This is a genomic window from Streptomyces sp. NBC_00019 (assembly GCF_045041015.1).
In the GTDB taxonomy this organism is placed as follows: domain Bacteria; phylum Actinomycetota; class Actinomycetes; order Streptomycetales; family Streptomycetaceae; genus Streptomyces.
Genome location: NZ_CP108302.1, coordinates 792,251 through 848,288, shown reverse-complemented (window position 1 = coordinate 848,288; position 56,038 = coordinate 792,251). Strand labels below are relative to the sequence as shown.

The following is a 56,038-nucleotide window of genomic DNA, read 5'->3' as shown; positions in this document are numbered from 1 at the left end:
ACGAACTTCGTGGTAGTCGGCATGCTCATCGAGAAGATCACCGGGAAGCCGGTCGCCAAGGAGTACCAACGCCGCATCATCGGGCCGCTCGGGCTGCGCAACACCTCGTACGTGCACCCCGACGTCCGCATCGCCGGGCTCCACGTACACGGCTATCTGCACCCCGACGAGGCCGGCGCGCCGCTGGTGGACTCCACCGAGCAGACCGTCTCCTGGGCGCAGTCGGCCGGGGCGATCATCTCCAGCCCGGCGGACCTCAACACCTTCGTGACCGCGCTGATGAAGGGCAGGCTGCTGTCGCCGCGGATGCTGGAGGCGATGACCACCGTCACGCCGACCGACACCACCAACACCCGCTTCTACGGCCTCGGTCTGCGCCGCTACGACCTGTCCTGCGGTACGCAGATCTACGGCCACACCGGCACCGTGCAGGGGTTCTACACCTACGCCTTCGCGACCGCCGACGGCCGGCGCAGCCTCTCCGCGATGGCCAACACCTCCAACAAGGGATCCGCCAACACCGCGCTCGGCGGCACGCTCGAGGCCGCGTTCTGCGGCAAGAAGCCGGCCGCGAAGTTCGGGTCGTCCCTGTTGCCGGCCGAGTCGGACCTGCCCGAACGCCGCTGAAAGTCGGGGTCCGGGTTCTCGATGACGACCGCGGCGCAGGGTGGTCGGATCGGCGCGGCCGGACAACCGTACGGTTGTCCGGCCGCGCCGCGCGGTCCGCGTGCCGTCAGCCCGTCGCGCGGACCGCCTCACGGATCAGGTCGGCGACCTCCTTGGGCCGCGAGACCGCCACGGCGTGCGAAGCGCCCTCCGACTCGACGATCGTGGCCCCCGCCCGCTTGGCGCCGAAGCGCTCGACCTCGGGATTGATCGCCTCGTCCGCGCCGGCGACCAGCGCCCAGGACGGCTTGGTCTGCCACGCGGCCACGGGCGCGGTCTCCTCGAACGCCGCTGCGGCCAGAGGGCGTTGGGCCGCCGCGAGCACCTTGGTGACCTCCGCGGGCACGTCGGCGGCGAACACCGCCGGGAAGGCGTCCTCGGAGATGGTGACCTCGACAGCCGGGTCGCCGCCCGGGACCGGGTACGTCCACTGCTTGAGGTTGCTCACGAGCGGGGAGAGCGGGAAGCGCCCCTGCAACTCGCCGAGGCTCTCGCCCTCTTGGAGGACGTAGGCCGCCACGTAGACCAGGCCGACCACGTTCTCCGTGTCACCGGCCACGGTGATGACCGCGCCGCCGTAGGAGTGGCCGACGAGGACGACCGGGCCGTCGATCTGGGAGGCCAGGGAGGCGACGTAGGCGGAGTCCGACGCGAGGCCGCGCAGCGGGTTGGGGGGCGCGATCACGGGGATGCCGTGGCTCTGGAGCTCTTCGATGACCCCGGCCCAGCTGCCGGCGTCCGCGAAGGCGCCGTGCACGAGCAGAACGGTGGGAGTGGTGGACATGTGGGGATCTCCTTGTCGGATCAGCCGTGCAGCGTGGTGCGCAGGGTGTCGATGGCCTGGTTGATCGCGGCGTGGGCGGCGTGGGTTTCGCGCAGGGCGTTGAGCATGACGAAGTCGTGGATGATGCCCTGGTAGCGGACGGCGGTGACGGGGACGCCGGCCTCGCGGAGCTTGCTGGCGTAGGCCTCGCCCTCGTCGCGCAGGACGTCGGCCTCGCCGGTGATGACCAGGGCCGGGGGCAGGCCGGTGAGCTGCTCGGTGGTGGCCCGCAGCGGGGACGCGGTGATCTGGGCGCGTTCGGCGTCGTCGGTCGTGTACTGGTTCCAGAACCACTGCATGGCGTCGCGGCGCAGGAAGTAGCCGGTGGCGAACTGGTGGTAGGAGGCGGTGTCGAAGGCGGCGTCGGTGACCGGGTAGAAGAGCACCTGCTGGACCAGGGGGACATCCCCGCGCTGCTTGGCCATCAGGGTGAGTGCGGCGGCCATGTTGCCGCCGACGGAGTCCCCGGCGACGGCGATCCGGGAGGCGTCCAGGTCCTTGGACGCGCCTTCCTGCACGATCCACTGGGCGACGGTGTAGTTCTGTTCGATGGCGACCGGGTAGCGGGCCTCGGGCGAGAGGTCGTACTCGGGGAAGACGACCGCGGCGTTGGCGCCGACGGCGAGTTCGCGTACCAGGCGGTCGTGGGTGTGGGCGTTGCCGAAGACCCAGCCGGCGCCGTGGATGTAGAGGATCACGGGGAGGGTGCCCTGGGCGCCGGCCGGGCGGACGATCCGGGCGCGGACGCTGCCGGTGGGTCCGCCGGACACGGTGATCCACTCCTCGTCGACGGCGGGCTTGGCGATGTCCCCGGACTGCACCTCGTCGACCGTCTTACGGCCCTCGACCGGGCCGAGATCGAAGAGGTACGGCGGGTTCGCGGTCGCCTCCGCGAAGGCGGCTGCCGCCGGCTCCAGCACCGGCTGGACCGGTTCCACGGCGTCAGACATGTCGTTCTCCTCAGGTTCTTGATGAGTGCTGCGGGCGCCTCGAACAGGACGCCGGAATCAGTTCACCGGTACCGGTCCAGCAGCGCACACCGGGAGAGGCCGGGCGGCCGATCCGTGTCGCCGTCCCCGCGATGCGGCCCTCCAGTGGACCGGCTGCCGGACGTCCGACTACCGGACCGGCACCCTCGGCGATCCGGGCAGTCTTCTGCGATGCGCCCGATGGTCGGATCCTGTCAGCGAGGAGACGGCCGGTGCTTCTGTCATGTGACCGGTCGTGCGACGCCGAGCTGGCAAAATGAGACGCGAACGGCGGCGGGTGGGAGCGGTACTTCATGGAATTCGGTGGCTCGGGCGGCCTCGGTGACGTCGAGGTCGGGCAGGAGCGCACCCCCTTGCCCCTGGGTCGGGACCGTGAACTGTCGCGGATCACGCGCCTGATCGACGCGCTCGACGGCGACGGACCTCGCGTGCTCGTGCTCACCGGAGAGCCCGGAGCGGGCAAGAGCACCCTGGTGGACCGGGCCGCCGCGCAGGCCATGGAGCGCGGCCTGCGTGTGCTGCGGGTACGGGGCTGCGAGGGCGAGCGGGATCTCGGCTTCGCCGGGATGCATCAGCTGCTGTACCCCGTGCTGAGTGGAATCGAGCGGCTTCCCGCCCGTCAGCGCGATGCCCTGCGCCACGCGCTGGGCATGGAGACGGCCGACGCGACGACCGCGTCCGACCCGCTGTCGATCAGGACGGCGGTGCTGACGCTGCTCCTGGAGACCGCGCGACAGCGCCCGCTCCTGATCGCCGTCGACGACGCCCAGTGGCTGGACATGGGCTCGCTGGACGTGCTGGCCTTCGTCGCCCGGCGACTCGACGGGGAGCGCGCCGCCCTGCTGCTGGCGGCACGCGACGAAGCCGTGCCGGCGCGCTTCGACCGCGACTTCCCGCATCTGACGGCCGGTCCGCTGGACCGGGCCGCCGCCGGGCTGTTGCTGGACGCGCAGCCGACGCCGCCGCTCGGCCGGATACGCGCGCAGATCCTCGAGCAGGCGGCGGGAAATCCCCTCGCCCTGATCGAGCTCACCCGAGCCTTCGCCCGGGATCCAGGTGGCCGCGACCTCGCCGCCGTCGATTCGCTGCCTCTGACCGCCCGTCTCGAGCGACTGTTCGCCGCCGACCTGCCCGCACTGCCACCAGCGACCCGACGAGCCCTGCTGCTGGCGGCGGCCGCGGGCACCTCACGACTGTCGGACCTCCCGGACGTGGGGGGACCGGAAGTGTGGGAACCCGCCGAGCAGGCGGGGCTGGTGCGTGTCGAGGGCGGCCAGGTACGGCTGCGCCACCCCCTGGTGCGCTCCGCCGTCCACCAGGCCGCCTCCTTCGCCGAACGCCGCGAAGCCCACCTCACCCTCGCCGCCGCCCTCGCCCGAGAACCCGACCGCCGCGCCTGGCACCTCGCCGCGGCCGCTCTCGGCCCGGACGAGGACATCGCCCGCGTGCTGGCCGAGAGCGCGCGACGCTTCCAGCACCGCGGCGGACACGCGGCCGCGGCGACCGCCCTGGAACGCGCCGCGGAACTCACCCCCGACCCGCCGGAACGCGCCCGCCGCCTGCTCGCCGCGGCCGAGTCGGCCATGTACGCGGGGCATCCGCAGTGGGTGGGGGAGATCGCGGGCCGCGTCACCACGCTGACCGACGACCCCCAACTCCTCGCCGAGGCCTCCTTGCGCGCCGGCTGGTCCCTCGCGGTGACGCTGCGGCACGACGATGCCGTGGCCCATCTGCTTCCGGTCGCGGAATCGATGGCCACCCCGGCTCCGGCCCTCGCCCTGAGCGCCCTGGGCACGGCCGCAACCCCGGCGTACAACTCGGGTGATCCCCGCTACCGGCACGAGATCCAGCGGATCGACGGCCTGATCGCATCGCAGCCGAACGAGAGCGACCGCGTCTGGCCACGGGCGGCGGCCCATCCGTTCACGGACCGGCCCCAGGCGCTGAAGAACCTGACCCATGCGGTCGACTTCCTGCCGGACGACTCGGACCGCACGCTGTCCGGACTCGTCACGCTCGGCGGCGCGGCCTGGATCCTGGACGAGACCGACGAGGCCGTCCGTCTCCTCGGTCAGGCCATGGACCACCTGCGACAGGCCGCAACCGCCGGCGTCAACTGCACCGTCGCACAGGCTCTGGCGCTCGCGTACTTCGAGAGCGGAGCATGGGACGCGGCCCTGGGAGCCGCCGAGAACGCCTTCTGGACGGCGACGGAGGCCGGCGCCGACAACGTCAGCGTCGGATCACCACTGCTGCAGGCCACCGTACGAGCCGCCCGCGGCGATCACGCCGGTGCGCGCGCCCAGGTGCGGGACGCCGTCCGCGGCAGGGACCTGCGCAAGGCCCGCAGCCTGTACGTACGTCACCGCCACGCGCTGGCGCTGGCAGCCCAGGCGGAGGGCGACCACGAGTCGGCGTACGGCCACCTGCGCCGTACCTTCACCGACGACGCCCGCCCGGCCCCCGTCCACTACCACGCCTCCCTCTACCACCTCGCCGATCTCGCCGCCGCAGCCGTCCGCGCCGGCCGGACGGACGACGCCCGCACCGTGCTCGACGCCGCGGACCGCGCCCTTGAACGGCCGCGCTCCGCCCGGCTGGCCGCGATCGTGCACCGCGCCTGTGCCCTGCTGAGCGAACCCGAGGCCGCCGAGCCGCACTTCCGCGCGGCGACCGGCGACCCGGCGGCCGCGAGCTGGCCCTTCGAACACGCCCTGGCCCACCTCGACTTCGCCGAGTGGCTGCGCCGCCGCCGGCGCTCCGCCGAGGCACGCCCCCTGCTGGTCACCGCCCTCGAGACCTTCGAACGACTGGGCGCACGCCCCTGGACCGAGCGGGCCACCGCGGAACTCCGCGCCGCGGGCGTGACCGTGACGCCACCCGCCGCACCCGACGTCGCCGGCGACCTGACACCCCAAGAGCTGCAGATCGCCCGCCTGGCGGCCGAGGGTCTGACCAACCGCGAGATCGGTGCCCGGCTCTACCTCTCACCGCGCACCATCGGCTTCCACCTGCACAAGATCTTCCCCAAGCTCGGCATCACCGCTCGCGCCCAACTGCGCGATGTCGACGGGGTGTGAGGCCGAGGGCGATGCCCCGCCTTCCGCGCTCTCCTGAGCGCGGCGGCGTGCCGGAATCAGGGCAGGCGGAGCCGGCGAGGGCCGTCCCAGCCGGACGCGGCGAGGATGACGGCCGCCGCGCCGGTGCCGAGCACGGCGCCGGCGATCACGTCGCCGGGGTAGTGCACGCCGGTGTGGACCCGGGAGTAGCCGACGGCACAGGCGAGCAGGCCCAGCGGAAGAGTGGCGGCGGGGAGAGCAGGGCCCACGGCGGCCGCGAAGGCGACCGCCGAGGCGGTGTGGCCGGAGGGGAAGGAAGCCGACGCGGGCATGGGCACGTGCCGTCCGGGAAAGGGCGAGTCCTCGGCCCGGTGCGGCCGGGGCCGGCGTACCAGCTGTTTGCCGAGCAGGTTCGCCCCGGCCGAGGCGACGCCGATGGCCGCGACGCCCAGGGCCGCGGCACGGCGGGGCCGACCGGGCCACAGCGCCAGAAGCCCGGCGACCGCGAAGGAGATCTTGGAGTGGTTTGCCGCCGCGGACAGCCGCCGCAGGGCGTGGTCCAGGGTCGGAGTGTCGGTGACCTTCACGGCCTCGTACAACGCCTGGTCGAGGGCGGCGAGATCACGCAACAGTGCTCGGGGGGCGCCGTCGTGGCGCTGCGGGCGGTCAGACATCACTCTGCTCCTGCGTCGTGCGGGTGGTTGGGGGAGTTCGGTCGAGGGCGAGGTGGAGGATGTGCCGCCAGTCCACGGACGGAGCCGTGTAGGACGCGCCGGGCCGGTGACGGGGCACCCGGACCCGCAGGACACCGGGACGGACCGTGCACACGACCGGCGGGGGCAGGGTGAGCGCCTCACCGTCGACGGCCACGGCGACGAGGTCGGTGTCGGCCGTGACGGTCACCTGACGTGCGGTCAGCGAGGTGATGCCGCTGGCCCGTTCGCCCCGCAACGCCAGTTCGGCGGCCTGGGCGGCGCCCTCGATCCGGACGGCGAGCACACCGAGTCGGCCGGCGTCGAGACGTTCTCTGCGCCCGGCGCCGAGCGGGTCGGCCCGCGCGTAGGGGTTGTTGCTCACCAACAGGGCCTGCGGTACCGGTAGTCGGTCGCCGTCGGCCTGGGCCTCCAGCTTCGCCGCGGCCTCGCCGAGCAGCAGGTCCGGCAGCTGGTCGAGGGCGGTGATCGTCTTGGCGTCGCGGTATTCGGGGCTCTGCACGATCTCGGCGTACGCCCCGAAGGAGACCGTGTTGACGAACGGCAGCCCGGCCACGTCGCCCAGATCGATGCGGAGTTCCACACCGTCGGACAGTGCGTCCAGGCCAGCGGCGGGGTCGGCGCGGTCCAGGCCCAGGTCCATCGCGAAGTGGTTGCGGGTGCCGGCGGCCAGGACCATGAACGGTACGTCGTGTGCGGCGGCCACTTCCGCCACCAGGGCCTGTGTGCCGTCGCCACCGGCCACACCGAGCAGATCCGCGCCGTCCTCGACGGCCTGGCGGGCGAGCGCCGCCGGATCGGGGCGGGTGTCGAGGTCGAGCAGAATGACGCGGGCGCCGAGCGCCTCCGCCCGCTCCACCAGTCCGTGCTGGCCTACCTTCCCGCCTCCGGAACGCGGATTCATGATCAGCACCGGTCGGCTGGGCGGCCGGACGGAACGCGAGCGCATGCCGTGCGGTCTGCGCCGACGGCGCAACGCGCTCCTGGCGCAGGCCAGCGCCGCCACCCACGCCCCCAGTGCCGCCACCGCGACGAGCCACAGACCTGAGACGGCGTACAGGACGAGCACGCCCACCGGAGCACCCACGGCCAGGAGAGCGCCGCACACACGCGCCAGACCCCGGTGCGCAAGCGCCCACCACAGACCCGCGCCGGCCACTCCCAGCCCGCCAAGGCCCAGCAGCAGTATCGGCAGTTGGCCCGCGCCCGCCACCACGGACGCTACGGCACCCGCCACACACAGCAGGGCGAGTCTGGCCAGAGTGCGCGCCCGTTTGTCGGAGCCGCCAGGCTCCGTGACGTGCGTCGATCGGACCGTGTTCATGGCGCTCCAGCGAGTCGGGTGGTCGGAGCCATTCTCTCCTCGCACGGTCCGGATACTGCGTCGTGTCCGCCATGGGCCCACCGGCCAGGGTCTCCGGCCTTTCCCGCTGGGCCTCGCCAAGATCGACGGCCCCACGATCTTAGGGGGCATGCCCCCTGTTCCGAGCTGATGCTGTCCCCACCGCGAATCGGCCGCCAGCCCGAGTGACCCCGCTGAGGCGCGTGCATAGCTTCTGACACGACAGAACCGACAGCACTGACAGAGGGGAACCAGCAGTGATCCGGACAGCCCGCGCACCGCGGCCACCGCAAGTGCCTCAAGTACCGCAGGGCGCTTCGGGAATGGGGAGAAGGGCCGTCCTGGTCCTGGCCGTCACCACGCTCGCCGTGGCCGCGTTACCCGTGACGGCCCTCCCGGCCCAGGCGGCCTCCGACCCCCTCGCCCGCTACCACCACCAGCGCCTCGACTGGAAGAGCTGTGTGCTCGGCCCGGACGACGCGACCGGCAAGGAACTGGAGCAGGCGGGCGCCCGGTGCGCCGACGTGACGGTGCCGTTGGACTACGGTGCCCCGGACGGCCGTACGATCACCGTCGCGATCTCCCGGATCCGCGCCACCGACACCGCCCGCCGCGTCGGCCCGCTGCTGCTCAACGGCGGCGGCCCCGGCGGGCAGACGCTCGGCGACCCGCCGTGGGTGAGCAAGGCGATGCAGGGCGTCGCGGCGCGGTACGACGTGGTGGGGGTGGACCCCCGTTTCGTGGGCCGGAGCACCCCGCTGGACTGCAAGTGGCCGACCGGCTCCGCGTTCCGCAGCGCGGGCGTCGACCGCGCCGGGTTCGACCGCGTGGCGGCCTTCTCCAAGGATCTCGCCCAGCTCTGCCGGCGGCACGAGGGCGATGTGCTGCCGTTCGTCACCACCCGTAACACCGTGCGCGACATGGACGTCATCCGCGCCGCGCTCGGCGAGCGGCGGATCTCCTATCTCGGGTATTCGTACGGCAGTTACCTCGGCGAGGTGTACGCCACGATGTTCCCTCGCCGCACCGACCGGGTCGTCCTGGACGGTGTCCTGGACCCGGCCCGCTACGGTCCCCGGCTGTTGCGGGGCACCGAGAAGGCCAACCGCCACGCGCTGGAGGGCTGGGCCTCGTGGGCCGCCGCCCGGGACACGACGTACGGTCTGGGCCGTACCCGTGGCGCGGTGCTGGCGGCCGTGGACCGTGTCCAGGCAGCCGCGGCCCGTACCCCGCTGCGGCTCGGTGACTACGCGGTGGACGAGCACGTGATGCCCCTCGTCGTCTTCAACGGCCTCTCGCAGGACAACGACGCTGCCTACGGGGACTTCGCACAGGGGATGCGGGACCTGCTGCGCGCGGCGGACCGGCACCCGGTCACCCCTTCTCCATGGCTCGCCGAGGTCCTCGAGTTCGAGCTGACCGGCACCGACTCCCACTACGGCAGCGTCCAGTCCGCGATCCTGTGCGGGGACGCCGCCGCCCCTGGGGACCCGGAGGTCTACTGGCGTGACGTCCAGCGGGCCCGCGCGAAGGACCCGCTGCTCGGGCCCGTCACGCACAACCTCAGCCCCTGCACCTTCTGGGACCCGCCCCGCGAGCGCCCGACGACCATCCGGGACGACCTCCCGGCCCTGCTCGTCAACGCCACCGGGGACCCGCGCACCACCTACGAGGGCGCCACAACGGTGCGTCGGACGTGGCCCTCCTCGCGTCTGGTCACCCTGCGCGGAGCCGACCAGCACGCGGTGTTCGGCGTCTACGGCACCCCGTGCGTCGACGCCACGGTCAACGCCTATCTCGCCACCGGCCGCCTCCCGGCCACGGACGTCACCTGCGACGCACCCGTCCGGTGAGTGCCGGCCTGCGCACGCGATGACCGGGGTACGGCCGAAGGCCTCGTTCGTCTGCAGGTGGCCGGGCTCATGCGGAGCCCGGCCACCGGTGAGGTGTGCGGCGCGGCTACGGGGCCATCTCGTACGCGCCGGACAGCGCCTCGACCCGCTGCCAGACTCGCTCCGTGCGTGCCGGGTCGACGACCGGACGGCGGACCGAGCTCAGGGCCCACTCCTGCTGCTCTTCGGTCGCGGAGTCCTTGCCGTGCAGTTCGACGGCGTGCCCGGAGAAGTCCCGTACGAGGACGGCGAAGAGTTCGTCGAGCACGTCCTCGTCGAGTCCGGTCAGGGCGGCCTGCTCCAGGACGAGCTCGCCGTGCACGACGAGCGCGAAGAGCTGGCCGATGGAGAGGACGAGGTCGAGGTCGCGGCTCTGCTCCGCGTCGGGGCCGGCCGTGGCGACGAACTCGCAGAGCGCGTCGGCCTGTTCGCGCAGGCGGGCGACGTTGGGCAGATGCGCGTACGCGTCGAAGGCCGGGCGCCAGTCGTGGAAGCGCACCGAGCCCAGGCCGCGGGCCGGACCCTGCCGGAACAGGAAGTCGTCGTCGGCCGCGTCGAGGCGGGTCGGCACGCTCGGGTAGTCGGCCGGGTCGAGGAGGTGGCTGCGCATGAACTTCAGGATCAGCGCCAGGTTGACGTGGACCGTGCCCTCCAGCTTCGGCAGGCCGCGGATCTCCACGGCCGCCTGGCCGAAGTAGTTGTCCTTCTCGAAGCCCTTGGCGGCGATCACGTCCCACATCAGGTCGATGACCTTCTCGCCCTCCGTGGTCACCTTCATCTTCGTCATCGGGTTGAAGAGCAGGTAGCGGCGGTCGTCGGGGCCGGCGGAGCGGAAGTAGTCGACGGCGCGGTCGCTGAACAGCTTCATGCCGACGAGCCGGACGTACGCGTCGGTCAGCTCGCGGCGCACGTGCGGGAAGGCGGTGACGGGGCGGCCGTAGAGGACACGGTTGTGGGCGTGGGTGACGGCCTCGTACATCGCGTGTTCGCAGATGCCGATGGAGGCCGTGCACAGGTTGAACTTGCCGACGTTGACGGTGTTGAGGGCGGCGTCGAAGGCGGCGCGGCCGGTGTGCAGGACGTCCTCAGCCGTGACGGGGTAGCCCTCCAGGCGGAACTCGCTGACGAACTTGGACGAGTCGACGACGTTCTTGACCAGGTGGTAGTTCGGGTGACGGCTGTCGGCTGCGAAGAACACGTAGCCGTCGGGGCCCTCGACGTCGGTACGGCGCCCGAAGACGGAGACGAGTCCGGCGGCGTTGCCGTTGCCGATGTAGTACTTGGAGCCGGTGGCGCGGAAGCCGCCGCCGTCGCCGTCGGGCGTGAGGAGCATGTCGGTGGAGTAGATGTCGGCGCCGTGGGTCTTCTCGGACAGGCCGAACGCGAAGACCTCTCCCTGGGCGAGAAGTTCCGCGGCGCGGTCGCGGGCCGCGGTGTTCTCGCTCTGCCAGACCGGGCCGAGGCCGAGGATGGTGACCTGCCAGGCGTACCAGTAGTCCAGGCCGTAGAAGCCGAGGATCTCGTTGAGCGCGGCGATACGGGCGGTGTCCCACCGCTTGTCCGGGGCTCCTTCCGGTGCGGCGGACGACGGCGTCAGGAACGTGGCGAACAGGTTCTCCTTCGCGGCGAAGGCGAGGAAGTCTCCGAGCCAGGCCCGGGTCCGGTAGTCCTCGATCAGCTGCCGCTTCCCGCGCTCCTCGAACCAGTCGACGGTGGCACGCAGCAGGCGGCGTGTCTCGGGGTCGAAGTGCGCGGGGTCGTAAGTGCGCGGGTTGAAGAGCAGTTGGTCAGCCATGATGAGGGCCTCTTTCGGCGGGCGGACGGATGGGAATCATGAGGTGGGGCGGCCGGAGGGGAGCGGAGGTGCGGTCGGCGGGCGCGGCGACGTCAGCGGCCCGGAGTGAACCGGGCCAGCGTGGTCAGCACGTCCTCCAGCCAGTCGATCATCATGCGCTCGTACGCGATGCCGCCGCGCAGGACGACGTGCTGGAGCTCTCGCTCCGCGTCGAGCGGTGCCTGCGGCGCGGCGGCGTTCGCCTCGGGCCCTGTGAAGTCCCGCTCCTCGCCCGCGAGATAGTGCTCCAGCCGGGCTTGGTGCGCCTGCCGGTGTCGCTCCACCTCGCGGATCAGGGCGGTGGGGTCGTCGAAGGCGGCGCCCCGGATCTTCACTGCCATGTCGTGGCGGACGCTGTCCGGCTCGATCGGATCGTGCAGCCACGAGGACAGCGCGGCCCGGCCGAGGTCGGCGACGGAGTACTCCTTCTTGTCCGGCCGGCCTTGCTGCGGGACGTCCCGGACGTCCACCCAGCCGTCGTTCTCCATGCGCTTGAGGACGCGGTAGATCTGCTGGTGGGTCGCCGTCCAGAAATATCCGATGGACCGCTCGAAACGCCGGGCCAGCTCATAGCCGGATCCCGGTTTCTCCAGGAGCGACACCAAGATCGCGTGTTCGAGCGCCATGACGCCGATCGTTCTATGCAACTCGTTGCATAGCAAGTCTCACCCATGCCGATGCGACGCGGCTCACTCTGTGCGGGGGCCACGGAATGTCGCGCCGACGGTCGACGGGTGAGCCGTTGTTGGCCATTCTTTGGGCTCCGGCCGACGCCCTGGAAGCGGTGATGCGTGTGAACGACGAGACTCGCGGCATCTCTTCGGCCCGCACCGACACGGCGTCCCACCGTGCCCTCGCGCACGGTCGTGAACTGTTGCGCGACGGCCCGGTGGCGGATGCCTGCTCGGCGCTGCTCCGTGCCGCCGCGGAGCTGCGTGAGACGGACCCGCCGCTGGCTCGCCGCGCCCTGCTGGCAGCGGCATCGGCGGCCTGGGCGGCCGGTGACCGCGACAGCTACCGACGTGTCTTCACGGTGGGCCCCTGCCGCGTCTGCGGTGCCGGCAGCGAGTCCACGCTCTGTGCCGAGGGATGCCCCGAGGCCGCTTGGAGGTCCCACCGCATCGGCATGAGCGCGATGGTGGAAGGGGACTTCCGACGTGCCGTCGCGGTCCTGGAGCCCCGGTTGTACCAGGTCACGACCCGGGCGGAGACGAGCGAGCTCCGTGAGGCCGGCGAGGTGGCCCTCCTTCTGGGGCGGCTCCCCACCGCGCGCCGGCTCCTGAGCCTCGCCCTGGCGTCCGCGCGCTCCGCCGGAGCGGAGGTCACGGTTCCGGGCATCATGGCGCACCTCGCCTACGCGGAGCTGCGGGAGGGCCGCCACCCCCAGGCCCGTGCCCACGCGGAGGAAGGGCTGGCACTCGCGCAGAGACTCGGTCAGCGCAATGTCGCCGCCGACCTGTCGGCCGTGCGCGCACTCGTGATGTCGATCGCGGGTGACCTGCCCACCGTCCGTGCACGGATCGCGGACGTCCTGGCCGTCGCGCAACCGCATGGGCTGGCCCAGGCCGCGTTTCTCGCCGAATGGGCTCAGGCGCGGGCGGAACTGGGGGCGGGCAAGGTCGAGCGGGCGGCCGCCCGGCTGGCTCCCCTGGTCCAACCCGGCGCCCGGCAGGGCCACTTCGGGCTGTGGTTCCTTGCCGTGCCGTGCTTCGTCGAAGCCTGTGTCCTGTCCGACCGGGTCCTCGACGCGGCGGAGATGGTCGACCTGTTCGCCGTCTGGGCGGATCTCGGCGCCGACCCGCAGGCTCCGGCGCAGTTGGCGCGCTGCCGCGCTCTCGTCGCGCCCGCGGACCGGAGCGAGGAGCTGTACCGCAGCGCGCTCGCTCACCATGAGCAGGCACCGGGTCCGTATGAACACGCGCGCACCCATCTGGCCTTCGGCATGTGGCTGCGTCGTCGGCGCCGGCCCACCGAGGCACGCACGCAGTTGCGTGATGCGCTGATGGGTTTCGAACGCTGCGGTGCGGTGTTGTGGGCCGGGCGGGCCGGCGCGGAGCTGCGGGCGGCCGGCGAGGTGACCGGGACCGGCGAGGCGGGGGTGCTGTCCTCGCTCACCCCGCAGCAGGTGCGCATCGCACGGGATGTGGCGCGCGGGGCGACGAACAAGGAGATCGCCGCGGAGCTGTCCATCAGCATCCGGACCGTCGAGTACCACCTGCGCAACGTGTTCGCGCAGGTGGGTGTCCGGTCGCGCACCGGCCTCGCCCATCTGCTGGCGAACGTCGGCGAGGACCAGGACCGGACGGGGCCGGAACCGACCTGATGTCCGTACACCGCTGTGACCGGCGATCTCCACGGTGCGACGCGGTGCGGGTGAGTGGCCTGTGGCATGACTGGTGATTCCACTGATGACTGACTTTTAGTCAGCCCCTACGTTGTTCCCCGCCGGATGACTCGTGTCACGTCCTCGGGTACGACGCCCTTCGCGCGGCGGACGATGCCTGGCCCGAGGGCGCCGGAACCCTCACCCTCGAAGGAGCCGCCATGAGTGACGACCCAGAGACCTCCCGTCCCGCGCACACCCCGCACCGCCACCACCGACGCCGCCGTTTCGGGCGCCTCTCCTCCGGCGTCGCCACGGCCGCCGCGCTCATCGGCCTGCTGACCTCGCTGACCGGTGGAGCCCAGGCGGCCGAGAACCCGTACGAGCGGGGCCCCGCTCCCACCACGGCGAGCATCGAGGCCAGTCGGGGTCCCTACGCCGTCTCGGAGACCAGCGTGTCGCGACTCGCCGTGAGCGGCTTCGGCGGAGGCACCATCTACTACCCGACGAGCACCGCCGACGGCACGTTCGGCGCGGTCGCGGTGTCACCGGGGTTCACCGCCTATCAGTCCTCGATCGCCTGGCTCGGCCCGCGCCTCGCCTCCCAGGGCTTCGTCGTCTTCACGATCGACACCCTGACCACCTCCGACCAACCGGGCAGCCGCGGCACGCAGTTGCTGGCCGCACTGGACTACCTGGTGGACCGCAGCACGGTCCGCGGCCGCGTCGACGCCGGGCGCCTGGGAGTGATGGGCCACTCCATGGGCGGCGGCGGCACCCTCGAAGCGGCCAAGTCCCGCCCCTCGCTGCAGGCCGCCATCCCGTTGACCGGTTGGAACCTGGACAAGACCTGGCCGGAGATCACGACTCCCACCCTTGTCGTCGGCGCCGACGGGGACACCATCGCGCCCGTGGCGACGCACTCCGAGCCGTTCTACGCGAGCCTGCCCTCCGCCACCGACCGCGCCTACCTCGAACTGCGGGGTGCGACCCACTTCACGCCGAACACGTCCAACACGACGATCGCGAAGTACAGCATCGCCTGGCTGAAGCGGTTCATCGACAACGACACCCGCTACGAGCAGTTCCTGTGCCCGCTGCCGGCCGTCAGTCTCACGATCACCGAGTCCCGCGGCAACTGCCCGCACACCTCCTGACACCTGGAACGCCGGGTTCACCCGCCTGGCCATGAAATCGCCGCCGCACGGCCCTTCCCGGCCGCGCGGCGGCGACAGCGCGGTCAGGCTCCGGACGCACACCGCTCAGAGGGACAGCACCGCGCGCACCCTGTTCCCACCCCCGCCGACCGGATCCACATCGAGACGCTCCGCCAGACACCGCACCATGGCGAGACCTCGTCCGCTCTCGCCCCAGGCCGTCAGCGGTCGCACGCGTGGCCGGCCGGTGCTGCCGTCGTAGACCTCGACGGTCACCCCGGTGTCGGAGATCTGCAGACACAGGCGGCAGGCGCCACCGTGCCGGGTGGCATTGGTGACCAGCTCGGAGACGACGAGCGTCGCGTCGTCGATGTGTGAGGCGTCGAGCCCCGTCACCCCGAGGCCGGGCCGGGCCAGGAAGCGCGCGGTCAACCTCCGCGCCCGGCCCGCCGATTCGGCCTGGTCGGGCAGTAGGAACTCGACTCGTACGGAACGCCGATGGGTACGCCGACGCGTACGCATGGCGGATCACTTCCCCTCCGTGGACGACCGGTCCCCGTGGCCGCATGCCGGGCCGCGCATGTCCGGCCCGGCCGGGCCTGTCCTTGCGTGATGCCCTGTGCGGGTGATCGCCAACCGGGAACCGGCGCGTCGGGCTCCTCGGCCCGGGGATGAGGCGCCTGGTGCCGAGGGGCTGCCGTCCTCGTCCGCCAGGAGCGCGGTCGCGGTACGGCGGAGCGCGGGATCGGCCGCGGCAGCCATCAGCCGTGCGGCCGCGGACGCCTCGGTCCCGGGCGGGACGACCAGCAGGTCCCAGTGACCGACGCCGTAGGCGAAGAGCCGGATGGTGTGCGGGTCGAACCCGGACGTGAGCCAGGCGGCCTTCACCGTGCGTCCGACGACGGGCAGGTCGCACGGCGCCTGAGTCCACGTGTCACGGTGTGCGGTCAGCCGCGTGACACGTCCCCGCGAGGTGTCGAACGCCTGGATGAGAGCGGGGAGTTCGGCCGGCAGATCGTCGGAACGGGGCCACCAGGCGCCGCTCACCGGGCCGTGCGGAAAGGTCGGTGGGCGCAGGGTGAGCCGAAGGGGGGCGGGGAAGGCCCGGTCGGGCGCGGCGCGTTGACCGGTGGGCGCGTCCATGTCGCGGTCCCTGTCCCCGGGCAGCGATGCGACGGCCCGGTGTCGTGGTGCGCCGAGAACGACGCCGACGGAGAGCCGACGTACGAAGAACTCCCGGTTCCGCTCACGCTACTCCGCCCCGACGGGACGGCGGGGCGGGCCGTCCAGACGCCCTCATCCGGGGGGCGTGGACGACCCGGTGGACGCCTACGCGCGCAGCAACCGCTGGGTGATCTCCCGGTACTGCCTCAGTGCGAGCCGGAGTTCGGTGGAGTCCGTCTCGGGGTCCCGGTTCTGCCAGTCGGCACGGAGGGCCTCTCGTTGCTCCGCAAGGGCCTGGACGAGCTGGGCGGTGGCCTCGTCGAAGGCGGCCTCGGCCTCGTCGAGCGCCTCGCGCGGGGTGTCCGCGAAGGTGTTGACGGCGTGTCCGAGACGCCGGACGATCTCTTCCCGCCTGTCCGCCGGGAGCAGGGGCTCCGGGCCCGGGGTGCGGCGTCCGGCGCGGCCCGGGGTTTGGTCCGCGGGCTGTTGGGCGCGTGTCTGGTCGTACATCGTCGTGTGTACCGCTTCCGTCGTGTCGGGGCACCGCCTGCGCCGTACTGCCAGTCAACGTCCGGCGAGGGTCCGTGTCAACGCGGTGAGGGTGCGGGCGCGCCCTGGCGGAGGTCTCCGGCATGCGCAGGCCAGGACCCTTCCGTCCAGGAGGGGAGTACCTTGGGGGGAACGAGGGTGTTTCGTGCCTACCCGACAGGTCGTCCTGAGCACGTCACCCACCCATCAGGGGCAGCCCGTGACCCCGGCCGCACCTCCGTCCCAGCGGCCTTCGTAGAGGTCAAGGAGCCCCTTCCATGTCACCCAGCCCCACCACGCCTGTTCCGACGGCCCCGCCGGACACCGCCCCGCCGCCCCAGGGCTACGACGGGGCGTCCCCCTTTCCACTGGACGGTCCGGCGCCCGCGCGCGACGGCGGGGAGCGGCTGTACGTCTCGGTGACGGCGTTGATCGTCGTGCTGCCGTTCGTGGCGCTCGGCCTGGCCGGCTGGCTGCTGTGGGGGAGCCTCATCCATCCCGCGGACATCGTCCTCGCGCTGGTCCTCTACATGATCACGGGCCTCGGAGTCACGGTCGGCTTCCACCGTGGCCTCACCCACGGCGGCTACCGGGCGAACCGTCCCGTGCGGATCGCACTCGCGGTGGCCGGTTCGATGAGTTTCCAGGGCGACGTCATCGGCTGGGTCGCCACTCACCGCCGCCACCACGCCTTCACCGACCGGCCCGGTGACCCGCACTCCCCGTACCGCTACGGCACGCATCTGCGCGGACAGTTGCGAGGGCTGCTGCACGCGCACGTCGGCTGGCTGTTCCGCAACGACCGTACGCCGCCGGAGCGTTACGCCCCCGACCTCCTGGCCGACCGCGACATCCGCGCCGTCGACCGCGCCTTCCCGGTGCTGTGCGCGCTCACCCTCGCCCTGCCGTTCGGTGCCGGCTGGCTCATCGGCGGGACCTGGGTGCACGCGCTGACGGCCCTGCTGTGGGCGGGATTCATCCGCATAGCGCTCCTCCACCACGTCACCTGGAGCGTCAACTCCCTCTGCCACATGATCGGTGAGCGCCCGTTCCGCACCCGGCGCCACGACCGGGCCACCAACCTGTGGCCGCTCGCCCTGCTTTCCTTCGGCGAGAGCTGGCACAACCTCCATCACGCCGACCCCACCAGCGCCCGGCACGGCGTCGACCGCGGTCAGATCGACCCGTCGGCCGCCGTCATCCGCCTCTTCGAACGGCTCGGATGGGTGCACGACGTGCGCTGGCCGAGTCCGGATCGAGTGGCCGCCCGCCGTGCCTGACATCGACCACTCGCCCGCGCAAGGCAGTTGGCAGGAGATCTCATGACCACCGCACTGCAGTCCCCGCTACCCTCCCTTCCCGTCCTGCGCCTGCGCCTGGCACCTCGCGGAGGTATGCCCCGGCCCATCGACGGAGCGTGGTGGCCCCGTTCGTACGACCTGCTCGCCGAACTTCCCCAGCTGCTCGCAGGGCTGCCCCGCGCGTGGGGTCACATCACCAGCGCCACGGTCAACGGAGCGGCATGGTCCGCTGTGCCCGGCCGGATGCTGGTCTTCAACCAGGTCGTACGGCTGCGCAGGTCTCTCACGGTGTCCGCCCCGCACACCATCGTCCTGCTCGCCCCAGGCCGGGGGCGCTGGGACCTGCTCGTCGTGCCTCCGGACACGACCGAGGCGGCCGCGGAACCGCTCATGGCGGCCGCGGTCGCCGGTCAGCCGTGACTGTTCGGCATCGGAGACGCAGGGCGGTCAGCTGTTCCGGTCCCCGGGCCGGTCCGTTCGGCCCGTCCGGGGAGTAGGCTGAAGGTACCGAGGATATTTCGCGCACCGGCTTCCACGCCGTGTCGTTTTCGGCGATCGAATACGCCGGGCCGGTCGTAGCCGGCCCGGGGCAGGGTCCGCGTCATGATTGCGACCGTCTCCTCCTCGCCGACACTCGAAGCCGATGACCTGTCCTCCGTTTCCTCCTCGCTCCCTCTGCGTCTGTCGCTGGCTCCCGCCGGTTCCGCACCGGCTCTGCTGGACGGCGCCTGGTGGCCCCGCTGCCGCGATCTCGGGGCGGAACTCCCCTCTCTGACCGCGGTACTGGACCCGTTGTGGGGGCGGATCACCCGGGTCACGGTGAACCCCACCCACTGGCCGGTCATCCCGCGCAAGGTGCCCGTCGCCGGGCATGTGGTGAAGGTGGGCTGGTTCGTGAACGAGCAGGACCCGAACGAACTGCTGCTGCTCTCGTACCGCATGGGCCGCTGGAACCTCCTGGTGATCCCGCCGCAGACATCCGCCGTCTCGGCCGCCTGGCTGATGGCCGCCGCGAGCGACCCGCTGCGCACATCGACCGCCAGCCGGTTGATGGAGGAGGCCGCGAGCCTGCGGACGGTGTACGAGGACGACCGGACCGTGCAAGCGGTCTGGGACTCCGAAGGCGGACACGAGGCCCGCGACCCGGCCGTACGTCCACGGATCCCGGCCGTAGCCGCCGGGCTGCCGCATCAGTCGACGGGGTGGTGAGGGCGATGGAGATGTTCGTGACCGTGGCCGTGATCGTGGCGATGATCGTCCTCGGGGTGCTCCTCATCCACCTGCTCAACTCGCAGCACAGCGACGGCGTTTCCGCCTTCCACTACGGCCGCTCCGGGATGCCCGTCCAGGGACCGGCCTCGCCGGTGCCGCGGAAGGCCCACGCGAGGCTCCGCGCCAGGCGCCGTAACCGCAAGGCAAAGGAGTGATCCCGGCCGCGTGACGCTGCCCGAACAGGGACTCCCGACGGAGGGGCCGTGCGCTCTGCCCAGCTGAACGTCTACCGCCATGACCGCGACACCCGCGCCCTGATCACCCTCGCCGGGGAGATCGACTTGGCCACCGCCCCGCTCTTGCGCTCCGCACTGACCGCATGCGTACACGACGGCATCCGCACCGTCGACGTCGATCTCACCGCGGTCACCTTCTGCGACGTCAGCCACGCCCGCCACGGGGTGAGACAGGAGTGCGAAGTCGCCGGCCTCTGCGGCCGACCACGCAAGACGCTCGGCCGGGAGACCCCGGCCGAGCGTCTGTGCGAACTGTTCGCGGTCTGAAGGTGTTGGTCAGCCGGCCTCGGTGATCCGCCACCGCTGGTTGGAACCGGAGTTGGCCTGCCACGTCGTGACGGCCGCGCCCTCGTTCGTCGCCTGGCCGCCGACCTCCAGCAGCCGCCCGGTCGCCTGGTTCACCAGCGTCCATGTGCCGTCGCCCGTGGTCGACAGGATCCACTCGGTCGCCGGGTCCCGCTCACCCGTGTCGGCCTCGATCACCGGCACGTTGTTCCGCACGGCGAGCCGCTTGTCCTCGGCCGGGTTGGCGAAGACGTAGCGCGCACGGTTGCTGCCCTTCTTGCCGTACTTCGCCTCCAGCCGCCACTCCTGCGCGACCGTGCCGTTGGCCGAGTTGATGGCCAGGCTCGTGCCGTTCGCGCCGACGGTCACCGCCTTGCCGCTCTGCACACCGGTCAGGGTGTAGGACTTGCCCTTGCTGAACAGGCTCGCGTCCTTCGCGACACCGGAGACGCCCTTGACGGCGAACGAGGTCACGGACTGCGCGGGGACGGTGAACGTCGCCTTGCCGTCGACGACCCGGACCGGGGCCTGCTTCACGAGCTTGCCGGCGGCGTCGGTGACGGTCGGGGTGACGGTCGCGTCACGCTTGATCTTCCCGAACTTCGACAGGTCGATCGTCACCGCGCGCGGCGCGGTCGTGGAGTTGACGTGGACCAGCGTGGCACCCTTGCCGTCCTTCGTCACCGCGGCGGCGCTGGAGGTGTCGTCCACCTTGACCAGGCTGTCGCCGGGCTTGATGAAGTGTGTGAAGTTGCGGGCCGTGTCGAACTTCGTGTTCGTGTAGATCGGGCAGGACTTGAGGGTGTCGGCCGAGGTGCAGCTGAACGGCAGCTGGATGGAACCCCAGTTGCCGCCCTTGGCGGACTCGCCGCCCGGCTTCATGTTGTCGTAGTCCTCGACCGGCTGCCAGAACACCCAGGCCGTGGGCTCCAGTTCGCGCAGGTCGTTCACCATCTGCTGCGCCAGGCCCAGCCCGGGGCGCATGTCGGTGAAGCTCTGCCCGTCGCCCCAGTCGCCCTCGACCTCGCTCATCCACAGCGGCTTGTCGGACACCTTGGCCAGGTCACGGACCGTGGTGCGCTGACCGGTGCCGTAGGTGTGGACGTTCATCTGGTCGACGAGGTCCTTGGACGCCTGTGAGTAGGAGTTCCAGTTGGTCGCGAACAGGCCGGGGTTGGTCTCGTCCATCGCCGATATGTCGGCCTTGACCTTGGCCTTCTTCAGCGCCGGAGCCAGCGCGGCCAGCACCTTCTCCTGCATCGCCGGCCCGATGTGCGCACCCTCCTGACGACCGCCCACCGGCTCGCCGTTCGCGTCCAGACGGGTGCCCCAGTAACCGGTGTTCGGCTCGTTGAACGGGTCGACCGTGTCGACCTTGATGCCCTCGGACTTCTCCAGCCGCTTCGTCACCCCGGCGACGTAGGCGGCGAAGTCGTCGACCGAACTCTCCTTCAGCTGCTCGGCGTTGGCGTTGAACCCGCCCGAGACATAGCCGCTCTCGGTCATGAACCACGGCGGAGAGTTCGAGAACGTCTCCCAGTGGGTGATGTCCTTCTTGATGCGATCGACCCACCAGCGCTGTGTGGCGTCCGCCTTGCCGTTCCAGTCGGCGGAATCGTCGGCGCTCCACCAGTCGGTGTCGGTACGGGTCGTGCCCTGAGGTGCCTTCCACCAGCCCTCGACCGCACCACCGGCACGCAGGTAGTCCTTCACGTCGGGGGCGTTGCCGCCGCCGATGTTGTAGCGCGCGATGTTCAGCGCCAGACCGTCGTCACCGAAGAGCAGATCGGCGAGCTTCTCGCGGATCTCCTTGGGGTAGTCGCCGGTGGCGTTCGCGAACCAGACCAGGCTGGTGCCCCAGCCCTCGAACTTGTCCTGCTTGTACGACGGATCGGGCTGGACGGTGACCGACGCGGTGACCGTGTCGGCCTGCGCGAGCGGCGCGGGGACGGAGAGCAGTGCCGCTCCGGTCGCCAGCGCGGTCATCGACGCGGCCCCGAGAAGCCGTCTGCTGCGGGTGAGTCCTGCCATCGTGTGCTCCCAGCTTCATAGGTGGAAACGCTGCGGTGGTCCCTCCCGCCGGTGGTACGGGAAGGGGTGCCCCCGGGCGGGCCATGTGCCGCCCGGGGAGACAGAGGTGGGGGAGTGGGTCAGACCGGCGGTCGGCGCACCACGGCGACCTCGCGCGGCCCCAGGACCAGCCCGTCGTCGGCGGCCGTGCCGTACAGCACGTCGCCGGTGAACCCGGGCAGCGGCACCGTGTCGTCGGTCCGGTTCACCAGGAACAGGAACGTCGCCTCGGGGTTGCTGCGGACGGCCAGTTCGACGCGTCCGCGCGCCTCGGCGGGGAGTTCGCTCGTCACGCCGGCCGGCTCGAGGAGACGCGGCAGCAGCGAGGTGAGCCCCGCGACACCGAGGCGCGTGGAGACGTAGGACGCCGAACCGGCGGCCGTCGTCCGCCGGGTCACGGCCGGCCGTCCGGCCTGGTTGCCGGAGTCGTAGCGGGCGAGGACCTCGGTGCGCTCGTCGGCCAGGGTGATGCGGTCGGTCCACAGGGTGCCGGTCGAGCCGTCGTCCAGGGACACCGACTCCTCGGCGAGCAGCGGGCCGAACTCCTCGACGCGGATGCCGAGCAGCTCGCGCAGGGCACCGGGGTAGCCGCCGAGCCAGATGTGGTCGTTCTGGTCGACCACGCCGGAGAAGTAGGTCGTGACCAGGTGGCCGCCCTGCTCGGTGTAGCGGGTCAGCTCCTTGGCGAGCTCCGCCGGGACCACGTGCAGGACGGGCGCGATCAGCACGTCGTAGCGCGCGAAGTCGCTCTTGGTGGTGATGAGGTCGGCGCGCACGCCGAGTTCGAGGAGCGCCGAGTACCAGTCCAGGCCTTCCTGGCGGTAGTTGAGCAGCGAGGTGGGGTGGGAGTCCTGCTCGCTCGCCCACCAGGAGTCCCAGTCGAAGACGATCCCGACCTTCGCGCTCTCCCGGGTCGAACCGGCCACCGGGGCCAGGGTCTTGAGGGTGGCGCCGAGCTCGGCCACCGCGCGGAACAGCTCACTGTCGGCCCCGGCGTGCGGGACCATCGCCGAGTGGTACTTCTCGGCGCCGGCCGCCGACTGGCGCCACTGGAAGTAGCAGACGGCGTCGGCGCCGTGCGCCACGTGCAGCAGTGAGTCCCGGGCCAGCTCGCCGGGCCGCTTCGCCACGTTCACCGGCTGCCAGTTGACGGCGCTGGTGGAGTGTTCCATCAGGAACCAGGGCCGGCCGCCCGCGATGCCGCTGGTGAGGTTCGCGGAGAAGGACAGTTCGTCGCGCGACTGCGGGCCGGGGAGGACGTAGTGGTCGTTGGAGACGAAGTCGATCTCCTCGGCCCAGTCCGCGTAGTCCATGCCCTTGGTCTCGCCCATCACCATGAAGTTGGTGGTGACCGGGACGTCCGGGGTGACGCCCTTGAGCAGGTCCCGCTCCGCGCGCAGGTAGTCCTTCAGGGCGTCGGAGGAGAAGCGCTTGAAGTCCAGCTGCTGGGTCGGATTCGGGTGCGAGGCGGCCAGACGCGGGGGCAGGATCTGCTGCCAGTCGCTGTAGCGCTGTGACCAGAACGCCGTGCCCCAGGCGTGGTTGAGGGCCTCCAGCGTGCCGTAGCGAGCCCGCAGCCAGTCGCGGAAGGAGCGGGCCGCGTCGTCGGAGAAGTCGTAGATGTTGTGGCAGCCCAGCTCGTTGGAGACGTGCCAGGCGACCAGCGCCGGATGGTCGGCGTAGCGGGTCGCCATCTCGCGGACCAGACGCAGGGCGTGCTCGCGGAAGACGGGGGAGGTGGGGCGCCAGTGCTGGCGGGCGCCCGGCCACAGAGTCTCGCCGGTCGCGGTGACCGGCAGGATCTCCGGGTGGGCCGTGGTCAGCCACGGCGGCGGGGAGGCGGTGGCGGTCGCCAGATCGACGCCTATGCCGCCGGCGTGCAGCAGGTCCATGACCTCGTCGAGCCAGCCGAAGTCCCACTCGTCGGGGCCCGGCTGCAGGCGTGCCCACGAGAAGATCGCCACCGAGACGACGGTGACACCGGCCTCCTGCATCAGCCGGACGTCCTCCTTCCACACCTCCCGGGGCCACTGCTCGGGGTTGTAGTCGGCGCCGAAGGCGAGACGCGGGGTGAGGTCACCGTCCGCCCCGCGTCTGCGGGAGTGGAGGGTGGAGATCATGGCGGTCCTTCCGAAGGTGATGCGCGGGGCGGCGCGGCGAGGTGCCGCGCCGCCCGGCGTTCGAGCTGTGGTGCGGGCTACTTGTCGATGGTGAAGCCCTGCTCCTCGCCGTACTTGACCGACGCGTCCTGCCAGGCCTTCAGCCCGTCCGCCAGCGTGGTGCTGGAGACGTAGGCCTTGCCGACCGTGTCGTTGAAGATGGAGTTCGCGTACGGCTGGAACGGGAGGTAGGACCAGTCGCTCGCCACGTTCGCGGCGGACTCGGCGAAGATCTTGTTGGCTTCCTGGCCGCCGAAGTAGTCGAACTTCTTGCTCTGGAAGTCGGCCGACTCCAGCTCCGCCTTGGTGGCGGGGAAGGCGCCCTCGGAGACACGGGTGGCGACACCGTCACCGGAGTTGGCGTACTCGGTGAAGGCGTAGGCGAGTTCCTTGTTCTTGCTCAGTGCCGGGACCGCCAGCGAGCTGCCGCCGTTCTCCGCGCTCGCCTTGTCGCCCTTGGTCCAGGCGGGCATCGCCGCCGCGCGCCACTGGCCCTTGGCGTTCGGGACGCCGGTGGAGAAGTTGGCGGGCATCCAGGCGCCGGTGGGCAGGGTGGCGATGGTGCCGTCGCCGAGGCCCTTGTACCAGTCGTCGGTCCAGCCGTTGACCGGGGCGAGCAGCTTCTCGTCGATCAGCTTCTGCCAGACCGTCTCGAACTTCTTGGCGCCGGCGTCGTCGAAGTTGATGCCGACCTTGGTGCCGTCGACCTTGTAGGGGCGCGAACCGGCCTGCCACAGCATGGAGGTGGTGAAGCCCGCGTCACCGGTGTCGCTGGTGATGTACGCCTTCGGGTCGGCCTTGTGGAGCTTGCGGGCCGCGTCCAGGTACTCGTCCCAGGTGGTCGGGACGGCGATCTTGTACTTGTCGAAGACCTTCTTGTTGTAGAACAGCGCCATCGGGCCCGAGTCCATCGGCAGGCCGTAGACCTTGTCGCCGTCGCTGACCGCGTTCCACGGACCGGGCGTGTACTTCGAGGCGAGCTTGTCGGCGCCGTAGGGGGCCAGGTCGGTCAGGCCCTTGGTCAGGGAGTACTGGCCGAGCGCGAAGTACTCGACCTGGGCGACGTCCGGGACGCCCTTGCCGGCCGAGATCGCGTTGGACAGCGCGGTGTAGTGCTTGTCGCCGGAGCGCTCGCTGACCAGGTTGACCTTGACCTTCGGGTACTTCTTCTGGAAGTCGGCGGCCACGGTCTTCAGGGTGGGCTCCCAGGCCCAGACCGTGATGTCGCCGCCCTTTTCCAGGGCTGCCTTGATGTCCCCGGCGGAGACGGCCTTCGTGTCGGAGTCGTCGTCCGAGCTGCCGCAGGCGGTGGCGCCCAGGGCGAGGGTGGAGATGAGGGCGATGCCGCGCAGGATGCGGCTCGTTGTTCTGCGCATGGAGGTGCTTCCACTTCTGCGTGGGTGGGACAGGTGAGGGTGGAGGTGGTGCTGGTGTTGCTCAATTGGGGGGCTTGTGGGCGCCGTCCGCGTCACTCCTTGACGCTTCCGGCGGCGAGGCCGGACTGCCAGTACTTCTGGAGGAACAGGAAGGCGGCGATCAGCGGGATGATCGTGAGCAGGGAGCCCGTGATCACCAGGTTGAAGATGACGTCACCGCCGATGGTCTGCGCCTGGTTGCTCCAGGCGCTCAGACCCAGCGTCAGCGGGTACCAGTCCGGGTCCTTGAGCATGATCAGCGGGAGGAAGTAGTTGTTCCAGGTGGCGACCGTGGTGAACAGCAGCACGGTCACGATCCCCGGGGCCAGCAGCGGCAACGCGACCTGGAAGAAGGTCCGCACCTCGCTCGCCCCGTCCATCCGGGCCGCTTCCAGCAGCTCGGTGGGGATCGCCTCGGCGGCGAACACCCACATCAGATAGAGACCGAACGGCGACACCAGCGACGGGATGATCACCGCCCACGGGGTGTCGGTGAGCCCCATCTTGCTGAACATCAGGAAGGTCGGCACCGCGAGCGCCGTGCCCGGCACGGCCACCGCGCCGATGACGACGGCGAAGATCGCACGCTTGCCGGGGAAGTCGAACTTCGCCAGTGCGTAGCCGCCCAGCACCGCCAGCAGGGTCGCGCCGCCCGCGCCGAGCACCACGTACAGCAGGGTGTTGAGCAGCCAGCGGCCGAAGATGCCGTCGTGGTAGGTGAAGGTGTCCCGGATGTTGTCCCACAGGGCGAAGTCGTGGGCGAACCACAGACCGTTGGAGTCGCCCAGACCGGCCTGGGTCTTGGTGGAGTTGATGACCAGCCAGATCAGCGGCACCACGGTGTAGAGGACCATGAGGGCCATCAGCACCGTCATCAGCACACTGCGCCGCTGCTTGTCCGGGGCGTGCTTACGCGGGGTCCGCAGCCGGGGAGGGCTGCTGCTCTTGGCGGGGGAGGCGGTGGTGACAGGGGTGCTCATCGGGTCACGCTCCCTTGCGCATGCCGCGCAGCTGCACGACGTAGGCGACCACCATCGTGAGCAGGCCCATGATGATGGCGACCGTCGCGGAGTAGTTGTGCTGCTGGCCGGCGAAGGACAGCGAGTACGTGTAGAAGTTCGGCGTGTAGTCGGTGGTGATGGCGTTGGGCGCCAGCGGGCGCAGGATGCTCGGCTCGTTGAAGAGCTGGAAGCTGCCGATGATCGAGAAGATCGTGGCGATGACGATCGCGCCCCGGATCGCGGGGAGCTTGATCGAGGTGATCACCCGCCACTGACCGGCACCGTCGATCTCCGCCGCCTCGTACAGAGAGTTCGGGACGACCCGCAGCGCCGAGTAGAAGATCAGCATGTTGTAGCCGACGAACTCCCACGTCACGATGTTGCCGATGGAGGCCAGGACCCAGTCGGGGGAGAGCAGATTGGGCAGCGTGACGCCGAACGACTCGTTGATGTCGCCCACCAGGCCGTACTTGGTGCCGTACATGAAGCCCCACATCAGGGTGGCGACCACGGCGGGCACGGCGTACGGCAGGAAGATCGTGATCCGGAAGAAGCTCTTGCCGTAGAGCCGGCCGCTGTCCAGCGCCAGCGCCACCAGCAGGGCGATGCCCAGCATGATCGGCACCTGGATCGCCAGGAAGAGCCCCACCCGGCCGACGGCCGACCAGAACTGGTCGTCCTTGAAGGCCTGCGTGTAGTTGTCCAGGCCGACGAAGTGGTTGCCGCCGATCAGCTGGTTGCGGAAGAGACTCAGGTAGATCGAGTACGCGATGGGCGCGAGGAAGACGAGTGCGAAGACCGCCACGAACGGGCCGATGAACCCCCACCCCGTCCAGGAGCGTCGGTCCCGTTTTGCCGGAGGCGGTGCCGGGCGCGGCGCGGCGGCGGCCGGCGGTTGCAGCGTTGTCATGATCGTTCCTCGCTCGTCCACTCATGGAACCCGCGCCCGCAGATTTCCCCGTGTGGCGCGGCCGAGATGTTTACGCAAACATCAAGCAGCAAAAAAAGAGACCTGAGCTGTTATGTTTACGTAAACATCCGATGGCGGCATGTCTACACGCCTCCGCTGACACAGGTCAAGGGCCTCCCCGGAGGATCGTGATCAAAGCGATGCAAGGAGAGGCAGGGGGTAGAAAATGGACGCGACGCACGACACGCCGACGCAGGCGGCCTCACCTGCGGTGACCGGCCGCCCGCGCTCACACGGACCGGCCCGCCCCTCGGTCTCGATGGCCGATGTGGCACGGCTGGCCGGGGTGTCCTCCCAGACCGTCTCGCGCGTGTCGAACGGCTACGCGGGCGTTAACGAGGAGACACGCCGTCAGGTCCTCGCCGCCATGCGGGAGCTGGGCTACCGCCCCAACAGCGCCGCCCGCGCCCTGAAACGCGGCGAGTTCCGCACCCTGGGCGTCATCACCTTCTCCCTCTCCACGACCGGCAACGTCCGCACCCTGGAGGCGATCGCCACCGCCGCGGCGGCCGAGGGGTACGCGGTGACCCTGCTGCCGGTCGCCGTCCCCACCCAGGACGAGGTGCGCGGCGCCTTCTCCCGTCTGGGGGAACTCGCCGTCGACGCGGTGATCGTCATCATGGAGGTACACCTCCTGGACGCGGCCACCATCAACATGCCGCCCCGCGTCCAGGTGGTCGTCGCCGACTCCGACGCGGGGGAGCGGTACACGGTCGTCGACACCGACCAGGTCGGCGGCACGCGCGCGGCCGTCCAGCATCTGCTCGGGCTCGGCCACGACACGGTCTGGCACCTCGCGGGTCCCGAGGGCTCCTACGCCGCCCAGCGCCGTACCGATGCCTGGCAGGCCACGCTCACCCGCGCGGGCCGACGGATACCGCCCCTGGTGCGCGGCGACTGGTCGGCGGAGTCCGGCTACCGGGCGGGCCTGGAGCTGGCCGCGCAGGAGGACTGCACGGCGGTCTTCACGGCCAATGACCAGATGGCCCTGGGCCTGCTGCGCGCCCTGCACGAACGCGGCCGGCGCGTCCCCGAGGACGTCAGCGTCATCGGCTTCGACGACATCGCCGAGGCGTCGTCCTTCCTGCCGCCCCTCACGACGGTCCATCAGGACTTCGCCGAGGTCGGCCGCCTCTGTGTCCAGGCGGTCCTGCGGAAGATGCGCCACGACGACGCGACGCACGGCACGACGCTTGTGCCGACGCGTCTGATGGTCCGGGAGAGCACGGCACCACCCACAGTGCGCTGAGCTTCGGCCGGAGAGTGCCGCTCGCTGCGCGATTGCAGGTGTGCCGTGCCGTCGTCCTGACAAAGGCCACACGCCGCCGGAGCCGCAGTCTCCGTGCGGGCGCCGGGTTCCTCGGGTCGCTCCGGACCGCCGCGTCCACGCGCCGGGGCCGGCGGCGCTCCGCCGACGCTTCGGATCCCTTCGGCCACCGGCTCGCGGCAACCGCCGACGGGACCTCTGGCCAGCCGAGGACGGCCCAGGCGCCGCGGGCCCGGCAGCATTGGGCCGGGCGGGTCTTGTCGTAGGCGCTGCGCACGGCAGCCGTGCTCTGCTCCTGGGCGCCGCCGCTCGCACTCGCCGTTGCCGCGGGCCTGTCGTCCTTCGAATCGCTGTCCCCACAGGCCGTCAGTACGACGCTCCCCATGATGACGGCTGTTCCCAGCGCGGACGCCTTCACCCTTCTGCTCCGCATGAATGCCCTCTCTCTCCTCACGATGGCCGACTTCCTCCGACGTGCTGTCGGCTTGCGACGTGAGTGCCCCTGAGCTGGTCCAATACGCCCAGGGGGAAGGGGGGTTGGCCGGTTCGCAGTGCTTCTGGCCCGCCCTCCGGACATTGTTCCGAGTGCATGGAGTTCGAGGGTGGGCACCTGATATTCCGGGGTCTTTTCGGAGAAGGAAACGGAACATGGAGATCCGGGTATTCACGGCAGCGTGGCGGCAAGCGATTCCCCTTGATCCTTACGTCTCGCCCAGCAGCATCCGGACCGACTTCCACGCCGTCCCCGCGACCGCCCGTAGCGCCTCGGTCGTCGCGCCGTCCCGGGCCCGGTGCGACATGCCCTGAACGACCACCCCGGTGAACTCGGCGACCGCGCGGGCGTCGGTGCGGGCCGGGAGGGTGCCCGCGTCGATGTCGGCTCTGATGTGCTCCTCCAGTCGGTCGATGTTGGCGTTGCGGAGATCGCGGAGGCGGTCGGCGACTTCCTGGGCGGCGTCGGAGACGCGGGTGGCGGAGCCGATGATCAGACAGCCGCCGGGGCCGTCGGTGAGGGTGTAGGTGTCGGCCGCCTCGTACAGCAGGCGCCGGATCAGGGCGGGGGCGTGGTCCTCCTCGTCGAAGGCGCGCTGCATGAAGCTGCCTCTGCCGTTGTTGTAGAACTCGACGGCGGCGAAGAAGAGGCCCTCCTTGCTGCCGAATGCCGCATACAGGCTGGGGGGATTGATCCCCATCTCCCGGGTGAGGGTGGCGACGGAGGCGCCGTCGTAACCGTGCCGCCAGAAGGCCAACATGGCCTTCTCCAGGGCGTCTTCGAGATCGAACTTACGGCCCTGGCCGCGTACGCCTGCCATCAGGTGCTCCCACGTCGTCGTCGGTGAGCGTGCTCTCTCGCGGGCGCGGGCCGAAGCGCGGCTTCACGCCGGTGTGATCCATTATTCATGTAGCGATCGATAAACGAATGATAGTGTCGCCGAGCCGGTGGGGGAACCGGTACGCCGAACAGGCGTGGTTCCTCGCCGCACCTTCATGCGCAGCGAGGCGCGGCGACAGAGTGGTCGCCGCCCACGACGCACCATGCCTGCACAGCGTGAGGACTCCACATGCACAACAGTGCGTCTTACACCGATGGCCTGACCCGCCGTCACTCCGCCTCCCCGACCTGGACCGTGGAGGCCGTCAAACAGGTCCGGTACCACGTCGTCGAGGCGTCCGGCCTGTTCGACACCGACAGCACCCTGCTGTTATCGGGGTGCGCGGACGCCGCGCTGCGACCCGGCGACCGTCGTCTCGTCGTGATCGACTCCACCGTTCAGGAACTCCACGGGGAGCGCATCACCCGCTACTTCGACCATCACGGCATCGCGGTCACCCTCCTTCCCGTAAGCGCGGACGAGAGCGTCAAGCGGTGGAGCCTGGTGACGGACGTGGTCGACGCGATGAACGACTTCGGCATCGACCGCAGGCGCGAACCGGTGATCGCCATCGGCGGCGGCGTCCTCCTCGACGTCGTCGGACTCGCCGCCAGCCTGTACCGGCGCGGCACCCCCTACATACGGATACCCACCACCCTGGTGGGCCTGGTCGACGCCGGGGTCGGCGTGAAGACCGGGGTCAACTACGGGCAGGGCAAGAACCGGCTCGGTACCTACGCACCGGCCGTGGCGACCTTCGTGGACCGCTCCTTCCTGAGCACCCTCGATGCGCGTCACCTCTCCAACGGGCTGGCGGAGATCCTCAAGGTGGCGCTGATCAAGTCGGCGGAACTCTTCGATCTTCTCGAGGACTTCGGGCCGCTGCTGATCGAGGACCGCTTCCAGGGCAGCACTCCCGCCCTGGGGACGGCGGCCCGCCGGGTCGTCTCCGAGGCCATCCACCTGATGCTGGAAGAACTCCAGCCCAATCTGTGGGAACAGTGCCTGGAACGGTGCGTCGACTACGGGCACACCTTCAGCCCCACCATCGAGATGGAGGCGCTGCCGGAGCTGCTGCACGGTGAGGCGGTCACCGTCGACATGGCGCTCACCACCGTGATGGGGCGGATGCGCGGCGATGTCACCGAGCACCAGTCCCAGCGCGTACTGGCGCTGATGGACCGGCTGGGACTGCCGCTGTGGACCGAGGTCCTGGCCCGTCCGGGAATCCTGGACGGCGCACTCGCCGACACGGTGCGCCACCGCGACGGGCAGCAGCGGCTGCCGCTTCCGGTCGGCATCGGCCACCACCGATTCGTCAACGACGTCACCCCCGAGGAACTCGACACCGCGCTCAAGGAACTCGACACCGCACGACGACGAACCGGGCAGAACTTCGCACCGGCCGCGGGACTCGTCGGGGCCGGTGAGGCAGCGTGAAGTGGGAGAGCCTCTACATCGAGGGCTTCGGCTCCTATCTGCCCCAAGAGCGTGAGTTCGCCGCCGAGATGGTGGCCGCGGGACGGTACAGCCAGGTCGAACACCGCAAGACCGGACAGGTGTCGGCCGCCGTGGCCCGCCCCGAACGCGGCGAGAGCGCCCCCGAGATGGCGGCGGCCGCCGGACACTCCGCGCTCACGGACGCCGGGACCGACCCGGCTGACATCGATGTCCTGGTCCATGCGGTGGTGCTGCACAACGGCCTGGAGGGCTGGAACTGCGGCGCCTATCTGCAGAGCGAGCTCGGCATAGAGGAATGCATACCGATCGAGATACGCACCGCCTGCGCGGGTGCCGTCGTCGGCATGGAACTCGTCGGCCGCTGGTGCGCGGGCTCCGGCAAGGGCATGGTCACCGCCTCCGACGCCTGGCAACTGCCGCTCTTCGACCGCTGGGCCTCCGACAGCGGACTCGTGTACGGCGACGGCGCGGGTGCCCTGGTCCTCGGTCACGACGGCGGCCCGTTCCGGGTCCTGTCCACCTCCGTGGTCAGCGACCCGCTGCTCGAGCGGATGCACCGCGGCAACGATTCGATGGCGATGCCGTACTACGGCTCCAGCGCCCCCATCGACCTGCGTCAGCGGGTCGCCGCCTTCGCCGAGACCCGCAGCACCGAGGAGTTCTGGACCCGCAACACCGCCGCGCTGTCACGCTGCGCCGAGACCGCACTCGCCGACGCCGACACCGCCCACTCCGACATCGCCCACTGGCTGGTGCCGAACTTCGGCCGGATCCTGCTGCGCAAACAGTGCTTCGGCCCGCTGAAGATCGACGCCGACCAGACGCTGGCCGAACGCGGCTGGGAGATCGGGCACACCGGCGCCGCCGACCCGATCGTCGGCCTCGACCTGCTGCGCCGCTCCGGTGCCCTCACCCCGGGCGACCGACTGCTGCTCACCGGCATAGGCGTCGGATTCACCTGGGGCTGCGCCGTCGTGGAGTACACCGGCGCGCCCGCACCCACCACCGACACGAACGAGAAGAAGGGGAGCGTCCGTTGACCGCCACCACCAGCACCGAGACGCCAACGCCCGTACCAGCGACGGGCACCAACGCCGCCGTCTTATGGATGCTGCTCGCCGTCTTCGGCGTCGGCACCGTCGAGTACCTCGTGGCCGGCGTCCTGCCGGACATCGCGGGCGACGTCCACGTGTCCGACGCCACCGCCGGCCTCCTGGTGACCGTCTACGCGGTCACCGTGATGATCGGCGGTCCGCTGCTCACCATCGTCACCACCCGCGTGCCGCGCACCGCCCTGATCATCGGCTCCATGGCGGTCTTCGTCATCGGCACCCTCGGCACGGCACTGGCGAACAGCTTCGTGCTCCTGGTCGTCTTCCGGATCGTCACGGCGCTGCCGCACGCCACCTTCTTCGCCCTGTGCCTGGTCCTCGCCACCTCGATGGTGCCGCCGGAGTTCCAGGGCCGGGTGATCGCCCGGGTCTCCCTCGGTCTGAACCTGGCCACCGTGCTCGGCGTACCGCTCGGCACCCTGATCGGCGGCGAGTTCGGCTGGCGGACCTCCTTCGTGGTGGTCGCGGTCTTCCAGACCCTGGTCACCGTGGGTCTGGTGGCCGTCACCCGGCGCGCCCCCGCCCGCCCGGCCGGATCGATCTCTGCCGAACTCACCGTCTTCACCCGCCCAGCGGTGTGGGCCGCGCTCACGCTGACCGCGCTCAGCCAGGCCGCCCTGTTCGTCGTCTTCACCTACATCGCGCCCTTCCTCCGTGACTACACCGGCTTCTCGGCCGGCCACGTCACCCTGCTCCTCTTCGTCTTCGGCATCGGCTCGGTGGTCGGCAACCAGCTCGGCGGACACTTCGCCGACCGCTCCATCGACCGCACCCTGCTCGTCGCGCTCGGCGCTCTCACCGTCGCCCTCGGCCTGCTGGCGCTCTTCGGCTCGAGCACCTGGTTCACCGCACCCTGGCTCTTCGTCCTCGGCGCCGCGGGCTTCTCGATCATCCCGCCGCTGGCCTCCAAGCTGATCAGCGCGGCGAGTGAGGCCCCCAACCTCGCGGCCACCGTCAACATCGCGGGCTTCCAGCTCGCCAACGCCGCCGGCGCCTGGATCGGCTCGGCCACCCTCTCGCTCGGCGCATCGCTGGCCACACTGCCCGCGGTCGGAGCCGGTCTCGCCCTCGCAGCCGTCCTCGCCCTTGTCCTGGGCACCCGCCGCACCCTGGCAGCAGGTGAGGGCCGTTGATGCGGGCCGCCGTCATCGACAAACCGCACACCGCGACCCTGGTGGAGACCACCCGTCCGGCCGCCGGACCCGGCGAGGTCCTGGTCAGGATCGCCTACGTCGGCCTGTGCGGCAGTGACCTGGAGCTCCTGCACGGAACCTCCGCCTACCTCGCCGACGGGCGGGCCACCTTCCCGCACCGGTTCGGCCACGAATGGGCCGGCACCGTCGAGGAGTACGGCCCCGGCGTCACCGGACTGCGCCACGGCGAGGTGGTCACCGGCTCCACCATGATCCCCTGCCAGTCCTGCCGCTCCTGCGCCGCCGGCCACCGCAACCTGTGCACCGAGCTGCGCGAGGTCGGCCTGTACGGCTGGACCGGCGCCGCCGCCGAGTACCTGGTCATGCCCCGCCACGCCCTGGTCCCCTTCGGCCCCGGCACGGAGCACCCACGCCCGGAGCACGTCCTGGTCGAACCCCTGGTCACCGTCCTGGAGGCGGTCCACGCGGCCGACCTGCGGCCCGGGGACCAGATCCTGGTCGTCGGCGCGGGCACCATGGGCAGCCTCGCCGCCGCCGTCCTCGCCCGGTACCCGGTGACCGTCGACATCGCCGAGCCCGGCACCGTCGGCCACCTTCCGGCCGGCAGCTTCCGCAACCGGGTCACCCGCACCGACGACGCCCCCACCGGCTACGACCTCGTCCTGGAGTGCTCCGGTGCCCCCGGCACCCTCACCGCCGCGCTCGACCGGCTGCGCCCCGGCGGCCTGTGCCTCCTGGTCGGCGTCCCCGCACAGCCCGAGACCGTCGACCCCGCCCGGATCACCCTGGACGGTCTGCGCATCGCCGGAGTCCGGCACGGCGTCGACCACTACGCCCGCGCCGTCGCCCTCGTCGACGAACTCGGCGCCGGTCTCGTCGACCAGGTGATACCGCTCGCCGAGGTCGCCCGCGCCTTCGACGTGCTCCAGCACGGCCGGACCCGGCCCAAGGTGGTGCTGAGTGTTGCCTGACCTCCACACCACGCTGATCACCGGCGCCAGCAGCGGTATCGGCCGGGCCACCGCCCGAGCACTGGCCGGCCCCGGCCACCGGCTGCTTCTCGGCTACGCCACCGGCGAGGACCGGATCCGCCAGCTCGCCGAGGAACTGCGGCGCACCACCGGCGGCCAGTGCGTCCCGGTCCGGGCCGATCTGCGCGACCCGGAGGCCGCGGTCGACAGCTGCATGGCCGCCGTCGAGCGGGCCGGGCGTATCGACTGCCTGGTCAACAACGCCGGCATCAACGACCGCAGCGCCGCCGACGCCCTGGAACTGAAGCGGGCCGACGAGGTGTTCGCGATCAACGCCCTCGCCCCCATGACGCTCGCCTCCGCGGTGGGCCACCACATGATCCGAGGCGGCGTCCGGGGCAGCATCGTCAATGTCACCTCCGTCCACGAGACCGTCCCCATCACCGGCGGCGCGCTCTACTGCGCCAGCAAGGCCGCCCTGGGCATGATCACCAAGGTGCTCGCCCTGGAGTTCGGCCGGTACGGCATCAGGGTCAACTCCGTCGCCCCCGGTGAGACCGCCACTGCCATGAACGGCATCCAGGACGAGGCCACCTACCGGTCGATCTCCCGCCCCGACATCCCGCTCGGCCGCCCGGCCGGAGCCGAGGAGATCGCCTCGCTCATCGCCTATCTCGCCGGACCCCACTCCGGCTACCTCACCGGCACCTCGGTCCTCGCCGACGGCGGACTCGCCCTGACCGCGGCGGAGGCCAACGCCCGCCACGCCTTCACCACCATTGCTCCGAGGGAGAACTCGCCAGCATGAAAGCCATCACCTTCCACCGCACCGGCGACCCCGACGTCCTGGCCTTCGACGAGGTACCCGAACTGCCCGTCGGACCGCAGGACATCCGCGTCACCGTCACCGCGGCCGCCGTGAACCCGGTCGACCTCAAGACCCGCTCCGGCTTCCTCACCCTGAACCTCACCTACCCGTCCGTGCCCGGCTGGGACGTCTCCGGCGTCGTCACCGAGACCGGCAGCGAGGTCACCCGGTTCACCGTGGGCGACCAGGTCATCGGCATGATCGCCCAGCCGGCCCACCGCTACGGCACCTATGCCGAACAAGTCACCGCCGACGCACGCCTCTTCGCTCCCGCCCCGGCCGGCCTGCCGCTGCCGGATGCCGCAGCGCTCCCGCTCGCCGGACTGACCGCCGTCCAGACCCTGGCCAAGCTCACGCTGCCGCCCGGCGCACCGGTGCTCGTCACCGGCGCCGCCGGCGCGGTCGGCCGGATCGCCGTCCAGCTGCTGCTCGCCGACGGACACCCGGTCGACGCCCTGGCCCGGACCGCCGACACCGAATCCCTGCGAGGCCTCGGCGTCGGCACCGTCCACACCCGGCCCGCGGATCTCCCCGACGCCACCCACACGGCTGTAGTCGACACCGCGGGTGTGGCCGCGGCGATCCGCGCGGTCGCCCACGGCGGCCAGTTCGTCGCCATCGACGACAACCCCCAGCCCGCCCCCGAGCGCGGCATCACTCCCGGCAAGAGCTACGTCGACGAGAACGGCGACCAGCTCCAGACCCTGAGCGGCCTGATCACCGCCGGCCGCCTCACGGTGCCGACCGGCCGCCGCTACCCGCTCGCCGACGCCGCCCGCGCCCACCACGACTTCAGCGCGGGCGGCCTGCGTGGCAAGGTCCTGCTCCTGCCGTGACCCACCCGCACCCGAGGCCGGCCACATGTCCGGTCACCGTCCAGGAACCGGCCACGGCCATGGGCAGACCCTCACCCCCGGCCGCCGGCCGCCACTCGCCGTCGGCCACCGGTCCGACCCCGGGGCCGGTCGCCGGTCCCTGCCGCACCCGGGCCGTCGATCCGACCCCGCACCCCGAAGGAACCCGCTCATGACCACGGCCCAAGACACCTCCCTGACCCCGCCCCCCGGCACCCGCCCGCCGGCCCACCGGATCACGGTGGCGGTGCCCGACGTCGAGGAGGCCACCGCCTTCCTCGCGGAACTGGCCGGGCCCTCGGCCGTCGACCGGGACGGCGGCGCCGGAGTCGTCTCCTTCTCTCCCGGCATCGAGGTTCGCCTCGTACCCACCACGCCCGCCGGCACCCCCGACGCCCCGCCCCGCCTGGTCGACATCGGCACCAACCACCTCTGCCTCCGCGTCGGCGACATCGAGGCGGCCGTCGCCCACCTGGAGCAGCTCCCCGGCGTCGACGTCCTGGGCGACATCATCACCATCCCCGAGGGCCCGATCCGCGGAAACCGCTGGATCTACTTCCGTTCCCCCTGGGGCACCCTCTTCGAACTGCAGCAGTGGCCCGACACCCCCGGATACGCCGACACCACCGCCGAACGCCTCCACCACGACCAGCGGCCGGCCGACGACGCGCCCCTGCCCACCCTGCTCGGCCTGGACCACACCGGCTACAGCGTCCACAGCCTCGACGCCACCATCGACCACCTCGTCACCCACCACCGGGCACGGGTCGTCCTGCGCACCGAGATCGCCGCCGACCGGGCCTTCATGCGCCGCCAGTTCGACCTCGACGTCGAGGGCATCTCGGCGATGGCCATGGTCGTCGTCGACGACGCCCTCAACCTCGAACTCTTCGAGCACGGTGTCCCCGACCGGCAACCGCCGCGCTCCGTGGACCGCCTCGGCGGCAACCTGCTCGAACTCCACGCCCGACCCCAGCCCGCCGGCACAGCGCGCCACGCCGCCTTCGGGCTCACTCTCCCGGGGCCGGTGACCACATGAAATTCGGCATCAACCTGCCCAACTTCGGCCCCCAGATGACGCCCGAGGGCATGCTCGCCTGGACCCGCGAGGCCGAACAGCTGGGCTTCGACACCGTCCTGGTCTCCGACCACCTCGCCCTCACCGACGACGCCCACCGGCGCTCGCCCGCCCCGTTCCACGAGAGCCTCGCCACCCTCTCCTGGCTGGCCGGGCAGACCGAGACCATCCGTCTCGGCGCGGGTGTCCTCATCGCCTCCCACCGCCACCCGATCGCGCTCGCCCGGGCCACCGCCACCATCGACCGACTCAGCGGCGGCCGCCTCGTCGTCGGTGTCGGCGTCGGCTGGGCCCCGCGCGCCTTCGACGTCCTGGGCGTGGACTTCCGCAGACGCGGCGCCCTCACCGACCACACCCTGGACGTCCTGGTCGAGGCATGGACCTCCGACACCGTCACCCACCGCGGCCACCGGGTGCACACCGCACCGAGGCCCGTACAGGACCCGCACCCGCCGCTGTGGATCGGCGGCAACGGACCGCGCGCCCTGGAACGCGTCAACCGCATCGGTACCGCCTGGCACCCGCTCCACCCCAGCCGGCAGCTGTGCGGCCAGGCCGCCGGGGCCCTCGCGGACGGCAAGCAGTTCGCCCCGAGGATCTTCTTCCTGCCCACCACCACCCCCGCCGACCCCGACTCCCGCCCGCTCGGCTACGGCACACCCGACCAGATCCGCGCCGACATCGCCTTCCTGCGCGACCTCGGCGCCGACCACGTGGTCCTCGACACCGACCCCGGCGACCAGCGTCTGCGCAGGCACTGGAAGGAAGACCTCGAACTGATCCGGCTCGCCGCACACACCCTGGAGATCGGATGACCGCCCTACGCGCCGTGACGGCCCGCGCCCTGCTCTTCGACATGGACGGCACCCTGGTCGACTCCGCCGACTCCATCGACCGCGTCTGGCGGGCGTTCGCCACCCGCCACCGCCTCGACCCCGCCACCGTGATCGCCGCGCTGCCCGGCCGCACCGCCCACGACATCGTCGCCGGGCTCCTCCCCGCAGCCGACCTCTCCATCGTCGGCGCCGAAGTCGCCTGGATCCGGGAACGCGAGGAGGCCACCGCCGACACCGTCACCGAGATCCCGGGCGCCCGACGGCTGCTCACCTCCCTGCCTGAGCGCACCTGGGCCGTCGTCACCTCCGCCTCCCGCACCATGACCGAACGCCGCCTCACCGCCGCCGGACTGCCCCTGCCTGCGGTCGCCGTCTGCGCCGACGACGTCCGGGCCGGCAAACCCGACCCCGAGGGCTTCCGTGCCGCTGCCCGCCTCCTCGACGTGGACATCGCCGACTGCCTCCTCTTCGAGGACTCCGCCCCCGGACTGCTCGCCGCCCACCGCTCCGGCGGCACCCCCGTCGCCGTCGCCGCCCCCGCCGCCGAACCGGCCCCGTACCGCGTCGACGACCTGACCGCCGTCACCGCCCACGTGAGCAACGGCCGTATCCGCCTGGAGATCAGGCAGCCCCGGGCACACGCCGAACCGGCAGAGGGGATACGGCTGTGAGCACACGGGCCGTCGTCCAGGACCGCGACGACCAGGTACGTACCCAGGTCGCCGTCGACCTCGGAGGGACCTGGCTGCGGATGCGGACCGGGTCAGGCGAGACCGTCCGGCTCCCCGCGCCCAGCATCCTCAACCGGCCCGGCGAGGATCCGGCAGCACTCCTCGAGCAGCTGATCGAGACCCTGGCCGACACGGTGCCGGCGGACGCGCGGGTGGCGATGTCCTGCGGGGCCGCCATGGACGAGGAGCGGGGCGTACTGCACGGCTCGGGCCCGCTGTGGGGCGGTGGCCCGGACCGGCCGGTCCCGCTCCGCGCGCTGCTCACCGCCCGCCGCCCGGACGTCAGCTGGCACCTGTTCAACGACGTCACCGCCGGCCTCGCGAGCTTCGTCGAGCAGTTCGCCCGCCCCCACCACCGGCGGGCCGTCTACCTCACGGTGAGCAGTGGCATCGCCCTGCGCACCGCCGACCTCACCGAACACTGCGTCCCGGTCGACGCCCATGGCATGCAGGGCGAGGTCGGTCACCTCCCGGCCGTCTCCAGCGCACCCGCGGCCGTCCGCGCGCTGACCTGCCCCTGCGGCGGCACCGGCCACGTCGCCGCCCTGGCCGCCGGACCCGCCCTGCCGCACGTCGCGGCCGCGCTCGGCATCGAACACCCGGAGGACATCCGCGACACCCTCCCTGCCCGGCTACGGACCGGGGACCCCGCGGCCCTCCGGCTGCTCACCACCGTCGTGGAACCCGTCGCCGAACTCGTGCGCACCGTGCGCTGTCTGGACCCCCGTATCGGCCTCATCGGCATCGGCGGCGGCTACGCGGAAGGCCTCGGCGAGGCCTACCGCGCCGAACTGGTCCGCCAGGTCAGCGAAGTACGCAGCTATGCCGACCGCGACACCGGCCGGCCCGGAGACGGTCTGCGGCTCTGCCGCCCCGGCGAGGTGGATCCCCTGGCGGGCGCCGTCGCGCTCGCCCACGGCGCACTGACCGTCACCAAACACTGAGACCAGCCCCCTTCAACCGCCCCCCACCGGGAAGGACCCCATGCCGGCCACGGCCACCCACCGCGCGATCGTCCGCCACGGCACCACCTGCCGCATCGAAGAGGTCCCCACCCCGGACCCCGGCGAGGGTGAACTCCTGCTCGCACCCGAGCACGTGAGCCTGTGCGGCACCGACATCCAGATCCTGCGCGGTGACCGCGACGACCCCTCACCCGTCGTCGGGCACGAGGGCGCCGCACGGGTCGTCGCCGCCGGAACCGGCACCGACGGCTTTGCCCCCGACGACCGGGTGCTCGTCAATCCCACCCACCCCGCCGACCCGTCCTTCCTCCTCGGCCACAACGTGCCGGGCCTCTTCCAGCAACGCGTCCTCATCGGCGCCTCGGCCGTCCGCGGCGGCCTCGTCTCCCACCTCCCCGAAGACCTCCCCGCCGCCCGCGCCACCCTCGTCGAGCCGTTCGCCGTCGTCCGCTACGCCCTCGCCTGCCTGGCCACCTCGGCCCCCGACACCCTCGTCGTCCACGGCGACGGACTGACCGGCAATCTCGCCGCCCTTCTCGCGCCCCGCTTCCTCTTCCCCACGGTCCGTGTCGTCGTGGTCCACCGCACAGAAGCCGGCCTCAAATGGACCCAGACCCACGCCCCTCACGCGGTGAGCGTCCTTGACACCGACCCCCTCGACCGGCACGTCACCGGAACCGCCGCGCTCCTCGTCACCACCCATCGCGGCGGCACCGTCCCCGCCGTCGAAGCCGCCGTCACCGCCCTCGGCGAACGCCTGGTCGCCATCCACCCCCTCGGCGGCGTCCCGCCCCGCGCCACCACCCCCCTGCTGCCCGGCGTCGACCTCGACGGCGTCCGCCGCGCCAACACCGGCGGCCCCTGGCCCCCGGCCACCACCACCTTCACCCGCCCCGGCCTGAGCCTCACCCTCAGCGGCAACCGCGGCGTCACCAACCCCCAACTCCTCGCCGCCGCCCAAGCCCTGCGCACCGACACGACCGCCGACCCGCTCCTCACCCACGTCCTGACCCTGGAGCCCGGCGTCCGCCACCTCAACCAGATCATCGGCGAACGCACCCGCGTCGTCGACGACGAACTCGTCATCCGCCTCGTCATCGACCTGGGGAACGGCACCGCACGCCACGGAGCCTGACGAGAGTGCAACAAGAAGCACACCCCACCGCATTGATAGGTACGGGGGAACAGTTCCTCCGCGATGGGAGTGAGCGACGTGACGGTCAAGCGCAGGATCGCCGGGCAACTGGCAGGAGTTGGGGCGATCACGCTGGTCATCAGCGGAACCGCCGTGGCCGGCCCGACAGCTGGCGGGGCGTGGGCGGAGGCGTCGACGGGCAAGGTCTCGGTGATGAGCGTGGCTCAGCCGAGCCCGTCCAGGACCTGGGCCGGCGGCGCCGTGATCGACGAGAATTCCGAGGACGGCACGATCCGGTTCACGCCTGCCATGTACGAGCGCGACCTCACCCGAGGCGGGGCATGGAAGCAGACAGTGCTCCCGGGCGCCGACGCGTGGAACAGCAGAATCAACGACATCTCCACCGGCCCCGACGGCTCGGCGTTCTTCGTCGGGGACCAGGGAACGAACAGCCAAGGCGTCCTGGTCGGGCGCCATGTGGCGGGCGCCTGGCAACTGACCTCCAGCACGGGTCTGCCTGACGGGACGGTCGAAGCCAGCCTGCTGTCGGTGAGTGCGGCCTCCGGCCAGGACGCCTGGGCGGTAGGACAGGGCTACGTGCAGGACACCTACGAGCACATCCCGGTCGTACAACACTGGGACGGCCGCCGGTGGCGTTCCGTGCAGATACCGGGTTCGGCGAACTGGGGCCTCAACCAGGTCGAGGAGGTCGCGCCGAACGACGTATGGATAACCGGCATGGACTACGACACCGGTCAGTCCCTCGCCGTGCACTGGGACGGCCGTCAGTGGACACGGACGCCCACGCCGGTGTTCCCCGACTCCGCGGTCCTCTTCGACATCGCCGCCCGCACACCCACGGACGTCTGGGCCGTGGGATGGTCCCGGGACACCGACAAGCAGCGCCCGGCAGGGCTGGCCCAGCACTGGGACGGAACCTCGTGGACCCAGGTGCCGCTGCCCGTCGGCACCTACTCTCTGCAGGCCGTGACTCTTCGGCCGCACGGCGGACTCGCCGTCGTGGGCGGCAACGACGACGCGGCCGTCGGCCTGACCTGGACGCCCGCCGCGGGCTGGCGTTCGCTCGACCTGCCGGAGAACGACCCGCAATTCCCCCTCGGCGTAAGCTCCGTGGTGTCCTCCGGCACCCACCTGACCGTCGGCGGCTGGCACTATCTGGTCGACGACGACGGCGACTCCTTCATGAGCGGCGCCATCCTGACCAGGTGAACCGGCCCCGAACACGGGGGAGGCGACGACTCGCGAAAACCCGTTGGCGGACCGCGGCGACCGCTGCTACCTTCGCGGAGGCCGTGCCAGAGACGAGGAGGTGGTACCCGTGAACGCAGTATCGACATGGGTGCTCCCCTCCGGGGTCGCGGTCGGGCGATAGGTCGTCCGGGAGCGCCGTTCAAGCGCATTCCCGAAAGGCACGACCATGCGATTCACTTCCGAGCAGCGCCTCGACGACGGCGTCCTCGAACGCGAATTCACCCTCGGCGACATTCCCGGCACCCTGTGGACACCTGAATCCGCCGCACCGGTCCCGCTGATCCTGATGGCCCACAACAACGGCCTGCCCAAGAGCCAAGCCCGGCTGGTGGCCCGGGGCCGGCACACCGCGGCGCACGGCTACGCGGTGGCCACCATCGACGCCGCCGGGTGCGGCGACCGGCCCCGTTCCATCGCCGACGAGCAGGCCCGCACCGACCTGCGCCGGGCGATGCAGGCCGGCGAGCCGGTCGACGAGATCTTCGAGTCCCTCGTCGGCCCGCTGGTCGAAAACGCGGTCCCGGAATGGCGGACGACTCTGGACGCCCTCCTGACGCTGCCCGAGATCGGCGGCCCGGTCGGGTACTCGGGGTGGATGGCCCTCGGTATCCGGCTGGCGGTCGTCGAACCGCGCATCGCCGTCGCCGGATTCTTCGCCGGGGGTTTCGTGCCCCGCGCGCAGCGCGAGGAGGCCCGGCAGGTCACCATTCCGCTGCTGCTCCTGCTGCAGTGGGACGACGAAGGCAACCCCCGGCAGCGCGCCCTGGACCTGTTCGACGCCTTCGGCACCAAGGAGAAGACCCTGCACGCCAACATGGGCGGACACACCGGCACCCCCTGGTTCGAGGGGGAGGACGCGAACCGGTTCTTCGGCCGGCACCTGAAGTGAGGCCAGGCCGTCAGGCCGGCATCAGACGGTAGCCGGTGACGGCGTGCCGGTCAGGATGCCGCTCGTCGAGGACAGGCCCCGGCCCTCCTCGACGGCGGTTCCTGGCCGGTCGGCCGGACGACAGCGATCACGGACAGGCACTGTCGACGGTGGACGAAGGCTCACCGCCCGGGAGCTTCTCGCCGTCCGCCTCTGGCGCGTGCTCTGCCGAGTCGGCCGGCTCCGGCTCTCCGGTCCTTTGCCTCGGCCATCTCCCGACGCGCCGACCGACGCTCCCGCCGGAGCCCTCGCGCCGGTGGCCGTCGACGCGAGGGTCGTCCGTGACGTCGTAGCGCTTCACGTACGCCCCGAGGAACGCCTGGAGCGTGGCGACCGCGGGGATGGAGATCAGGGCGCCGGCGGCTCCGAGGAGAGCGGTGCCGGCGATGACCGAACCGAAAGCGATCGCCGGGTGGATGTCGACGGTTCTGGCGGTCAGTTTGGGCTGCAGGAGATAGTTCTCGAACTGCTGGTAGATCACGACGAAGACCAGAACCCACAGCGCGTACCAGGGGTCGACCGTGAAGGCGATGAGCATGGGCAGGGCGCCCGCGAGATAGGTGCCGATGGTGGGTATGAACTGCGAGACCAGGCCCACCCACACGGCGAGCACCGGCGCGTAGGGAACGCCCAACGTCTCCAGCAGGATGTAGTGCGCTATGCCCGAGACGAGCGCCATCAGGCCGCGTGAGTAGATGTAGCCGCCGGTCTTGTCGACGGCGATTTCCCAGGCGCGCAGCACTTCGGCCTGTTTGGAGGGCGGCAGGACGGAGCACAGCGCGCGGCGCAGTCGGGGGCCGTCGGCGGCGAAGTAGAACGCGAACAGAGTGATCGTCAGCAGCTGGAAGAGTCCTCCGACGACCTGGGCGGAGACGTCCAGGACACCGGTGGCGCCGTTCTGCACGTAGTTGCGCAGCCAGTCGGAGCGGAGCAGACCCTCCTGGACGTCCACGCGCCTCAGCTGGGTGTTGAAGTGTGTGTTGATCCAGTTGATGACGGAGTCGAGGTAGGCCGGGAAGTCCTCGACGATCTTGATGACCTGCTCGGCGAGCATGGAGCCGAGCAGCGTGACGAAGCCGGCCGTCACGACCACGAGGCCGAGGAAGACCAGGAATGCGGCCAGTCCTCTGCGCACTCCCCGTGCGGCCATTCGGCTCACCGCGGGCTCGATGGCGAGGGCGAGGAAGAACGCGATGAGGATGTTGATCAGCAGGCCGAGGAGTTGGTGAAAGGCCCAGTCGGCCAGTTGGAACACGGCGACAAGGGCGAGTGCGAGCACCATGGCGCGCGGCAGCCAGCGCGGCATCCGCGCAACCTGCCCAGGGGCTTGCCCGGGTGGAGGCTGGGGGTTCGGCGCCGTGTCGGATGCAGATGCGTTCGGTGCGCCCTGAGCGATCTCGTCTGTACGTGCCACCGGGCAAGTCTCACCCACGCCCCCTTGCGACCGGACGCCGCCCCGACCCTTCCAAAGCGGCACCGAGCATGAGGGGAGGATGAGAAATTGTGTGATCCCGCTGCGCCTGGGCAGACGCGGCCGTTATGAGCACCCCCCATTCGAGCACGGTGGACGAGGCCACGGAACAGAGCCTGGGTGTGCGAGCGGCGCCTCCGCCCGCCCCCTCATCGGCTCAACCGCGCAGACATGCGGGGCGAGGCTTTTCGTCGGCGCTGCGTGGTGGGCGGGTGGCAGGGCTGGACGGACTGCGGACGGTCGCCGTGGTGCTGGTGATCGTCTATCACGTGGAGCCGGACCTGGTGCCCGGAGGGTCGGTGGGCGTCGACGTCTTCTTCACGCTCAGCGGTTTCGTCATCACCCGGCTGTTGGTCGCCGAGTACGCCCGTACCGGTCGCATCGGCCTGGGGGCGTTCTACCGGCGGCGGTGGCGGCGGCTGGGGCCGGCCATGCTGGCGATGTGCGCGGTCACCGCTCTGCTGTCCGTGGCGCTTCCGCTGCCGCTGTTCGACGGTGCGTGGGTGGCGGCGGCGCTGGCCGCGACCTCGGTTATCAATCTCGTACGGGCGGGGGAGCCCGGGCCGTACTCGGACGTCACCACCTCACTTGCCCACACCTGGTCCCTGGGGGTGGAGGAGCAGTTCTATCTGGCCTGGCCGATCCTGCTGCTCGTACTGCTACGACACGCGGCGGCGCGGACAGTGCTGGGCTGGGTCGCGGCGCTGTGCGTGCTGCCGGTGATCTGGCGGACGGTGCTCTGGGACCCCACGGCGGCGCACCGCATCTACAACGGCCCCGACACCCGCGCCGACCAGCTCCTCGTGGGGGCTCTGCTGGCCGTCGTCCTTGCCCGCCTGCGCGCGGACGACCCCCGACTGGCGCAGCTGCGCCGCTGGGCGGGACGGCTGTGCTGGCCCGCGCTCGCACTGCTGGGGCTGATCGCCTGGCAGATCCCGATCACCGGAGCGAGCGGATGGAACCCTGTCTGGTACACGGTCGGGTTCCTGGCCACCGCCGTGGTGTCGGCCACGGTGGTGGCCGCGCTTGATCTGTGCCCGCGGTCATGGCCCTCCCGTCTGCTGTCGACGTCCGCGCCGACCTGGGTCGGACGCAACCTCAGCTATGGGATGTACCTCTGGCACTACCCCGTCATCCGGCTGCTCTCCGACCTCGGCGTCCACGGCGACCAGCTGCTTCCCGCCGGCCTCGCGACGACGGTCGTGGCGGCCCTCGTCTCGTACGCCCTCGTCGAACGCCCGTTGCTGCGACGCGACCGGTTCCGCGTGCGTCGATTGGAGCCGGCGGTCACCGCGGAGCGTTCCTCCGCCTTGTGAACGCAAGGGCACATCCAACGCGTCTGGCTGCTCACATCGAGGTGTAGGAGGCATCTACGGTGGACCCGACCTCGGTCGCCACTGGTACGTCCGGTGTCTCCATGTAGCCGAAGCGGGCGGTGACACGGTTCCCTGCCGATGCTCGGCCAGGGTGCCCCTCCTCGTACGAGCCGCTGATCTGCGGACCCAGGACATCGGAGCGGACGATACAGATCCCTTGGCCGGACGGACGGTGGGGGCGGCACACATCTCCTTGGCGCCGGATGACGGTGCGCAGGACCGGCCAACCAAGGACCACAGACCCTGCCTCTCCCGAGGTGGTCAGGTGTTTCGTGGACCGTCGGAGTCTCGGCGCCGCCGGACTGTGTACACGCCTGCCAGTGCAACGGCCCCGAGGACAAGGCCGACGCCGAGCACCAGCTCGAAGTCGGCGGGCCCTGTGCCGCCTCCGACGCCGCCCTGGACGCCGCGGGTGGGGAGAGCGGTGACTGTCGCTGGGGCCGCGGTGCTCCTGAGGGGGAGGATCTCGCAGGCGATGCCGTCATCCGGCCCCTGGTCCTCGTCCAGCCGGTACGGGTCGTTGAGGTCGCGGTCGAACTCCGCCTGCGCGTCCTCCTGGTAGGCGAAGTCACTGCAGTCCAGGTCGGTTTGAGCGTGCGCGAGGCCGCCGAGCGGGCCAGCGGTGAGAAGGGCCGTTGCTGCGAGGACACCGGTGATGCGTATGCCCATGACTATCTCCTTCGGGATGGTGGTCGTCACCGTGACCCTAGGAACGCGGTTCACGCCCGGCACGCGCTGCTGCGCTGAATGGCGGCGCGAGGCACTTGGCGGAGAGCAGAGCGAAGCCCCGCTCGGCTGCGGCTCCCGGGCGTGCGGGCGCCCGGTCTCGGTTCCAGAGCTCATTTTCGGGCCCCGGGAATGGGTGGACCTGCGGTGTTTGTTCCGCGCCCAGACGTGTACGCGTAGGACATGACCGAGTCGCAGCAGGAAACAGAGCGAAAGTACGAGGCCCCGTCGGCCGACGACACGACCTGGCTGCCCGACCTCGCCGGTGTGGGCGGGATCGTGTCCGCCGTGGACCAGGGCACCGAGGATTTGGACGCCGTGTACTACGACACCGGCGACCTGCGTCTGGCCGGCGCCTCGGTCACGCTCCGCAGAAGGACGGGCGGGACGGACGCGGGCTGGCATCTCAAGCTGCCACTGTCGGGAGACAGCCGGGAAGAGGTCAGGGCCCCGCTCTCCGACACCCTTCCGGACACGCTGCGCGACCTGGCTCTTTCCCGTACCCGGGGGGCGGATCTGCGGCCGGTCGTCCGGATTCGTTCCACTCGTGGTGTGCGTCAGCTCGTCGGTTCACAGGACAAGGTCCTCGCCGAGCTGAGCATCGACGCGGTCCGTGCCGACGCACTGCTCGCCACCGGCACACGGGCCGCCTCCTGGACCGAGATGGAGGTCGAGCTCGCACCGGACACCGACCCGGCCCTTTTGGACGTCGTGGACAAGACGCTGCGCAAGAGCGGCGTGGACCGCGCCGACTCCCCGTCCAAGCTGGCCCGGGCTCTGGAGGAGACGGCGGTGGGAGCGCCCCGTGTGCCGGACGAACCCGCCGCAGAGGTCGTAGCCCGCGGATCCGCCGGCGAAGCGGTCCTCGATTATGTGGCGGAACAGATCCGCACCATGGTGACGCTGGACCCCGCGGTACGGCGTGACGTGCCCGACTCCGTGCACAAGATGCGCGTCGCCGCCCGTCGGCTGCGCAGCGTCCTGCGTTCCTACCGTCCGGTCCTGGACCGGAAGACCACCGATCCGGTCCGCAAGGAGCTCAAGTGGCTGGGCGGTGAGCTGGGCGCGGAACGCGACCATGAGGTCCTTCTGGAACGGCTGAGCTCGAAGATCGGGGCGGTGCCTGAAGAGTTGGCCTTCGGGCCCGTCTCGGCACGGCTGCAGATCTGGGACGCCGACAAGAGTTCCGAGGCCCGACGGCGCACTCTCGATGCCCTGAACTCAGACCGCTACCTGGCCCTTCTGGACTCTCTGGCAACACTCACGGAACGACCCCCGCTACGCGCCAAGGCCGCCCGGAAACCGAAGAAGGTCACGGCCAAGGCCATTGTGAAGGAGTACGGCCGGCTGTCCGCCCGCATGACACACGCGCTGGACCTCTCGCCGGGCACGGATCGCGACACTGCCCTTCACGAGGCTCGCAAGGCGGCCAAAGGGACGCGGTACGCCACGGAGCCGGCGCGGGACGCCATCGGAAAGCCCGCCAAGCGTCTCGGCAAGCGGGTCAAGGCTGTCCAGAAGGTGCTCGGGGACCACCAGGACAGCGTCGTGGCACGGGACGCCCTGCGGAAGATGGCCCTGGCAGCCCACGCGGCCGGCGAAACCGGTTTCGTCTGGGGTCTGTTGTACGGACAGGAGCAAGCCGTGGCCGACCGGCGCGAACGGGAGTTGCCGGCCGCATGGGCCGACGCGTCGCGGAGCGGCCTGCGCAAGGCGCTCGGCCGTTGAGGTCCTGTCGGAGCTATCGGCGGCCGGCTCGGTCGTGCCGCAGGCGGTCAGGGCGAGGGCCGCGGCGGTGGCGGCCGCCGCGGTCATCAACAGGCGTCTCATGAGGGTGTGGTGAGCCATTCGCTTCGCGTCTGGTGCCGGCCGACCGCGCGGGTGCGCAGCCGGCCCGTGACGGGGTCGGTGTCGACTTCGACGCGGATGCCGTACGTGTCGGACAGCCGCCGCGGTGTCAGTACGTCTTCGGGCAGGCCCTCGGCGATGACCCGCCCTTCGTGGAGCAGCACGATCCGGTCGCCGACGGCCGCGGCCTGGTCCAGGTCGTGCAGGACGGCCCCGACGGCGATCCCGTGCTCGTCCGCCAGGTCGCGGATCAGGTCGAGAAGCTCGATCTGGCAGCGCAGGTCGAGGTAGGTCGTCGGCTCGTCGAGAAGGAGTACGCCGGTCTCCTGGGCCAGACAGGAGGCGAGCCACACGCGCTGGAGCTGCCCTCCGGACAGGTGCTCGACGCCACGCCCTTCGAGTTCCATGACGCCCGTCATGGCGAGCGCGCGGTCCACCGCCGCCCGGCCGTCCGGATCCGTCCTGCCCCAGCGGCCTCGGTACGGGTAGCGGCCGAACTCGACCACGTCCCGCACGGTCAGCCCACCGGGAGTGGGGCGCCCCTGCGTCAACAGGGCGACATGACGCGAGAACTCACGGGAGGCCAGGGCGAGGCCGTCGACGTCCGCGTCGATCACGAGCGTGGCGGACCGAGGCCGCTGAAGTCGCGCGAGCGTATGCAGAAGCGTCGACTTCCCGCTCCCGTTCGGTCCCACAGAACGGTCACTTCGCCGGGCCGCAGCGCCAACGCCGCGCCATGCACGACATCCACGCCCTCGTACGCCACGGTGACATCCGTGGCCGACAGTTCATGACCGCGGGTACGCCTGACCGCGGAGGGCGGTCGAGCACTCGCCTCGAGAAGACCGGATCATGGCCGCGGCGCGAGCTTGTGGAAAAGGCTTTGAGCGACCCCGCACCCCACTGCTAGTTTCGCGGTGGACCGTGAAGTCGTCGTATGGAGGTGAGCCCCGTGAACACAGTTACCCGTGGGTGCTCCCTCAATCCGTCACGGTCCGGCGGCTGACGTTCGGTGTCGCCAGGAGCGCCTGAGATCGAGGCACTCCTGGAGGGAGACTCCGATGAACACAAAGCCTTTCACCTCCGGCCTGGGCGAGAACGCGGTGATGATCACGCGCGTCGCGGACAGGCAATGGCACGCACTGGATGACGACCTGGTGGTCGGCCGAGGGTATGCGGTGCACCGGCCCGACGGACGTTTGTTCGTCAGCATCGACGCCTGGCACGACGCCGCCTTCGACCGCCTCGCCGAGGCGATGCTGACGCAACTGCCCGCGCCGCTGTACACCGTGGTCGACGAAGCCGATGTCGAACTCATGGCCGGATGGCGGCGGGCCGGTTTCACGATCCGGCGCCGCGAGTGGGAGTACGTCGTGCCGACCGACCCACAGGTCACAGGGCTCGACGACGTCCTGCCGCCGCCGGGCGTGACGATCGTGCCCGCCGGTCAGGCGGACGAGGAAATGCTGAGGGCGGTGGACCGCGCGATCCGTGACGAGGTCGAGGCGACCGTCGGGTGGCAGTCGATGGCCGCGGAGGTGATTCCGCGCCCCGAGGGCGACACCATCGTCGACCCGTCGAAGTACGCGGTGGCCGCGGCGCCGGACCGCTACCTGGGTCTGATCCGGGTGGTGACGGTGATCCGGCCGCGCATCGGGCTGATCGCGGTCCGGGCCGACGAGCAGCGCCGCGGTATCGGGCGGGTGCTGCTGGCTCACGCGCTGGGGACGCTGCACCGTTCCGGGTTCGCTGAGACCTGGACCGAAGTCCAGGAGTTCAACCACGCAGCCTCGGCGCTGTTCGAGGGCATCGGCGCCCGGCCGATGAGCAGCAACCTGGAGCTGGTGCGATGACGAAGAACAAGAACGTCATCGAAGTCGAGGGCAAGGTCATCGAGTGTCTGCGCAGCGCCATGTTCACCGTGGAGCTCGAGAACGGCCACCAGGTGCTCGCGCACATCAGCGGGAAGATCCGCAAGAACTACATCAAGATCATGCTGGAAGACCGAGTACTGGTGGAACTCCCGCCGTACGACCTGACGCGCGGCCGGATCGTCTTCCGGTACCGGAACTAGCGGCGGCCGGCACCCTCCGCGACAACTGATCCCGGGGCCCCGGTCACAGCGTTTGCGTGACTGGAGCCCTGGCCCGGGGGCCCCAGGGGGCGCTTGCCACGGTCGCCGGGGAGGCGAGTCCCAGAGCGGAGTTGTCCTTGCCCTCCCGCATGTGGTCCAGCCAACGTTCGTACCAGGAGAGGAAGTCGGGGGCCGAGGAGACGTTCGGTGGCCAGAAGCCGTCCGCGTTGCCGATGAGGATGCGGCCGGTGAGGGGACCGGTCACGCCGATGAGGCACAGGTCGGTGCCGCCCATCTCGACGATGTGGAGGAACAGGTCTCCACGCAGCGCGTCCGGATGGCTCACGTGATGGAATCCCCGCGGGGCGCCGTCCGGCGGCTGCCGGTCCATGGTGTACAGCCTGCACTCCTCCAGCGGAAGCAGACCGCAGAAGGGGCCGGCACCGCTGCCCCCAAGCTCGACCAGGAACTTTCGGTAGGCCGACGGCAATTCGATGTGGTGTTCGCCCTCGAAAGCGTCCACCTGCGCGGAACTGATACGCGGGCCGACGCGAAACCCGTGACGCTCGGCGCCCGCCGAATGGCTGCGCTGCGCCTGGTACGGGACCTTCGCCAGCTTGGAACGTATGCGCGATATGCGGGAGTCCATCGGAGGATCTCTTCTCTCGTCCGCCGCCACTGTACCGAGGCAGCGGAACGGCGCCGGAGCACCCTGACCTGGCCGATCCGATCACCCCCCTGAAGCTCGGGGCACGGGGGTGGGACAACCAGCTGTGGCGCCTCGGTGACGACCTCGCCGTCCGGCTGCCCTGGGCCACACAGTTCGCGGACGACCTGCTGCGCAAGGAGCACACCTGGCTGCCGGCGCTCACCCCGCACCTTCCACTGCCGGTCCCTGTCCCGCAGCGCCTCGGTGAGCCCTCCGCGCGATTTCCGCGGCCCTGGATCGTCACCACCTGGGTGCCGGGCGAGCCCGCCGACCGCGCCCCCGCCACCCGCGCCGCGGAGGCTGCCGACACCTTGGCCGCCTTCCTGACGGCTCTGCACCGACCCGCGCCCACCGGGGCGCCCGCCGACCGCGACCGCGGCGGGCCATTGGCCGACCATGCCGAGGGGTTCGCCAGGATGTTCACCTCGGCCACCGAGCTGGGGCTGATCCCCGACCCGGACGCCGTCCGCACGGTCTGGGAAGAGCCCTAGCAGCCCCCCACTGGACGGGTCCGGACCTGTGGCTCCAAGGCGACCTGCACCCGGCCAGCGTTCTCACCGCCGACGGCACCATCTGCGGCGTGATCGATTTCGGCGACCTCTTCGCCGGCGATCCAGCCTGCGACCTCGCCGCCCCGTGGATACTCCTGCCCGACGGCGCCGCCGACCGCTTCTACGACACCTACCAGCCAACCCCGGACGCCGCGACCCTGCGCCGCGCCCGCGGCCGGCCAGTGCTGAGCGCCCTCGCCTGCCTCCACATCACGGACGCCGGCGCCCACGGCCGCCCCGGCGGCAAGCCCACCTGGGGCCCACCCGCCCATGCCGCACTACGCCGCCTGACCGCAACGGCCCACCGTGTGCCCCGCCGGTAGTCGGGGTGGCGGAGCAGTAGTCATCCGAAGAGGCCGCGGCCACGATCTCGTTGCTTCGGGCGGCCTGGGCCTCGTACAACGCACCCGCGCGGCCGGGAGTGCGCCCCGCCGCTTCGAGGGAACCGGATGCGCACCACCGGCCGTCGTTCAGGCCCGGGTATAGCCGCCGTCGGCGAAGAGTTCGGCGCCGGTGACGAACGACGAGGCGTCCGAAGCGAGGAAGAGGGCGGCCTCGGCGATTTCCTCGGCGTCGGCCAGCCGCCCCAGTGGCACGACGGCCTCGGCGAACCGGTCGACTTCCGGCCCCGCGGCGCCCAGCAGGCCAGGGGTGCGCGTGGGTCCCGGGCTGAGCACGTTGACCCGGAACCGGCGCTCCCGCGACTGCCGGGCCCAGTTGTGTACGAGGTTGCTCACCGCCGCCTTCGAGGCGCTGTAGACCTCGAGTTGCTCATTGGGCCGCACGCTGTTGCTCGATCCGATGACCAGGATGGAGGCGTTCTCCGCCAGCAGCGGAAGCGCCTTCTGAACGGTGAACAGCGGGCCCTTGACGTTGACGGCGAGCGTCAGGTCGACGTTCGCCTCGGTGTGGGTGCCGAGCGCGGCGTCCGCGACGATTCCCGCGTTGGCCACCAGCACGTCGATGTGCCCGGCCTCCTCGCGGACCCGTGCGTAGAGGGCGTCCAGGTCGGCCAGGACCGAGACGTCGGATCGTACGCCGGTGGCCGCGGGCCCCATCTCCTTGACTGCCGCTTCGAGGCGGTCGATGTCCCGGCCGGTCACGAAGACTCGCGCGCCCTCACGTACGAAGCGGTGGGCGATGGCCAGCCCGATACCGCTGGTCCCTCCGGTGATCACGGCCACCTTGTCCTGCAGCACGCCTGGCATGTCGAACCCCTTCAGTTGTGGAATGGATCGTCCATAACGTAGGCAGTAATGGACGATCGAGTCAAGAATGGATAGGCTCAGACCATGGCGAGACCACGCGCATTCGACGAACGCCAAGTCCTGGAGAGGGCCCGGGAACAGTTCTGGGCGACGGGCTATGCAGGAACCCGGATGGACGACATCGCCCAGGCGACAGGCCTGGGCAAGGGCAGCCTGTACGGCGCATTCGGCGACAAGGGCAAGCTGTTCCACCGTGTGTTCGGCGACTGGTGCACCGCAGTCGTCGAGGTGGCCGAAGGGCGGCTGGCAGGTGGCCCGGACGCAGAGGCCCTGGCCCGGCTGTCGGGGTACGTGCACCTAATGGCGGAGAACACCGCCTCCGACACCGAGCGCCGCGGGTGCCTGTTGGCCAAGGGCGCGGCGGAAATGGCCGAGCACGATCCGACGGTCGCCGGGCGGTCGGCCGAGACCATGACGGCGCTGCTGACCCTGCTGCGGACGGAGATCAGCGCCGCACAGCGCCACGGCGACATCGACAGCACTGCGGATCCGCAGCGGTTGGCGGCACTGCTGCTGACGGTGGTCCGAGGTATCGAGGCGGTAGGCAAGGCCGGCCTGGACCCGGAGACGCTGCGGAACATCGCGGACACCGTACTGGCGGTCCTGCCCGTGTCCGAGGGGCAAAAGCGCCTCGCAACCGGGCACACTCCGGCCCGCGAGAACTGACTTACCGCGAAGTCCGACTGCGGCGTCAGCCCCCGCAGACACGGCCAGATACGACTCCGGCCCCTTCCAGAAAGGAAGAGGCCGGATCACTGGTAGCGGGGACAGGATTTGAACCTGCGACCTCTGGGTTATGAGCCCAGCGAGCTACCGAGCTGCTCCACCCCGCGTCGGTACGCACAGCCTACGCCATCCAGGGGACGGCGATTTACCAACGCCGCGGCGTCACGGCGAAGGCCCGGTTGGCGTCCCCCGGCGCCGTCGGGAAGGTCTACGAGATCTTCGCGGGCAGGGCCAGTTCTTGAACGGTGATGGGCACCTGCGGGTCTTCGAGGGGATGTCAGGTGTTGCCGGCGGCCGGGAATCCGGGGTCGCGGCCGATCTCGCCTATGTGGGTAGTTGGTCGAGCACAACGGTTCGGCGGCGCTCAGCAGCTCCGCTTGGTAGGCGTCGAACCCCGGCCAGGCCCGCCCTTGCCGGACCATCCGTGCCTCCACCGACCGCCGCCACAGCCGGGCCAGCCCCAGCACCACGTTCACACCGGCCAGCGAGATCAGGCAGCTCATCAGCATCCCGGGTTCTCACCGGCGCACCCCAACCGGGCTGCACTCCGGCGGAGTTGAACGCTCGGTGCCGGAGCTGTGCGCGGGGCAGCGGTAGGGTCCGCCGAAAGAAAATGTGCGCACAGATGTCGATCCAGGCAGGCTGTGTTCGACGCAGGGGTGAGAGAAGGTCATCAACACGAGAGGTGAAGGCCATGCCCAAGGTCCGGGTACACAACGTGACGATCTCCCTCGACGGCTTCGTTGCCGGCACGAACCAGCGACTGGACGCCCCCTTCGGTGACGGCGTCGGCTGGGGCGACGAGCTGCACAGCTGGTTCGTCTCCGCGATGGAGGACTCCGCCGCGGGCAAGACCGGAATCGATGTCGACTACTTCGTCCGCGGCGACAAGAACACCGGCGCCACGATCATGGGGCGGAACATGTTCGGGCCGCAGCGCGGGCCGTGGGAGGACGAGTCCTGGAAGGGCTGGTGGGGCGACAATCCGCCCTACCACCACGACGTCTTCGTGCACACTCACCATCTACGGCCGACGCTGGAGATGGCCGGCGGAACGGCCTTTCACTTCACCGACGAGCCGGTGGAGACGGTGCTGCAGCGCGCGTTCGACGCCGCGGACGGCAAAGACGTCCGGATCGGCGGGGGCGCGGCTGTCATCCAGCAGTATCTGCGCGCCAGGCTGATCGACGAGCTCCACTTGGTGATCGCGCCGATGCTCATCGGACGTGGGGAGCGGCTGCTCGAGAATCTGGGGGAGGGGATCGACGGCTACCGGGTGGCCGAGTTGGTCGGCTCCCCGACCGTCACGCACGCGGTCCTGGTCCGCCGCTGACACGCCCAGCCACGGTGGTGGCGTTCGCCCTGGCCACGATCGTGCCGGCCTGGGCGGGCGCCTGACCGTGCCAACGAGACGACGTCCCGGCTTCTCGCGCCGCCCACCTCCTGCCGACGACCCGATGGCATCAGGGGGCGGGGTGCCGTATCCGGTCGGCGATGTCTTGTGTCAGCTCGACGTGATCGTCCTCAAGGTTCCACTTCCCTTTGCGGTAGGCGTGGTTGCTCACCCAGAACACCATCGTCTCGTCGCGGCGGAACTCCGCGACGGTCGCCAGAGACCAGTCGTTGCCCCCGTCGTGCCAAGCGAACCGGTCATCGTCGGAGTCGATGACGACCCAGCCGTATCCGTAGGCGCCGTCCACCTCGGGTACCCGCACGTGCGGCGCGAACAGCTTCAGTTTCGCGGCAGCGGACAGGACGGTCTCGCCGGTGAGGGCGCGGTGCCAACGGAACATGTCCCGGGCGGTCGTGAGCATGCCGCCGTTGCCGCGCAGATTCCAGTACGGCCCGTCGGGCGCCCACGGGTGGTCCATCGGCCGTCCCTGCGGGCGTCCGTTCCGGTCGTACTCGACGGCGACCTGCGCGCGCTTCCAGTCAGGCAGCACGTAACCGGTGCGGGTCATCCCGGCGGGTCGGAACAGGTGCTGAGCGAGGAACTGTTCGTAGCTCTGCCCGGAGACCTTCTCGACGATCGCGGAGAGCAGGCTGTAGCCGAGGTTCGAGTAGTGAAATTCCTTGCCGGGGCCC

Annotated in this window: 50 protein-coding genes, 1 tRNA gene and 2 pseudogenes (2 of these 53 cut by a window edge); 31 read left to right on the top strand and 22 right to left on the bottom strand. The window is 70.8% G+C overall.

Annotation, left to right across the window (positions count from 1 at the left end):
• A protein-coding gene (locus tag OHU89_RS04165; RefSeq protein ID WP_405654298.1) for a serine hydrolase domain-containing protein crosses the window boundary here: on the top strand, positions 1 to 627 show its 3' portion. Its footprint begins 597 nt before the window's first position; the window shows 627 of its 1,224 coding nt (coding positions 598–1,224); its start codon lies off the left edge, out of view; its stop codon occupies positions 625 to 627.
• 106 nt (positions 628 to 733) lie between these two features.
• Here OHU89_RS04165 and OHU89_RS04160 read toward each other — a convergent pair whose 3' ends face one another.
• Both OHU89_RS04160 and OHU89_RS04155 read right to left on the bottom strand, forming a co-directional pair.
• Positions 734 to 1,450: an alpha/beta fold hydrolase gene (locus tag OHU89_RS04160; protein ID WP_405639904.1), complete on the bottom strand. Its 717-nt coding sequence runs from the start codon at positions 1,448 to 1,450 to the stop codon at positions 734 to 736.
• A gap of 20 nt (positions 1,451 to 1,470) precedes the next feature.
• Positions 1,471 to 2,439, bottom strand: coding sequence for an alpha/beta hydrolase (locus OHU89_RS04155; protein WP_405639902.1), 969 nt, complete (start codon positions 2,437 to 2,439; stop codon positions 1,471 to 1,473).
• 332 nt (positions 2,440 to 2,771) lie between these two features.
• Here OHU89_RS04155 and OHU89_RS04150 point away from each other — a divergent pair, with 332 nt between their 5' ends.
• Positions 2,772 to 5,558, top strand: a complete 2,787-nt coding sequence (locus OHU89_RS04150) for an ATP-binding protein (protein WP_405639900.1) — start codon at positions 2,772 to 2,774, stop codon at positions 5,556 to 5,558.
• Between the two features lie 56 nt (positions 5,559 to 5,614).
• On the opposite strand, the gene OHU89_RS04145 is transcribed toward OHU89_RS04150, so the two are convergent.
• Together OHU89_RS04145 and OHU89_RS04140 are read right to left on the bottom strand one after the other, a co-directional pair.
• Positions 5,615 to 6,211: a phosphatase PAP2 family protein gene (locus OHU89_RS04145; protein ID WP_405639898.1), complete on the bottom strand. Its 597-nt coding sequence runs from the start codon at positions 6,209 to 6,211 to the stop codon at positions 5,615 to 5,617.
• Positions 6,204 to 7,574: a diacylglycerol/lipid kinase family protein gene (locus tag OHU89_RS04140; protein ID WP_405639896.1), complete on the bottom strand. Its 1,371-nt coding sequence runs from the start codon at positions 7,572 to 7,574 to the stop codon at positions 6,204 to 6,206. Before OHU89_RS04140 ends, OHU89_RS04145 begins: the two co-directional genes overlap by 8 nt.
• Before the next feature lie 341 nt (positions 7,575 to 7,915).
• Here OHU89_RS04140 and OHU89_RS04135 point away from each other — a divergent pair, with 341 nt between their 5' ends.
• Positions 7,916 to 9,445, top strand: a complete 1,530-nt coding sequence (locus OHU89_RS04135; protein WP_405639894.1) for an alpha/beta hydrolase — start codon at positions 7,916 to 7,918, stop codon at positions 9,443 to 9,445.
• Positions 9,446 to 9,551: 106 nt separating this feature from the next.
• Here OHU89_RS04135 and OHU89_RS04130 read toward each other — a convergent pair whose 3' ends face one another.
• Complete coding sequence (locus tag OHU89_RS04130) at positions 9,552 to 11,279, bottom strand: acyl-CoA dehydrogenase family protein (protein ID WP_405639892.1); 1,728 nt, start codon at positions 11,277 to 11,279, stop codon at positions 9,552 to 9,554.
• Between the two features lie 92 nt (positions 11,280 to 11,371).
• On the bottom strand, positions 11,372 to 11,944 hold the full coding sequence (locus OHU89_RS04125; protein WP_405639890.1) for a PadR family transcriptional regulator: 573 nt from the start codon (positions 11,942 to 11,944) through the stop codon (positions 11,372 to 11,374).
• A gap of 167 nt (positions 11,945 to 12,111) precedes the next feature.
• Here OHU89_RS04125 and OHU89_RS04120 point away from each other — a divergent pair, with 167 nt between their 5' ends.
• Positions 12,112 to 13,641: a LuxR C-terminal-related transcriptional regulator gene (locus OHU89_RS04120; RefSeq protein ID WP_405639888.1), complete on the top strand. Its 1,530-nt coding sequence runs from the start codon at positions 12,112 to 12,114 to the stop codon at positions 13,639 to 13,641.
• A gap of 221 nt (positions 13,642 to 13,862) precedes the next feature.
• Positions 13,863 to 14,798: an alpha/beta hydrolase family protein gene (locus OHU89_RS04115; RefSeq protein WP_405639886.1), complete on the top strand. Its 936-nt coding sequence runs from the start codon at positions 13,863 to 13,865 to the stop codon at positions 14,796 to 14,798.
• A 105-nt stretch (positions 14,799 to 14,903) separates the two neighbouring features.
• Here the strand turns inward: OHU89_RS04115 and OHU89_RS04110 are convergent, their stop codons facing one another.
• From OHU89_RS04110 to OHU89_RS04100, 3 genes are all read right to left on the bottom strand, one after another.
• Complete coding sequence (locus OHU89_RS04110) at positions 14,904 to 15,320, bottom strand: ATP-binding protein (RefSeq protein WP_405639884.1); 417 nt, start codon at positions 15,318 to 15,320, stop codon at positions 14,904 to 14,906.
• A gap of 6 nt (positions 15,321 to 15,326) precedes the next feature.
• A complete protein-coding gene (locus OHU89_RS04105; RefSeq protein WP_405639882.1) occupies positions 15,327 to 15,941 on the bottom strand; it encodes a DUF5994 family protein in 615 nt (204 codons plus the stop codon).
• Positions 15,942 to 16,127: 186 nt separating this feature from the next.
• Positions 16,128 to 16,472 carry a hypothetical protein gene (locus OHU89_RS04100; RefSeq protein ID WP_405639880.1) on the bottom strand — a complete coding sequence of 115 codons (345 nt, stop codon included), beginning with the start codon at positions 16,470 to 16,472 and terminating at the stop codon, positions 16,128 to 16,130.
• A gap of 296 nt (positions 16,473 to 16,768) precedes the next feature.
• Here OHU89_RS04100 and OHU89_RS04095 point away from each other — a divergent pair, with 296 nt between their 5' ends.
• The 5 genes from OHU89_RS04095 (at position 16,769) to OHU89_RS04075 (ending at position 19,566) form a co-directional block, all read left to right on the top strand.
• On the top strand, positions 16,769 to 17,770 hold the full coding sequence (locus OHU89_RS04095) for an acyl-CoA desaturase (RefSeq protein WP_266897577.1): 1,002 nt from the start codon (positions 16,769 to 16,771) through the stop codon (positions 17,768 to 17,770).
• A gap of 42 nt (positions 17,771 to 17,812) precedes the next feature.
• On the top strand, positions 17,813 to 18,211 hold the full coding sequence (locus OHU89_RS04090) for a DUF5994 family protein (protein WP_405639878.1): 399 nt from the start codon (positions 17,813 to 17,815) through the stop codon (positions 18,209 to 18,211).
• A 183-nt stretch (positions 18,212 to 18,394) separates the two neighbouring features.
• Positions 18,395 to 19,000, top strand: a complete 606-nt coding sequence (locus OHU89_RS04085) for a DUF5994 family protein (RefSeq protein WP_405639876.1) — start codon at positions 18,395 to 18,397, stop codon at positions 18,998 to 19,000.
• A 5-nt stretch (positions 19,001 to 19,005) separates the two neighbouring features.
• A complete protein-coding gene (locus tag OHU89_RS04080; RefSeq protein ID WP_405639874.1) occupies positions 19,006 to 19,218 on the top strand; it encodes a hypothetical protein in 213 nt (70 codons plus the stop codon).
• Positions 19,219 to 19,266: 48 nt separating this feature from the next.
• Positions 19,267 to 19,566 carry an STAS domain-containing protein gene (locus OHU89_RS04075; protein WP_405639872.1) on the top strand — a complete coding sequence of 100 codons (300 nt, stop codon included), beginning with the start codon at positions 19,267 to 19,269 and terminating at the stop codon, positions 19,564 to 19,566.
• Between the two features lie 9 nt (positions 19,567 to 19,575).
• Here OHU89_RS04075 and OHU89_RS04070 read toward each other — a convergent pair whose 3' ends face one another.
• The 5 genes from OHU89_RS04070 to OHU89_RS04050 form a co-directional block, all read right to left on the bottom strand.
• Positions 19,576 to 21,615, bottom strand: coding sequence for a glycoside hydrolase (locus tag OHU89_RS04070; RefSeq protein ID WP_405639870.1), 2,040 nt, complete (start codon positions 21,613 to 21,615; stop codon positions 19,576 to 19,578).
• 119 nt (positions 21,616 to 21,734) lie between these two features.
• The gene (locus OHU89_RS04065) at positions 21,735 to 23,774 is read right to left on the bottom strand and encodes a beta-galactosidase (RefSeq protein ID WP_405639868.1); all 2,040 of its coding nucleotides are present in this window, start codon (positions 23,772 to 23,774) and stop codon (positions 21,735 to 21,737) included.
• Positions 23,775 to 23,851: 77 nt separating this feature from the next.
• Positions 23,852 to 25,189, bottom strand: a complete 1,338-nt coding sequence (locus tag OHU89_RS04060; protein ID WP_405639866.1) for an ABC transporter substrate-binding protein — start codon at positions 25,187 to 25,189, stop codon at positions 23,852 to 23,854.
• Positions 25,190 to 25,281: 92 nt separating this feature from the next.
• Positions 25,282 to 26,208: a carbohydrate ABC transporter permease gene (locus OHU89_RS04055; RefSeq protein WP_267016749.1), complete on the bottom strand. Its 927-nt coding sequence runs from the start codon at positions 26,206 to 26,208 to the stop codon at positions 25,282 to 25,284.
• 4 nt (positions 26,209 to 26,212) lie between these two features.
• Complete coding sequence (locus tag OHU89_RS04050; RefSeq protein WP_405639864.1) at positions 26,213 to 27,139, bottom strand: carbohydrate ABC transporter permease; 927 nt, start codon at positions 27,137 to 27,139, stop codon at positions 26,213 to 26,215.
• 226 nt (positions 27,140 to 27,365) lie between these two features.
• Here OHU89_RS04050 and OHU89_RS04045 point away from each other — a divergent pair, with 226 nt between their 5' ends.
• Positions 27,366 to 28,448: a LacI family DNA-binding transcriptional regulator gene (locus OHU89_RS04045; RefSeq protein WP_405639862.1), complete on the top strand. Its 1,083-nt coding sequence runs from the start codon at positions 27,366 to 27,368 to the stop codon at positions 28,446 to 28,448.
• A gap of 719 nt (positions 28,449 to 29,167) precedes the next feature.
• Here OHU89_RS04045 and OHU89_RS04040 read toward each other — a convergent pair.
• Positions 29,168 to 29,779: a TetR/AcrR family transcriptional regulator gene (locus OHU89_RS04040; RefSeq protein WP_405639860.1), complete on the bottom strand. Its 612-nt coding sequence runs from the start codon at positions 29,777 to 29,779 to the stop codon at positions 29,168 to 29,170.
• A gap of 249 nt (positions 29,780 to 30,028) precedes the next feature.
• Here OHU89_RS04040 and OHU89_RS04035 point away from each other — a divergent pair, with 249 nt between their 5' ends.
• The 13 genes from OHU89_RS04035 to OHU89_RS03975 all read left to right on the top strand — a co-directional run bounded on the left by OHU89_RS04035 (position 30,029) and on the right by OHU89_RS03975 (position 43,165).
• Entirely contained in the window at positions 30,029 to 31,279 is a 1,251-nt protein-coding gene (locus tag OHU89_RS04035) for a sedoheptulose 7-phosphate cyclase (RefSeq protein ID WP_405639858.1), read from the top strand.
• On the top strand, positions 31,276 to 32,340 hold the full coding sequence (locus tag OHU89_RS04030; protein ID WP_405639856.1) for a 3-oxoacyl-ACP synthase III family protein: 1,065 nt from the start codon (positions 31,276 to 31,278) through the stop codon (positions 32,338 to 32,340). Before OHU89_RS04035 ends, OHU89_RS04030 begins: the two co-directional genes overlap by 4 nt.
• On the top strand, positions 32,337 to 33,545 hold the full coding sequence (locus OHU89_RS04025; protein ID WP_405639854.1) for an MFS transporter: 1,209 nt from the start codon (positions 32,337 to 32,339) through the stop codon (positions 33,543 to 33,545). Before OHU89_RS04030 ends, OHU89_RS04025 begins: the two co-directional genes overlap by 4 nt.
• On the top strand, positions 33,545 to 34,537 hold the full coding sequence (locus OHU89_RS04020; RefSeq protein WP_405639852.1) for a zinc-binding dehydrogenase: 993 nt from the start codon (positions 33,545 to 33,547) through the stop codon (positions 34,535 to 34,537). Before OHU89_RS04025 ends, OHU89_RS04020 begins: the two co-directional genes overlap by 1 nt.
• Positions 34,530 to 35,345, top strand: a complete 816-nt coding sequence (locus OHU89_RS04015; RefSeq protein WP_405639851.1) for an SDR family oxidoreductase — start codon at positions 34,530 to 34,532, stop codon at positions 35,343 to 35,345. The genes OHU89_RS04020 and OHU89_RS04015 overlap by 8 nt, the downstream gene beginning before the upstream one ends.
• Positions 35,342 to 36,241: an NADP-dependent oxidoreductase gene (locus tag OHU89_RS04010; RefSeq protein WP_405639849.1), complete on the top strand. Its 900-nt coding sequence runs from the start codon at positions 35,342 to 35,344 to the stop codon at positions 36,239 to 36,241. The genes OHU89_RS04015 and OHU89_RS04010 overlap by 4 nt, the downstream gene beginning before the upstream one ends.
• 190 nt (positions 36,242 to 36,431) lie before the next feature.
• Entirely contained in the window at positions 36,432 to 37,298 is an 867-nt protein-coding gene (locus OHU89_RS04005; protein WP_405639847.1) for a VOC family protein, read from the top strand.
• Positions 37,295 to 38,152: a TIGR03619 family F420-dependent LLM class oxidoreductase gene (locus OHU89_RS04000; RefSeq protein WP_405639845.1), complete on the top strand. Its 858-nt coding sequence runs from the start codon at positions 37,295 to 37,297 to the stop codon at positions 38,150 to 38,152. Before OHU89_RS04005 ends, OHU89_RS04000 begins: the two co-directional genes overlap by 4 nt.
• Positions 38,149 to 38,844, top strand: coding sequence for an HAD-IA family hydrolase (locus tag OHU89_RS03995; RefSeq protein ID WP_405639843.1), 696 nt, complete (start codon positions 38,149 to 38,151; stop codon positions 38,842 to 38,844). The genes OHU89_RS04000 and OHU89_RS03995 overlap by 4 nt, the downstream gene beginning before the upstream one ends.
• A complete protein-coding gene (locus tag OHU89_RS03990) occupies positions 38,841 to 39,848 on the top strand; it encodes an ROK family protein (protein ID WP_405639841.1) in 1,008 nt (335 codons plus the stop codon). Before OHU89_RS03995 ends, OHU89_RS03990 begins: the two co-directional genes overlap by 4 nt.
• 40 nt (positions 39,849 to 39,888) lie before the next feature.
• On the top strand, positions 39,889 to 41,004 hold the full coding sequence (locus tag OHU89_RS03985) for an alcohol dehydrogenase catalytic domain-containing protein (RefSeq protein WP_405639839.1): 1,116 nt from the start codon (positions 39,889 to 39,891) through the stop codon (positions 41,002 to 41,004).
• Positions 41,005 to 41,082: 78 nt separating this feature from the next.
• Complete coding sequence (locus OHU89_RS03980; protein ID WP_405639837.1) at positions 41,083 to 42,234, top strand: hypothetical protein; 1,152 nt, start codon at positions 41,083 to 41,085, stop codon at positions 42,232 to 42,234.
• Positions 42,235 to 42,442: 208 nt separating this feature from the next.
• A complete protein-coding gene (locus tag OHU89_RS03975; protein ID WP_405639835.1) occupies positions 42,443 to 43,165 on the top strand; it encodes a dienelactone hydrolase family protein in 723 nt (240 codons plus the stop codon).
• 127 nt (positions 43,166 to 43,292) lie between these two features.
• Here OHU89_RS03975 and OHU89_RS03970 read toward each other — a convergent pair whose 3' ends face one another.
• Positions 43,293 to 44,618, bottom strand: a complete 1,326-nt coding sequence (locus OHU89_RS03970) for an AI-2E family transporter (RefSeq protein ID WP_405639833.1) — start codon at positions 44,616 to 44,618, stop codon at positions 43,293 to 43,295.
• A 269-nt stretch (positions 44,619 to 44,887) separates the two neighbouring features.
• On the opposite strand from OHU89_RS03970, the gene OHU89_RS03965 reads away from it, so the two are divergent.
• A complete protein-coding gene (locus OHU89_RS03965; RefSeq protein WP_405639831.1) occupies positions 44,888 to 45,991 on the top strand; it encodes an acyltransferase family protein in 1,104 nt (367 codons plus the stop codon).
• A 321-nt stretch (positions 45,992 to 46,312) separates the two neighbouring features.
• Here OHU89_RS03965 and OHU89_RS03960 read toward each other — a convergent pair whose 3' ends face one another.
• Positions 46,313 to 46,720, bottom strand: coding sequence for a hypothetical protein (locus OHU89_RS03960; protein WP_405639829.1), 408 nt, complete (start codon positions 46,718 to 46,720; stop codon positions 46,313 to 46,315).
• A gap of 240 nt (positions 46,721 to 46,960) precedes the next feature.
• On the opposite strand from OHU89_RS03960, the gene OHU89_RS03955 reads away from it, so the two are divergent.
• On the top strand, positions 46,961 to 48,505 hold the full coding sequence (locus OHU89_RS03955) for a CHAD domain-containing protein (protein ID WP_405639828.1): 1,545 nt from the start codon (positions 46,961 to 46,963) through the stop codon (positions 48,503 to 48,505).
• Between the two features lie 98 nt (positions 48,506 to 48,603).
• Here OHU89_RS03955 and OHU89_RS03950 read toward each other — a convergent pair.
• Positions 48,604 to 49,412: pseudogene (locus OHU89_RS03950) on the bottom strand (ABC transporter ATP-binding protein).
• Positions 49,413 to 49,686: 274 nt separating this feature from the next.
• Between OHU89_RS03950 and OHU89_RS03945 the strand changes: the two are divergent.
• Positions 49,687 to 50,478 (top strand): GNAT family N-acetyltransferase, encoded by a 792-nt coding sequence (locus OHU89_RS03945; RefSeq protein WP_405639826.1) that lies wholly within the window; start codon positions 49,687 to 49,689, stop codon positions 50,476 to 50,478.
• A complete protein-coding gene (infA, locus tag OHU89_RS03940; RefSeq protein WP_405639824.1) occupies positions 50,475 to 50,699 on the top strand; it encodes a translation initiation factor IF-1 in 225 nt (74 codons plus the stop codon). Before OHU89_RS03945 ends, infA begins: the two co-directional genes overlap by 4 nt.
• 43 nt (positions 50,700 to 50,742) lie before the next feature.
• On the opposite strand, the gene OHU89_RS03935 is transcribed toward infA, so the two are convergent.
• Entirely contained in the window at positions 50,743 to 51,348 is a 606-nt protein-coding gene (locus OHU89_RS03935; protein ID WP_405639822.1) for an SMI1/KNR4 family protein, read from the bottom strand.
• Positions 51,349 to 51,377: 29 nt separating this feature from the next.
• Here OHU89_RS03935 and OHU89_RS03930 point away from each other — a divergent pair.
• Positions 51,378 to 52,282: pseudogene (locus OHU89_RS03930) on the top strand (aminoglycoside phosphotransferase family protein).
• A gap of 147 nt (positions 52,283 to 52,429) precedes the next feature.
• Here OHU89_RS03930 and OHU89_RS03925 read toward each other — a convergent pair.
• Positions 52,430 to 53,167, bottom strand: a complete 738-nt coding sequence (locus tag OHU89_RS03925; protein WP_405639820.1) for an SDR family NAD(P)-dependent oxidoreductase — start codon at positions 53,165 to 53,167, stop codon at positions 52,430 to 52,432.
• An 84-nt stretch (positions 53,168 to 53,251) separates the two neighbouring features.
• Here OHU89_RS03925 and OHU89_RS03920 point away from each other — a divergent pair, with 84 nt between their 5' ends.
• Entirely contained in the window at positions 53,252 to 53,893 is a 642-nt protein-coding gene (locus OHU89_RS03920; protein ID WP_405639818.1) for a TetR/AcrR family transcriptional regulator, read from the top strand.
• 90 nt (positions 53,894 to 53,983) lie between these two features.
• On the opposite strand, the gene OHU89_RS03915 is transcribed toward OHU89_RS03920, so the two are convergent.
• Positions 53,984 to 54,060 (bottom strand) — tRNA-Met (locus OHU89_RS03915).
• A 587-nt stretch (positions 54,061 to 54,647) separates the two neighbouring features.
• Here OHU89_RS03915 and OHU89_RS03910 point away from each other — a divergent pair.
• Positions 54,648 to 55,286 carry a dihydrofolate reductase family protein gene (locus tag OHU89_RS03910; RefSeq protein WP_266897648.1) on the top strand — a complete coding sequence of 213 codons (639 nt, stop codon included), beginning with the start codon at positions 54,648 to 54,650 and terminating at the stop codon, positions 55,284 to 55,286.
• A gap of 130 nt (positions 55,287 to 55,416) precedes the next feature.
• Here the strand turns inward: OHU89_RS03910 and OHU89_RS03905 are convergent, their stop codons facing one another.
• Positions 55,417 to 56,038 carry the 3' portion of a serine hydrolase domain-containing protein gene (locus tag OHU89_RS03905; RefSeq protein WP_405639816.1) on the bottom strand. Its footprint extends 527 nt past the window's final position, so only the last 622 of its 1,149 coding nucleotides appear in the window; its start codon lies off the right edge, out of view; its stop codon occupies positions 55,417 to 55,419.

Bases quoted from the DNA above. Each gene is read 5' to 3' on its own strand.
- OHU89_RS04160 (WP_405639904.1), bottom strand. From the start codon at position 1,450: ATGTCCACCACTCCCACCGTTCTGCTCGTGCACGGCGCCTTCGCGGAC.
- OHU89_RS04155 (WP_405639902.1), bottom strand. From the start codon at position 2,439: ATGTCTGACGCCGTGGAACCGGTCCAGCCGGTGCTGGAGCCGGCGGCA.
- OHU89_RS04150 (WP_405639900.1), top strand. From the start codon at position 2,772: ATGGAATTCGGTGGCTCGGGCGGCCTCGGTGACGTCGAGGTCGGGCAG.
- OHU89_RS04145 (WP_405639898.1), bottom strand. From the start codon at position 6,211: ATGTCTGACCGCCCGCAGCGCCACGACGGCGCCCCCCGAGCACTGTTG.
- OHU89_RS04140 (WP_405639896.1), bottom strand. From the start codon at position 7,574: ATGAACACGGTCCGATCGACGCACGTCACGGAGCCTGGCGGCTCCGAC.
- OHU89_RS04135 (WP_405639894.1), top strand. From the start codon at position 7,916: ATGGGGAGAAGGGCCGTCCTGGTCCTGGCCGTCACCACGCTCGCCGTG.
- OHU89_RS04130 (WP_405639892.1), bottom strand. From the start codon at position 11,279: ATGGCTGACCAACTGCTCTTCAACCCGCGCACTTACGACCCCGCGCAC.
- OHU89_RS04125 (WP_405639890.1), bottom strand. From the start codon at position 11,944: ATGGCGCTCGAACACGCGATCTTGGTGTCGCTCCTGGAGAAACCGGGA.
- OHU89_RS04115 (WP_405639886.1), top strand. From the start codon at position 13,863: ATGAGTGACGACCCAGAGACCTCCCGTCCCGCGCACACCCCGCACCGC.
- OHU89_RS04110 (WP_405639884.1), bottom strand. From the start codon at position 15,320: ATGCGTACGCGTCGGCGTACCCATCGGCGTTCCGTACGAGTCGAGTTC.
- OHU89_RS04105 (WP_405639882.1), bottom strand. From the start codon at position 15,941: ATGGACGCGCCCACCGGTCAACGCGCCGCGCCCGACCGGGCCTTCCCC.
- OHU89_RS04100 (WP_405639880.1), bottom strand. From the start codon at position 16,472: ATGTACGACCAGACACGCGCCCAACAGCCCGCGGACCAAACCCCGGGC.
- OHU89_RS04095 (WP_266897577.1), top strand. From the start codon at position 16,769: ATGTCACCCAGCCCCACCACGCCTGTTCCGACGGCCCCGCCGGACACC.
- OHU89_RS04090 (WP_405639878.1), top strand. From the start codon at position 17,813: ATGACCACCGCACTGCAGTCCCCGCTACCCTCCCTTCCCGTCCTGCGC.
- OHU89_RS04085 (WP_405639876.1), top strand. From the start codon at position 18,395: ATGATTGCGACCGTCTCCTCCTCGCCGACACTCGAAGCCGATGACCTG.
- OHU89_RS04080 (WP_405639874.1), top strand. From the start codon at position 19,006: ATGGAGATGTTCGTGACCGTGGCCGTGATCGTGGCGATGATCGTCCTC.
- OHU89_RS04070 (WP_405639870.1), bottom strand. From the start codon at position 21,615: ATGGCAGGACTCACCCGCAGCAGACGGCTTCTCGGGGCCGCGTCGATG.
- OHU89_RS04065 (WP_405639868.1), bottom strand. From the start codon at position 23,774: ATGATCTCCACCCTCCACTCCCGCAGACGCGGGGCGGACGGTGACCTC.
- OHU89_RS04060 (WP_405639866.1), bottom strand. From the start codon at position 25,189: ATGCGCAGAACAACGAGCCGCATCCTGCGCGGCATCGCCCTCATCTCC.
- OHU89_RS04055 (WP_267016749.1), bottom strand. From the start codon at position 26,208: ATGAGCACCCCTGTCACCACCGCCTCCCCCGCCAAGAGCAGCAGCCCT.
- OHU89_RS04050 (WP_405639864.1), bottom strand. From the start codon at position 27,139: ATGACAACGCTGCAACCGCCGGCCGCCGCCGCGCCGCGCCCGGCACCG.
- OHU89_RS04045 (WP_405639862.1), top strand. From the start codon at position 27,366: ATGGACGCGACGCACGACACGCCGACGCAGGCGGCCTCACCTGCGGTG.
- OHU89_RS04040 (WP_405639860.1), bottom strand. From the start codon at position 29,779: ATGGCAGGCGTACGCGGCCAGGGCCGTAAGTTCGATCTCGAAGACGCC.
- OHU89_RS04035 (WP_405639858.1), top strand. From the start codon at position 30,029: ATGCACAACAGTGCGTCTTACACCGATGGCCTGACCCGCCGTCACTCC.
- OHU89_RS04020 (WP_405639852.1), top strand. From the start codon at position 33,545: ATGCGGGCCGCCGTCATCGACAAACCGCACACCGCGACCCTGGTGGAG.
- OHU89_RS04010 (WP_405639849.1), top strand. From the start codon at position 35,342: ATGAAAGCCATCACCTTCCACCGCACCGGCGACCCCGACGTCCTGGCC.
- OHU89_RS04005 (WP_405639847.1), top strand. From the start codon at position 36,432: ATGACCACGGCCCAAGACACCTCCCTGACCCCGCCCCCCGGCACCCGC.
- OHU89_RS04000 (WP_405639845.1), top strand. From the start codon at position 37,295: ATGAAATTCGGCATCAACCTGCCCAACTTCGGCCCCCAGATGACGCCC.
- OHU89_RS03995 (WP_405639843.1), top strand. From the start codon at position 38,149: ATGACCGCCCTACGCGCCGTGACGGCCCGCGCCCTGCTCTTCGACATG.
- OHU89_RS03985 (WP_405639839.1), top strand. From the start codon at position 39,889: ATGCCGGCCACGGCCACCCACCGCGCGATCGTCCGCCACGGCACCACC.
- OHU89_RS03975 (WP_405639835.1), top strand. From the start codon at position 42,443: ATGCGATTCACTTCCGAGCAGCGCCTCGACGACGGCGTCCTCGAACGC.
- OHU89_RS03960 (WP_405639829.1), bottom strand. From the start codon at position 46,720: ATGGGCATACGCATCACCGGTGTCCTCGCAGCAACGGCCCTTCTCACC.
- OHU89_RS03955 (WP_405639828.1), top strand. From the start codon at position 46,961: ATGACCGAGTCGCAGCAGGAAACAGAGCGAAAGTACGAGGCCCCGTCG.
- OHU89_RS03945 (WP_405639826.1), top strand. From the start codon at position 49,687: ATGAACACAAAGCCTTTCACCTCCGGCCTGGGCGAGAACGCGGTGATG.
- infA (WP_405639824.1), top strand. From the start codon at position 50,475: ATGACGAAGAACAAGAACGTCATCGAAGTCGAGGGCAAGGTCATCGAG.
- OHU89_RS03935 (WP_405639822.1), bottom strand. From the start codon at position 51,348: ATGGACTCCCGCATATCGCGCATACGTTCCAAGCTGGCGAAGGTCCCG.
- OHU89_RS03925 (WP_405639820.1), bottom strand. From the start codon at position 53,167: ATGCCAGGCGTGCTGCAGGACAAGGTGGCCGTGATCACCGGAGGGACC.
- OHU89_RS03920 (WP_405639818.1), top strand. From the start codon at position 53,252: ATGGCGAGACCACGCGCATTCGACGAACGCCAAGTCCTGGAGAGGGCC.
- OHU89_RS03910 (WP_266897648.1), top strand. From the start codon at position 54,648: ATGCCCAAGGTCCGGGTACACAACGTGACGATCTCCCTCGACGGCTTC.